We start from the raw sequence: 57671 nt of genomic DNA, 5'->3' as shown, positions 1-57671 counted from the left end.
AGGGGGCCGTGCGCGGGGCGCGCCGGAGGCGTCGGGGAAATGCGGTCGCGGCGTCCGCCCGGATACGGCACAGTGCGTCCATGGACGACGGCCGGGGACTGGACACGGACGGCGCGATCGCGCGCGAGGGCTCGCTCGCGCGGGTCGGGCCGGCCTTCGCGCCCGTGGTGGAGGCCGCCCGCGCCCGGATCGCCGGTTTGTTCGGCGACGCGCTGCACAGCGCCTACCTCTACGGAAGCGTCCCCCGGGGCACCGCGGTCCCCGGGACCTCCGACCTCGACCTGCAACTGGTGTTCCGCGACGCCGTGACCGGGGAGCAGCGGGAGGCGGCCGGGGAGATGGAGGCCGGCCTCGACGCCGCCTTCGGCGAGGTCGACGGGGTGGGCGTCCTGCTGGGGTCGGTCCGCGACGCGCTCAGCGAGCTCGAACGGCACGACTTCGGTTTCTTCCTCGCCTGCCTGTGCACGCCCCTGCTCGGCGAGGACCTCGCGGACCGGCTGCCGCGCTACCGCCCCACGTCCCTGCTGGCGCGCGAGACCAACGGGGACCTGCACCTGGTGCTGCCCCGCTGGCGGGAGCGTGCCGGGCGGGCGGAGACCGCGGCCGAGCGCGCGGGGCTCGGACGCGGCGTCGGCCGCCGCCTGGTCCGCACCGGCTTCACCCTGGTCATGCCCCTCTGGGGCGGCTGGACCAGCGACCTCGACGAGTCCGCCGAGATCTTCGGCCGCTACCGTCCCGACCGCCTCGGGCAGATGCGGGCGGCGGTCGCGGAGGGCCGTGCCCCCTCGGGCGACCCGGAGGTGCTGGAGGAGCTGATCGAGGACCTGGGACCCTGGCTCGCGGCCGAGTACCGGGCGGTCCACGGGGAGAAGGCCCCCCGCCCCTGAGCGGCGGGCGCCGACCGCGACCCGGAGCGTTTCCCGCGTCTCTCGGGCCCCCGCCCCCGGGTGACACGTGACACGGCCCCCGCGCACGTCATCGGGTAGTGTCCGGACCCGTGAGCCATGTGACCGCGGCGGACGGAACCCGCATCTGGTACGACACCCTCGGTGAGGGCGACCCCCTCCTGCTCCTCAACGGGCAGTCCCTCGACCACGGGATGTGGGAGGGCGTCCGCGCCGGGCTGGCGGCCGGGCACCGGGTCGTACGGGTGGACTTCCGGGGCACCGGAGGCAGCGACGCGCCCCTGGGCGAGCCCTACACCTTGGAGCTGTTCGCCGAGGACGCCCTGGCCGTCCTGGACGCCCTGGAGATCCCGAGGGCGCACGTCTACGGGTTCTCCATGGGCGGGAAGGTCGCCCAGGTGTTCGCGTCCGCGGCGCCGGACCGCGTCGGCGCGCTCGTCCTGGGCTCCACCGGTCCGGGCGGGGCCGACGAGGTGGAGCGCCCGGCTTCGGCCACCCTGGCGCTGCGCCGGGCCAACACCGCGGCCGGGCGGGACGCGATCGCCGAGCTGTTCTACTCGCCCGCGTGGGCGTCCGCCCATCCCGAGGCCGTCACCGGCATCCTTCCGCACGGCCCCCTGCGCGCCCAGCGCCTGCACTTCGGCGCGAGCACCGGCTACGACGGCCGGGACCTGCTGCCGGGCATCCAGGCGCCGACCCTCGTCGTGCACGGCGAGGACGACGAGCTGACCCCGGTCGGCAACGCCGCCCTCCTGGCCGGGAGGATCCCCGGCGCTCGCCTGCTGGTGCTGCCGGGGATGCGCCACGGCTACCTGCACGAGGACGGGCCGAAGGCCACCCGCGAGGTCCTCGACTTCCTGGCGGGCCACCCGCTCTAGCCGGAACGCCCGCCGCGCCGCGGCTGTGCCCCCTCGCCGCCGGACGCTCCCGTCCGCCGGTCGGCCGGACCCGTGCCGCGGTGTCCGCCGCGGGTCCAGCGGGCCCGGCCCGGGCCCCGCCCCGCCTTCTCCCGCACCACCCCCCACCACCCCCGCCCCCACCCCACCCCACCCCAGGAGGACCATCCATGCCGGACGACGCCGGGAAGCCCTCGGAGACGGAACAGCTGAGAAGGCGCGTGACCCGACTGGAGATCAGGGCGCGGGAGTCCTCCGCCGCGGAGTCCAGGGCGCGGACGGCCGCGGCGGGTTCCGCGGCCGGGGCCGTCGCCCTGTTCCTCTCGCTGTCCCTGCCCTGGGCCCGGGAGGAGGTCCCGTACGCGTACGACATCAGCGACGAGGGCGTTCCCAGCATGTACGGGGTGCGCGCGTCCGCCACGGGATGGGACGTGCTGGCGGCGTCCTTCGAGGACGAGCGCCTGCTCCTCGCCGCGGCCTTCACGGTCCTCCTCGTGCTCCTGGCGGTCGCGGTGTGCGCGGTCGTGACCTGGTCGAGGGTCCTCTTCGTGACGGTCCAGGTCCTCGCGGCGGCGTCCCCGCTGCTGTTCCTGTTCTCCTGGCCCCGGAACAGCGGCGATCTGGCTGCGGGTCCGGGGCTGGCGGCGGCGGTGTTCGCCTGCGCGGTACTCGTGCTGTCCGCGCGCCTGGCCGCGCACAAGGACTCGCGCTCCCCGGACCGCTGAGTGGTCGCCGGGCCGCCTCGGCGGCGGGGCCGGGGGAACCGGCCCCGCCGGTCGCCCCCGCCGCCGCGGTCCCGCCGGGGGCGCAGGCGTCGGCCTCGCGGCCCGACGCGAGGAGTGCCGACGGCATGGGGGAGGCCGTCCGTCAGACGGGCGGGGGGAAGTCCGTGCGGAGCCGGTCCAGGACGCGCCGGTCGCGCTTGGTCGGGCGTCCGGCCCCCCGGTCCCGGCGGATGACCGGAAGGTTCGCCTCGGGCGGGGCCTCGGGGGTGTTGTCGGCGTAGCAGCGGACGGCGACCGGGGCGCTGACGCGCTTCTCGATGACGTGGCCGACCTCCACGATCCGCGTGGTCCCGTGCAGGCGGACCCGCACCTCGTCGCCGGGCTTGACCGGGGAGGCAGGCTTGGCCGGGCGGTCGTTGACGCGCACGTGCCCGCCCCGGCAGGCCTGCGCCGCGTCGGCGCGGGTCTTGACCAGGCGTACGGCCCACAGCCAGCGGTCGACCCGGGTGCTGTCCGGTCCGGGCGGAAGGGGGGCCGGTGACTCGTTCACGCCGGGTCCTCTCGGGGTCGTCGGGGTGGTGGAGCGGATGCCTGCCACTCTAGGCGGGAGCCGGTACGAAGTACTCCGAAACCGCGCTAGAGTTGTACCAGCAACGAGGTCCTGTGGAGCAGTTAGGAGTGCTCGCCACCCTGTCAAGGTGGAGGCCGCGGGTTCAAATCCCGTCAGGACCGCATGAGAAGGCCCGGTGTCCCAGGACGCCGGGCCTTCGGCGTTCCCGGGCCCCGGGCGATCCGGTCCTCCGGGGGTCGCGCCCGGCCTCCGGGGAGCGGCCGGGGCGCGCCGCCCGCCGTGTTCCGCCGTGCTCGGAGAACATGGGAGGCGCACGCCGGGTCGCGCACGGCGCCGTGCCCGGTCCCCGGGGCCTGCCGTGCCGCCGGGGGCGGTGCGGTTCCGTCCGCCGCGCGCGGGTTGAGCGCGGCGGAGGCCGGGGAGACCGGTGCGGGGCCGCCCGCGGGCGACCGCGGCCGGGGCGCCGACGAAGCAGGACACGGAAGGGCAGGGGCACTGTGAGCTACCGGTACGCCGTCGAGCGGACCGACCACTCGGCTCTGGCGAGCGGGCAGGTGCTGCGGTCCGCACCCGGTTTCCCGGGCTTCCCGGTGCGGCTGGCGAGCGAGCTGTTCCAGCGGGCGATGGTGCACACCAAGGAGGAGCGCGTGCGCCTCTGGGACCCCTGCTGCGGCAGCGGCTACCTGGTCACGGTCCTGGGCTTCCTGCACCGCGAACGGCTCACGCGCGTCCGCGCGGGCGACGTGGACCCGGACGCCGTCGCCCTGGCGGCCCGCAACCTCCGCCTGCTCTCCGCCGAGGGGCTGGCCGAGCGCGAGGACGAGCTCCGGCGCTCCGCCCGCGACTTCGGCCGCCCGGAGTTCGTCGAGCGCGCCGAGGCCGCCCGCGACCTCGCCGCAGGGCTGTCCGCCACGGGCGGCGACCTGCCCCACGAGGCGGTCGTCGAGGACGTGTTCTCCCTGCGGGAGCCGGTGGGGGCGGACCTGGTGGTGACCGACGTGCCCTACGGCGAGATGACCTCCTGGGCGGGGGCCGTCCCGGAGGACGGGGGCCCCGGGACCCCAGGGCACGGGGGCGGTACCGGGCACGCGCCGGCCGACCGCCGCGAAGGCGGCGGATCGGCCGGGGGAGGGGCGCCGCTGCGGGCGATGCTGGCCTCCCTGGGGCGGGTACTGCCCGAGCACGCCGTCGTGGTGGTGACCGCGAGGACGAGGCGGGTCGCCCTGCCGGAGGGCGTCAGGGCCCTGGAGCGCGTGAAGGTGGGCAACCGCGCCGCCGCCCTCGTCCGCGCCCGGGACATCGCCCCCTGACGGCCGTGGCGGGCCCCGACCGCTCGCCGCCCCTCCGGGCCCCGGTCCGTGCGCCTGAGGCGAGCCCTCCGGGCACGGCCCCTCCGGGAGGCGTCGCGTCAGGGGCGGGGGACCGGACCGGTCCCGGGCCCGGGGCCGTCCGCGCGGGCCGCGCGCCGGGCTCCCCGGCCCGGGGTCAGGCGGACACGCCGCGGAAGGCCCGCGAGGTGTACAGGGCCACCGCCAGCGAGACCGCGGCCAGCAGCACGAAGCCCAGCGTGTAGGCGCCCGTCGCCTGGTAGACGACCCCCATCAGCAGCGGCGGGAAGTAGCCGCCCAGACCCCCGGCCGCACCCACGAGCCCGGTCACGGTACCGACCCTGGACGGGTCGACCAGCTTCGCGACCAGAGCGAACACGGCGCCCGTGCCCAGGCCCAGCGACAGCGCGATCAGCACGAAGGCCGCACCCGCCGGGAACTCCGCGGGCGGGTGCAGGGCCAGCACGACCGCGAACACGCACGTGCCGAGGAACGACGCCAGGCACACCCGCACCGGGCCGAGCCGGTCCGACAGGATGCCGCCGACCGGCCGGGCGACCACGGCGGCGACCGCGAAACCGGCGGTGCGCACCCCGGCATCGGTCTGCGCGTAGTCGTACGCCATCGTCAGCAGGGTCGGCAGATAGGTGGAGAAGGCCACGAACCCGCCGAAGGCGACCGCGTACAGCAGGGACGCCTGCCACGTCGCCTTGAGTCTGAGCGCCTCGCGCATCCCCGGCAGGGCCGGCTCCGTGCGGGGCCTCCACGCGGGGGAGTTCCGGCTGAACACCCACATCACCGCGCCCATGGCCGCCAGGGCCGCGCACATCAGCAGGTGGGTGGTGAGCACCCCCGTCTTCTCGACGAGGAGGGGGGTGAGGAACGACGACAGGGCGGTGCCGCCCATGCCCGCCCCGAACACGCCCGTGGCGAAACCGCGCCGCCCGGCCCTGTACCAGGCGTTCACGAACGGGATTCCGACGGCGAACGACGTGCCCGCGATCCCGAGGAAGAAGCCCCAGACCAGCAGCATCGCGTAGGACCCCGACGACACGCCCACGAGGAAGGTCGGCACGATGCTCACGAAGCAGATGACCGTGAACATCAGCCGCCCGCCGTAGCGGTCGGTCAGCGAGCCGACCGGGATGCGGCCCAGGGAGCCCACGAGCACCGGGAACGCCACGAGGAGCGAGGTCTGCGAGGGCGACAGGTCCAGCTCCTGCGTGTAGGTCCGCGACAGCGGTCCGACGAGGTTCCAGGCCCAGAAGGTCAGCGCGAACGCCGCCGTGGCCAGGGCGAGGTTGGCGCCCGCCGTTCCCGAGCGGGTGTCCCGCTCCCCGACTTCCGCTCCCATGGCGGTCCCCCACGTCCTGTCGATCCGGCCGGCGGTGTCCCTTTCGGAGGTGATTGTCACCCCTTCCGGTGTGGGATACGTGACTTCCGCGCCGAAGGAGGCATATTCATTAACGGAATGTCATGGGCACAGGACACCGGAACCGCGTGGAAATGCAATTCTCGGCAATGCGCTGTTAAACGAGGTGGCTCCCGTATGGCGGAAAACGGCAAAGGCGGAGGCGCGGGGGAGGCCCTTCTCCGGTTGGGTAACCACCTGAGCCGGGCGGAGCAGCTGGACGGCGTCCGGGCGCAGGTCAGGCACGGCGGACGAGAGGGCGACGTCTTCTACAGGGACCGCTGGAGCCACGACAGGGTCGTGCGTTCCACCCACGGCGTGAACTGCACCGGTTCGTGTTCCTGGGACGTGTACGTGAAGGACGGGATCATCACCTGGGAGACGCAGGCCACGGATTATCCCTCCGTCGGCCCGGACCGTCCCGAATACGAGCCGCGGGGCTGTCCCCGCGGCGCGGCCTTCTCCTGGTACACCTATTCTCCGACCCGGGTCCGCTACCCGTACGCGCGCGGCGTCCTCGTGGAGATGTACCGGGAGGCGCGCGGACGCCTGGGCGACCCCGTGGCGGCCTGGGAGGAGATCACCGCCGACCCGGTCAGGCGCCGCCGCTACCAGCGGGCGCGCGGCAAGGGCGGTCTGGTGCGCGTCACGTGGGACGAGGCGCTGGAGATCGCCGCCGCCTCCCACGTGTCCACCATCAGGAGGTACGGTCCGGACCGCGTGGCCGGGTTCTCCCCGATCCCCGCGATGTCGATGGTCTCGCACGGGGTGGGCGCCCGCTTCGTGAACCTCCTCGGCGGCTCCATGCTGTCGTTCTACGACTGGTACGCCGACCTGCCGGTGGCCTCGCCGCAGGTGTTCGGCGACCAGACCGACGTCCCCGAGTCCGGCGACTGGTGGGACGCCGCCTACCTGGTGCTGTGGGGCTCCAACGTCCCGGTCACCCGGACCCCCGACGCGCACTGGATGGCCGAGGCCCGTTACCGGGGCCAGAAGGTCGTCGTGGTCTCCCCCGACTACAGCGACGCCACCAAGTTCGCGGACGAGTGGCTGGCCCCCCACCCGGGCACCGACGGGGCGCTGGCCATGGCCATGGGCCACGTCGTCCTCAAGGAGAGGTTCGTCGACCGGACCACGCCCCGGTTCGAGGACTACGTCCGCCGGTACACCGACCTGCCGTTCGTGGTCTCGCTGGACAGCCGCGACGGCCGCCTGGTGCCCGGCAAGTTCCTCACCGCCGCCGACCTCGGTCCCGGCGGAGGGGAGAACGCCGACTGGAAGCCGGTGATCTGGGCGGAGGGGGAGGACGCGCCGGCCGCTCCCCACGGCACCGTCGGCGACCGGTGGGGCGAGGAGGGCCTGGGGAGGTGGAACCTCGACCTGGAGGGCCGCACGCCCGCCCTCAGCTTCTACGAGGTGGGCGGCGAGGCCGCCGAGATCGCCCTGCCCCGCTTCGACACCCCCACCGGCGCCGCCGGGGTCGCCACCCGGGGCGTCCCGGTCCGCAGGGTGGGAGACCGCCTCGTCACCACGGTCTTCGACCTGCTCCTCGCCCAGTACGGGGTGTACCGCGACGGCCTGCCCGGCGTCTGGCCGACCGGCTACGACGACCCGGGCGAGTGCTGCACCCCCGCCTGGCAGGAGGCGCTCACGGGGGTGCCGGCCGACCGGGCGGCCCGCATCGCCCGCGAGTTCGCGGACACCGCCGAGGCCTCCGGCGGCCGGGCCATGATCATCCTCGGCGCGGGCACGAACCAGTGGTTCCACGGGGAGAACGCCTACCGCGCCTTCCTGTCCCTGCTCCTGCTCACCGGCTGCCAGGGGGTCAACGGCGGCGGCTGGGCGCACTACGTGGGCCAGGAGAAGTGCCGCACCGCCACCGGCTGGGCGGCCTACGCCTCCGGTACGGACTGGTCGAGGCCGCCGCGCTTCATGGCCGGGACGGCGTACTGGTACACCCACACCGACCAGTGGCGCTACGACACCTACCGCGCCGACGCCCTGGCCTCGCCGCTGGGGCCGGGGCGCGTGCGCGGCATGCACACCGCCGACCTGGTGGCCTCCTCGGCACGGATGGGCTGGATGCCGTCCTACCCCACGTTCAACCGCAACCCGGTCGACCTGGGCCGTGAGGCCGACGAGCTCGGGCAGGACCCCGGCGAGTACGTCGCCGGCCAGCTGGCCGACGGCACCCTGCGCTTCGCCGCGGAGGACCCGGACGACCCGGCCAACTGGCCCAGGACGCTCACCGTCTGGCGGTCCAACCTGTTCGGCTCCTCCGCCAAGGGCAACGAGTACTTCCTCAAGCACCTGCTCGGCACCCACTCCAACCTCCGGGCGCAACCCGCCGGGCCGGACGACCGGCCGCGCGACGTCAGCTGGCGCGAGGAGGCCCCGGAGGGCAAGCTCGACCTGCTGCTGTCGATGGACTTCCGCATGACCAGCACGACGCTGCTGTCCGACATCGTCCTGCCCGCCGCCACCTGGTACGAGAAGCACGACCTGTCCACCACGGACATGCACCCGTTCGTGCACGCGTTCAACCCGGCGATCGACCCGCCGTGGGAGACCCGCACGGACTTCGACGCCTTCCACGCGCTGGCGCGGGCCTTCAGCGCCCTGGCCGCCGACCACCTGGGCGAGGTCACCGACCTGGTGGCGGTGCCCCACCAGCACGACACCCCCGGGGAGCTGGCCCAGCCGCACGGGGTCCCGGTGGACTGGAAGGCGGACGGCGAGCGGCCGGTCCCCGGCCGGACCATGCCCGCCGTCGTGGCCGTGCGCCGCGACTACTCGGCGGTCGCGCAGAAGATGGCGGCCCTGGGGCCCCTGGCCGAGTCCGCGGGGCTCCCGGTCAAGGGCGTCTCCTTCACCCCCGACAAGGAGGTGGAGTGGCTGCGCGAACGCAACGGCGCCGTCCGAGGGGGCGTCGCCGACGGGCGGCCCTCCCTCGACACCGACGTCAAGGCATGCGAGGCGATCCTCGCCCTGTCGGGCACCAGCAACGGCCGCCTGGCGGCCCAGGGGTTCGAGCGGCTGGCGGCCCGCACCGGCACCGACATGGGCGAGCTGGCCGCCCGCTCCGCCGAGCGCCGCGTGGTCTTCGACGACGCCCGCCGGGGCCCCACCCCGGTGGGCACCAGCCCCGAGTGGTCGGGCAAGGAGGCGGCCGACCGCCGCTACTCGCCGTTCACGATCAACGTCGAGCACGACAAGCCCTGGCACACCCTGACCGGGCGCCAGCACTTCTACCTGGACCACGACTGGATGCACGAGTTCGGCGAGGCGCTCCCGGTGTACCGCCCCCCGCTCGACATCAGCCGCCTGTTCGGCGAGCCCCGCATCGGCCCGAACGGGCGGCGCGAGGTCACCGTCCGCTACCTGACCCCGCACTCGAAGTGGTCCATCCACTCCGAGTACCAGGACAACCTGCTCATGCAGACCCTGTCGCGGGGCGGCCCGACCATCTGGATGAGCGTGGAGGACGCGGCGGTCATCGAGGCCGCCGACAACGACTGGGTGGAGGCGGTCAACCGCAACGGCGTGGTCGCCGCCCGCCTGGTGGTGTCGCACCGGATGCCCGTCGGCACCGTGTACATGCACCACGCCCAGGAGCGCACCATCGACGTCCCGAAGACGGAGACGACGGGGAGGCGCGGCGGCATCCACAACTCGCTCACCCGCCTGCTGGTCAAGCCGACGCACCTCATCGGCGGCTACGCCCAGCTGTCCTACGCGTTCAACTACCTCGGCCCCACCGGAAACCAGCGCGACGAGATCACCGTCGTGCGCAAGCGGACCACGGAGGTGCGGTACTGATGGCACGCCGGAAGGACACGAACCGCGGGCAGGGGACGGCGGCCGACGGCGCCCGGGGGGAACGGGCCGTCGGCCGGGTCATGGCCCAGGTCGCCATGGTCATGAACCTCGACAAGTGCATCGGCTGCCACACCTGCTCGGTCACGTGCAAGCAGGCGTGGACCAACCGCAGCGGCGTCGAGTACGCCTGGTTCAACAACGTCGAGACCCGCCCCGGCCAGGGCTACCCGCGCACCTACCAGGACCAGGACAGGTGGAGGGGCGGCTGGGTCCGCAAGGCCGGGGGCCGCCTGGTGCCGCGCGCCGGGGGGCGCATCAAGCGGCTCGCGACGATCTTCGCGAACCCCGTGATGCCGTCGATCCAGGACTACTACGAGCCGTGGACGTACGACTACGACACCCTCCTCAACGCGCCCCTGGGGGACGACTTCCCGGTGGCCTCGCCCCGCTCCGCGCTCACCGGCGAGCCGATGCAGGTCACCTGGAGCGCCAACTGGGACGACGACCTCGGGGGCGGGCCGGAGCTGGCCCGGCACGACCCGATCGTGCGCAAGCTCGGCGACAGGGTGAAGTTCTCCTTCGAGGAGACCTTCATGTTCTACCTGCCGCGCATCTGCGAGCACTGCCTCAACCCGACGTGCGTGGCGTCCTGCCCGAGCGGCGCCCTGTACAAGCGGGTCGAGGACGGCATCGTGCTCGTCGACCAGGACCGCTGCCGGGGCTGGCGCATGTGCGTCACCGGCTGCCCGTACAAGAAGATCTACTTCAACCACAAGACCGGCAAGGCCGAGAAGTGCACGTTCTGCTACCCGCGCGTGGAGGTGGGCATGCCCACCATCTGCTCGGAGACGTGCGTGGGCAGGCTCCGCTACCTCGGCGTCGTCCTCTACGACGCGGAGCGGGTGGGAGACGCGGCGGCCGTCGAGGACGAGAAGGAGCTGTACCGCGCCCAGCTGGACGTGTTCCTCGACCCAGCGGACCCGGCCGTGCGCGCCGCCGCGCGCAGGGACGGCATCCCCGACCGCTGGGTGGAGTCCGCCGCCCGCTCACCGGTGTACGCGCTGGCCAAGCGCTTCCGGGTGGCGCTGCCGCTGCACCCGGAGTACCGGACGATGCCGATGGTCTGGTACGTCCCGCCGCTGTCGCCCGTGGTGGACTCCCTCACCTCCACCGGGCACGACGGGGAGGACTCCGACAACCTGTTCGGCGCCATCGACACCCTGCGCATCCCGGTCGAGTACCTGGCCGAGCTGTTCACGGCGGGGGACACCGCGCCCGTCGACCTGGTCCTGCGCCGCCTCGCCGCCATGCGCTCCTACATGCGCCGGATCAACCTCGGGCAGGAGCGCGACGAGGACATCGCCGGGGCCGTCGGCATGACCGGCGCCGAGATCGAGGACATGTACCGGCTCCTCGCCCTCGCCAAGTACGACGACCGCTACGTCGTCCCCACCGCCTACGGGGTGGACGAGGCCGACCGGGGGGTCATCGAGGAGGTCGGGTGCGGCCTCGACTTCGAGGGAGGGCCCGGGATGGGCGGGATGGGGGGCGTCCCGTTCGGCGAGGCGTCCGGCCGTCCGGACGCCGCGTCCGTGGAGACCTTCCACGCCCTGCGGGACCGCCAGACCGGCGGGGCCGCGCAGGGGGAGGGGCGGGTCCCCGCGGAGGGGCGCGTCAACCTCCTCAACTGGGACGGCAACGGCCGTCCCGACGGACTCTTCCCGCCCCGGCAGGGCGGGGACGGCAACGGCACCGACGGCGGTGGCGGGGGCGGGGCCTCCGCGCCGCGTGAGGGGGGTCAGTCATGAGCACCACCACCGACGGGGCGGACGGGCACACGGGCGGCGCGACCGGGGAGGACCGGGCCGCGGCCGCCGAGGGGGCGGGAGCCCCCGCGGTCCCGGCGCAGCGGGGACCGGGCTGGCTCGGCGCGGGCCGGTCCGCCCGGCGCTCCCACCGGATCGCGGTCACCCACCAGGCCGCGTCCGTCCTCCTGGCCTATCCGGACCAGGCCTTCTTCGAGCGCCTGCCGCTGGTCGCGCGCGCGGTCGCGGAGCTGCCCAGGGGCGCCGTGCGCACCGAGCTCCAGGAGTTCTGCGAACACGCCGCCAGCACGCCCGAGCTGGAACTGTGCCGGCACTACGTCGACGTGTTCGACCTGCGCCGGCGCCGGGCCCTCCACATGACCTACTACACCGACGGCGACACCCGGCGGCGCGGGCACGCGCTCGCCGAGATCAAGCGGGTCTACGCCGAGTCGGGGTGGTCGGTGAACGCGGGGGAGCTGCCCGACCACCTGGCGGTCGTCCTGGAGTTCGCGGCCAGGGGGGACGCCGCCAGGGGCGGGGCGCTGCTGTTGCGCTTCCGTCCGGGCCTGGACCTGCTGTGGGAGGCGCTGCGCGCCCACGGGACCCCGTACGCGCGGGTCGTCGACGCCGTCCGCATGACCCTGCCGCCGCAGCGGCGGGACGACCGGGAGGCGGTGCGGCGGCTCGCCGCCGAGGGGCCTCCGGCGGAGGACGTGGGCCTGGAGCCGTACGGTGTCCGGGTCCCGCTGCCGGTGACCGACGTCTCCGTCCGGGGCGCCGGGGGGCCGGCGGGCGGCGTGCCGCCGGCGCCGGGCGTGCCCGCGCCGCGGGCGTCGGGGCCCGCCTGCGGCTGCGGCGACGGGGGACAGGCGTGAACGGTACCGGGCCGCTCGACCTGGTCCTGTGGGGCATCCTGCCCTACACGGTGCTCGTGACCGCGGTGGGCGGGCTGGTCTGGCGGTACCGGTACGACCGGTTCGGCTGGACCACCCGCTCGTCCGAGCTGTACGAGTCGCGGCTGCTGCGCATCGGCAGCCCGCTGTTCCACGCAGGCCTGCTCTTCGTCGTCCTCGGCCACGTGGTGGGGCTCCTGGTGCCCGAGGGGTGGACCCGGGCGCTCGGTGTGTCCGACGCCCTCTACCACGTCACCGCGCTGGGCCTGGGCCTGGTCGCGGGGGTGTGCACGCTCGGCGGGATCGCCCTGCTGATCTGGCGGCGGCGCACCACGGGCCCGGTCTTCAGCGCCACCACCCGCAACGACAAGCTCATGTACCTCGTGCTGGTCCTGGCGATCCTCACCGGGCTGGGCATGACCGCGTACTTCGCCGGGGTCGAGCTGGCGGGCGGGCACACCCAGGACTACCGGCGGACGGTCTCCCCGTGGTTCCGCTCGATCTGGATCCTGCAGCCGGACGTCGCGGCGATGGCCGCCGCCGAGGCCCCGTACAAGCTGCACGCGCTGACGGGCCTGGCACTGTTCGCGCTGCTGCCGTTCACGCGGCTGGTGCACGCGTTCAGCGCGCCGGTCGGCTACCTGTTCCGCCCCTACGTCGTCTACCGCACGCGGGACCGGCACACGGCCGGCGCCGGCCGGTCCGAGCGGTCCACACGCCGGGGCTGGTGAGCCCCGCACGGCCGGGGACCGGTCCCGGTCCGCAGGTCCGGCCGTGTACGCCACCCACCAAGGAGAGAAGGAGAGAGTCCGTGGAGCTGTTCCCAGCCATCCCGCTCGACTCGTGGTACGACACCAAGCAGACCCTGCACCGCTTCGAGCAGGTCGTCGGCAAGGTCCGACTGCAGCACAGCCCGCGCCGCAACCACTGGTGGAACGTCCCCTTCCACGTCACGGGGCGCGGCATCACCACCCGCCCCATGGGTCTCGTGGACGGCAACCCCGTCTTCACCGTCGACTTCGACTTCGTCGGGCACCGGCTGGTCGCGGCGAACCTGGACGGGCGGACCGCGTCCTTCCCGCTCCAGGGGCACAGCGTGGCGTCGTTCTACCTCGGGCTCCAGTCGGCGCTGGACAGCCTCGGCGTGGACGGCAGCATCCCGCACGCGACCCCGTTCGACCTGCCCGACACCGGGCGGCCGTTCACGGAGGACCGCGAGCACGCCGCCTACGTGCCCGAGCACGCCACCCGCTACTGGCAGGTGCTGAGCCAGGTCGCCCTGGTCCTGGAGGAGTTCGCCGCCGGCTTCTCGGGCAAGACCAGCCCGGTGCACCACTTCTGGCACACGTTCGACATCGCCGTCACGCGCTTCTCCCCGCACCCCGTCCCCCAGCCCCGGGAGGCAGGGCAGCTGGTGCGCGAGGCGTACTCGCGGGAGGTGGTGAGCTTCGGCTTCTGGTTCGGCGACGACAAGATCCCGGAGCCCTGCTTCTACTCCTACACGGCGCCCGAGCCGGACGGGCTCACGGACCGGAGGCTCGACCCCCCCTCCGCGGAGTGGGTGAGCAGCGGCCAGGGGCACCTGGCGCTGCTGCGCTACGCCGACGCGCGCAAGTCGCCGGACCCGCGCGCCACCGTCCTGGAGTTCCTGGAGAGCGCCTACCGGGCGGGCGCCGGGCTCGCCGGCTGGGACCTGGACGCGCTGGCCTGCCCGCGGGGGATCACCGACCCGTACCTCGCCGGCCGCTGAGTCCCGCCCCGCGTCCCGCGCCCCCGCAGGGGGTGCGGGAGGCCGGGTCCACGTTCTCCCAGAACCCCCGGCGCCCGGCGCCCCGCGTCCCGCGCCCGGGGGTCGGGGACGGGGCCCGGGGTGTGCGTGGTGGGTAGGTGTGGGAACGTGGCCCCAGGGCCCACCCATCACGCGCACACGGCGTGCGCGGACGCAGGAGGCGGGGGAGTGTCATGGACCTGACGGTCGTCGACGTGCCGGAGCGCTCGCGCTACGAGGTCAGCGCGGACGGGGAGGTGGTGGGCTTCTCCGCCTACCACCTGATCGACGAGGGCGTGTACGCCCTGCCCCACGTGGAGGTCGACCCGGCCTTCGAGGGCAGGGGCGTGGCCAGCGCGCTCATGAGGGAGTCCCTGGACGACATCCGCGAGCGCGGTCTGAAGGTCGTGCCGATCTGCCCCTTCGCGCGGGCCTACATCGGGAAGAACCGGGGCTACGCGGACCTCGTCCACAAGGGCTGACACGGAGCACGTGCAGTAACGGAATCATCACCATCGCGCCGGTGTGCGCCCCCGGCGGTGATTCGGTGCACTTCACGGGTAGGTGGGAGCGGTTGTCCCTTTCGGAGCGAAGGAGCCCCGTCCCCCGTGATATCCGCAGACGCAGCACAACCCCTCGACGCGCGCCTCACCGACGCCGTCGCCGCCTTCAACGACGAGTTCTTCTGGTCCTGGATCCTGATCCCGCTGCTGGTGGCGGTCAGCCTGTACATCACGGTCAGGACCGGGGTCGTCCAGATCCGCATGCTCCCGGAGATGTTCCGGGTCCTGCGGAGCAGGCCCGAGATCGCCCCCGACGGCAAGAGGGCCGTCTCCTCGCTCCAGGCGTTCATGATCTCGGCCGCGGCCCGCATCGGCACGGGCAACATCATCGGGGTGTCCATCGCGATCTCCCTGGGCGGCCCCGGCGCCGTCTTCTGGATGTGGGCGATGGCGGTCGTGGTGTGCGCCGCGAGTTTCGTGGAGTCCACGGTCGCCCAGCTCTACAAGGTCCGCGACCCGGCGGGGTACCGGGGCGGGCCCGCCTACTACATCGAGCGGGGGCTGGGTCAGAAGTGGGCGGGCGTCCTCTTCGCCCTCACGCTCATCGTGACGTTCCCGCTGGTCTTCAACGCGGTGCAGAGCAACACGATCACCAACACCATCGCGAACTCCGCCGAGGACCTGGGCAGCGGCACCGGCCTGTGGATGTCCGCGCTCATCGGCGTGCTGCTCGTCGTCCTCACCGCGCTGGTGATCTTCGGCGGGGTCCGGAGGATCGCCAACACCGCCCAGGCGCTCATCCCGTTCTTCGCCGCGCTGTACGTGCTGCTCGGCCTCGTCGTCATGGCGCTCAACTGGGAGGCCGTCCCGGGCATGGTCGCCCTCATCTTCCAGCACGCCTTCGGGGTGCGGGAGTTCGCCGCGGCGGGCCTGGGCGTCGTGATCATCCAGGGCGTGCGCCGGGGCATGTTCTCCAACGAGGCGGGCCTGGGATCGGCCCCCGTCGCGGCGGCCAGCGCCGCGGTCTCCCACCCGGTCAAGCAGGGGCTGGTCCAGACGCTCGGGGTCTACCTGGACACCCTCGTCGTCTGCTCGGTCACGGCGTTCATCATCCTGCTCGGCAACCCGGGCACCGGTGACGGGCAGTTGGAGGGCGACCTGACCCAGTTCGCCCTCCAGGCGGCGCTCGGTCCGTGGGCGCTGCACCTGATGACGCTGATCATCTTCCTGGTCGCGTTCACCTCGGTGCTCGGCAACTACTACTACGGCGAGTCCAACCTGGAGTACCTGACCACGAACGAGAGGGTCCTGTTCGGCTACAAGCTGGTCTTCCTGACGGCGACCTTCCTGGGGGCGCTCGGCTCGATCGACCTCATCTGGACGCTGGCGGACACGACCATGGGCCTGATGGCGCTGGTCAACCTCCTGGCGCTCGTGCCGCTCACGGCGGTCGCCGCACGCCTGCTCAAGGACTACGTCGGACAGCGGCGCGAGGGGATCGACCCGGTCTTCACCCGCGACCGGATGCCGGACCTGCGGGGGGTGGAGTGCTGGGGGCCCGAGGACGCGCTGCGGCCGGACGAGTCCGAGCGCTCGCCGGCGTGAGCCGGCGGCCGGGGGCGGGACGGGGGCGGGCCCGTCCTCCGGCCACGCACACGGGGGCGTTTCTCCACGAATAACCAGAAAGTGTTCGATGGGGGGCATCTGTGTTCTTTCGGTCACGGCGAATAATCGCTAGTGTGCTGGATCACAGTTGTGGCGGCCAGTGTGTCTCGTCGAGGGAGTCCGATGTCCATCGTCTCAATCGAGCCCGCCACCGCCGAGCGGTGGGATGACCTGGAGAACCTTTTCGGACCGACCGGGGCGTACGGGCACTGTTGGTGCACGTTCTTCCGCCGGCGGGCCAAGGACCACACGGCGAGCACATCCTGTGAGCGCTCCATGCGCGGCGTGGACAACAAGGAGGAACTGCGCCGCCTGACCCTGGACGGCAAGGTGCCCGGCCTCCTCGCCTACGACGAGGAGGGGCCGTGCGGCTGGGTGTCCGTGGCTCCGCGCGACGACTTCATCCGGCTGGCCCGGTCGCGCTCCCTGCGCCCCGCCGACCCCACGGAGCCGGGGGTCTGGGCGCTGGTCTGCTTCTGGCTGCCGCCCCGCCGGCGTCGGCGGGGCCTGGGCAGCCGCCTGCTGGACGGGGCGGTCGAGTACGCCCGCGCCGGCGGCGCGCGCGTCCTGGAGGCCTACCCGGTGGACACGGTGGGCGGCCGGGCCCCCAGCGCCGAGGTCTACACGGGGACCGTGGAGATGTTCCAGCGGGCCGGCTTCACGCTGAGCGGCCACCACCTCAGCGAGCGCGTGGTCGCCCGGTTGGAGCTGAAGACCGAGTAGCCCCCGCCCGTTCCCGGCCCGTCCGGCCGGGAACGGGGGGAGGGTATCCGGGCATGTGTCCCGGAGTACGCGTTTCCTCCGTCCCACAGGATGGAGGGCCCGGGGCCCCTGCGCGACGCGCGGGGGCCCCGGGCCGTGTCCGGAGGGGAAGCCCCCCGTGAGATTACCCCCCGGGGGTACAGTGGGGCGAGGGGGATCCCGGTGCGGGGGCGCCCCCGTGGCGGGCGGTGCGGGCCCCGCGTCGCCCGGGCGGGGGTGGTGTGACGGCAGGGGTTTGACAATTGCATACCCCCTGGGGGTATATTGGGCCCTGTTGGAGCGGTCCGCCACGGAGACCGAGACACCACACACGCCACAGGAGGCGAAATGGCTGCCACCACCACCGCTGTTTACACGGTCGAGGGCATGACCTGCGGGCACTGCGTCAACTCCGTCACCGAGGAGGTCGGCGGGGTCAGCGGGGTCACCGGCGTCAAGGTCGACCTCGACGACAAGAAGGTGACCGTCACCAGCGACGGCCCGGTCGACGACGCGTCGGTCCGCGCCGCCATCGACGAGGCGGGTTACGAGGTGCGTGACTGACATGAACGTGACCGCGAAGCTCGGGCTCTACGCCCTGGGTCTCGTGGCCGTGTTCGCCGCGGCGTTCGGGGTCGGCGGCCTGGCCGGCCCCGTTCTGCCGCAGGAGGCCCCGGGGCACGCGCGCAGCGCGCAGACCGGGGAGGAGTCCTCCACGGGCGGACGGGACCACACGGAGGACGCGTCGTACGGGCACGACGAGGAGCGTACGGAGTCGGGGAGGGACCATGGGTAGCGGGGGAACCACGGCGAAGCCGGCCGGGGCCGCGGCGGTCGAACTGGCCATCGGCGGCATGACCTGCGCCGCGTGCGCGAACCGGGTCGAGAAGCGGCTCAACAGGCTGGAGGGCGTCACCGCCACCGTCAACTTCGCCACCGAGAAGGCCCGGGTGTCCTTCGAGGGGGCGCCCACGCCCGTGGAGGACCTGGTCGCACAGGTGGAGAAGGCGGGTTACACCGCCACCGTCCCCCGGCCCGACCCCGGACCCTCCGCGGCGGAGCCCGCCGACCCCACCGCGGTCCTGTGGAACCGGGCCATGGTCTCCCTCGTGCTCTCGGTGCCCGTCATCGCCATGGCGATGGTCCCCGCGCTCCAGTTCACGTACTGGCAGTGGGCCTCCCTCGCCCTGGCGGCGCCCGTCGTCGTCTGGGGCGCGCTGCCCTTCCACGTGGCCGCGTGGAAGAACCTCAGGCTCGCCACCGCCACCATGGACACGCTGGTCTCCCTCGGCGTCTCCGCCGCGTTCCTGTGGTCGCTGTACGCCCTCTTCCTCGGCACCGCCGGGACACCGGGCATGACCCACCCGTTCGAGCTCACCATCGCGCGGACCGACGGCTCCGCCAACATCTACCTGGAGGTCGCCGCCGGGGTCACGACCTTCATCCTCCTCGGCAAGTACTTCGAGGCGCGCTCCAAGCGGCGCGCCGGGGCCGCCCTGCGCTCCCTCCTCGAACTCGGGGCCAAGGAGGTCACCGTCCTGCGGGGCGGGGGGCCCTCCGCCCGCGAGGAGCTGGTGCCCGTGGCGGAGCTCTCGGCCGGCGACCGGTTCCTGGTCCGCCCGGGGGAGAAGATCGCCACCGACGGCACGGTCGAGGAGGGCACATCCGCCGTCGACATGAGCATGCTCACCGGCGAGTCCGTACCCGTGGAGGTCTCCCCGGGCAGCACCGTCGTCGGCGCGACCGTCAACGCCGGGGGCCGCCTCGTCGTGCGGGCCTCCCGGGTCGGCTCCGACACCCAGCTCGCCCAGATGGCGCGGCTGGTGGAGGACGCCCAGAACGGCAAGGCGGCCGTCCAGCGCCTCGCCGACCGGGTCTCGGGGGTGTTCGTCCCCGTCGCCATCATGATCGCGGTCGCCGCGCTCGGCTTCTGGCTCGGCACGGGCGAACCCGCGAGCGCCGCCTTCACCGCGGCCGTCGCGGTCCTGATCATCGCCTGCCCCTGCGCCCTGGGCCTGGCCACGCCCATGGCCCTGATGGTGGGCACCGGCCGCGGCGCCCAGCTCGGGATCCTCATCAAGGGCCCGGAGGTCCTGGAGAACACCCGCCGCGTGGACACCGTCGTCCTGGACAAGACCGGCACCGTCACCACCGGGCGGATGGCGCTGACCGGCGTGGCCGTCGCGGACGGCGAGGACGAGGAGGAGGTCCTGCGCCTGGCCGGGGCCCTGGAGAACGCCTCGGAGCACCCCGTCGCGAGGGCCGTCGCCGCCGGCGCGGCCTCCCGGGTGGGCCCGCTGTCCGCCCCCGAGGACTTCGCCAACATCGAGGGACTGGGCGTGCAGGGGGTCGTGGACGGCCGCGCCGTCCTCGTCGGACGCCCCGCGCTCCTGGAGGAGTGGTCCCAGGAGCTGCCCGCGGAGCTGTCCCCGGCGCTGGAGAAGGCAGGGGGGGAGGGGCGCACGGCCGTCGCCGTCGGCTGGGACGGCCGCGCCCGCGGCGTGCTCGTGGTGGCCGACACCGTCAAGCCCACCAGCGCCGAGGCGGTCCGCCAGTTCCGCGAGCTCGGGCTCACGCCGATCCTGCTGACCGGGGACCACGAGGCGGTGGCCCGCTCCGTGGCCGCGGAGGTCGGCATCGAGGAGGTCTTCTCCGAGGTGATGCCGAAGGACAAGGTCGACGTGGTCAAGCGCCTCCAGGCCGAGGGACGCACCGTGGCCATGGTCGGCGACGGGGTCAACGACGCCGCCGCGCTCGCCCAGGCCGACCTGGGGCTGTCCATGGGCACCGGCACGGACGTGGCCATCGAGGCCAGCGACCTGACCCTGGTGCGCGGCGACCTGCGGGCGGCGGCGGACGCGGTCCGGCTCTCGCGCCGCACGCTCGCCACCATCAAGGGCAACCTGTTCTGGGCCTTCGCCTACAACGCGGCGGCGCTGCCGCTGGCCGCGGCCGGGCTGCTCAACCCGATGCTCGCGGGAGCGGCGATGGCCGTGTCCAGCGTGTTCGTGGTGACCAACAGCCAGCGGCTGCGCAGGTTCCGGCCCCTGTCGGACCACATGGGGACCGCCGCCGACCGGACCTGAGGAGGGACGGCCGGGACGCCCCGTCCGGAGCACCGGCTCCGGGCGGGGCGCCGCCGTGTGCGCCGGGGCGGCCCGACCCTTCCCCCTGGCCCCGCGTGCACGCGAAGACAGGGGGAAGGGGCGGAGGGAAGGACATCCCTATAACGGCAGATGACCGCCGATGTCCGCTGTCGCACGGGGAATCCGGCTCTCGCGCCTCCCGGGACGGGCCGCTAGGGTGTGCGCCCAGTGGCACCGGCCGCGGGTCCCCACGCGCGGCCGCGGCGGTCCCGCCGTGCCCGACGGCCCCGAGGAGGCGCAGGACGAACCCCGGCCCGTAGCCGACCGACACCCCCCGAGGTACCCGTGTCTTCTGGTTGCCCCCACGCCGCGCTGTACCGGAGCGAACCGCACCCCGACCCCTACGCCGTCTACGCCGACATGCGGGCCGAGCACGGCCCCGTGGTCCCGGTCGAACTCGAACCGGGTGTGCGCGGGTGGCTCGTGACGGACTACTCGACCCTCATCTCCTGGTCGCGGGACACCACCGCCTTCACCCACGACCCCCGGCTGTGGCGGGACTTCACCGAGGGCAGGGTCCACCCGGCCTCCCCGCTCCTGCCCATGATGGCCCCGCGGTCCAACGCCCTGTTCGTGGACGGGACGGAGCACCAGCGCTACCGCGGGGCGATCACCGACAGCCTCGGTGCCGTCGGCGCGGAGCACCTCGGCCGGATCACCGGCAGGTACGCCGACCGGCTCATCGACGGGTTCTGCGGGCGGGGTCGCGCGGACGTGCTCAACGAGTACGCCCGCGTGCTGCCCCTCCTCGTCATGAACGACCTCGTCGGGTTCGACGGGGACCAGGGCCTGCGCTTCGCCACCGCCATGCGCGACCTGTGGACGGGCGTGGACACCGAGGAGTCCAACGCCGAGGCCGAACGCGTACTGTCCGAGGCGGTGTCCGACAAGCACCGCGCTCCCGGCGACGACCTCACCTCCAGGCTGATCCGGCACCGGGCCGGGCTCAGCGACGAGGAGGTGGTCATGCAGCTCCTCCTCGTCGTCGCCGCGGCCAACGAGCCGACCGCCAACCTCATCGGCGCGGCGGTCCGCGCGGTCCTGGCCGACCCCGCGGTCCGCGGGGACGACGCCGTCTCCCTCTCGGACGCCGCCCTCGGCGACCTCGTCGACCGCGTCCTGTGGGCGGACCCCCCGATCACCAACTACCCGGCCGTCTACCCCCGCGTCGACATCCCCGTCGGCGGGGGGCGGGTCATCGAGGCGGGGACGCCGATCCTCCTGGGCTTCGCCGCGGCGAACCACTTCTTCCTGCGGGAGAACGCCGAGCGGATGGAGGAGACCCCCAACAGGGCCCACCTCGCCTGGGGAGCAGGCCCGCACCGCTGCCCCGCCCGCGACGAGGCCACGAGCATCGCGATCATCGCCACGCGCACGCTCCTCACCCGGCTCCCCGGGCTCCGCGCGGCTGTCCCGGCCGAGGACCTGCGCTGGCGCCTGACCGGGCTGGCGTGGACCCCCGTCGAACTCCCCGTCCTCTTCACCCCGCAGCAGCCCCCGGCCCCCGCGCCCGTGGAAGGAACCCCCTGGAGCCCGTCGCACTCGCCCCCGGAAACCTCCGCGCACAAGCGGCCCACCTCCGGGAGATCGGCCCTGTCGTCCCTGTCGGGCTTCCTGGAGAGGTTGCTGCGTGGGTCGTGACCACGCACGCCGGGGTCGCCGAGGCCCTGGCCGACACGCGGATCCGGAAGGACAAGAGGCACCGGAGGGCGTTCGACGCCGGTGAGGGCGCCGACGGGCCGGCCCCGCCGCCCTCGACCATCGTCTCCGGGGTCGCGCCCCTCCCGGTGCGCCTCCGCTGAACGGTTTCCGGGTGTGACACTCCCGGTGATTCGGTCCCGCCGGATGGACGCCCTCAGGTGTTTCCGGCGGGATCGTCGCATTTCAGGGAGGTCCCACGGGCGCTTGGCCGACAGGGGCCACCGACATGCCGCCCCGGGGAAGAGCGGCAGGAGTCGCCCCGGGCTCCTAGAATCGTGGCGACCCCCGACCTTCCCCTCCGCGTCCCGGAACCCTCACACACCGCCTTCCCCCACAGAGGAATCGCGCCTTGACGAACAGCTCGGAAGCCGACCCCGGCCGTGTCCTGGCCAACCGGTACCGCCTGGACGAGGTCATCGGAGCCGGCGGCATGGGGCGCGTCTGGCGGGGCACCGACACCCTCCTCGACCGCCCCGTCGCGGTCAAGGAACTGACCACGCCCCCCAACCTCCCCGCGCACGAGGTCGACGTGCTGCGCACCCGGATGCTTCGAGAGGCGCGCAGCGCGGCGCAGCTCAGCCACCCCTCGATCATCACCGTGTTCGACGTGGCGGAGGAGGACGGCCGCCCGTGGATCGTGATGGAACTCGTCCTGGGCCCCTCCCTGGGCGACCTCATCCGCTCCGACGGGGCCCTGTCGGCGAAGAGGGTCGCCGACATCGGCGAGCAGATGGCGGCCGGGCTGGCCGAGGCGCACGCGCGGGGCATCGTGCACCGCGACATCAAGCCGGGCAACGTGCTCATCGCCGGGAACGACCGCGCGGTCCTGACCGACTTCGGCATCGCCCACCTGGACGGCTCCACCCACCTCACCAGCACCGGCCTGCTGATCGGGTCGCCGAGCTACCTGGCGCCGGAGATCGCGCACGGGCACTCCGCCACCCCGGCCTCGGACATGTGGGCCCTGGGCATCACCCTCTACCAGGCCTCCGAGGGCACGCTCCCGTTCGACCGGCCGACCCCCATGGCGACGCTGACCGCCATCGTCACCCAGGACCTGCCCGAGCCGGTCAACGCGGGCCCGCTGCGCCCGGTCCTGGAGTCGCTGTGCGAGAAGCGGCCGGAGGACCGGCCGTCCGTGAGCGAGGTCCGCACGTGGCTCCGCGAGATCCGCGACGCCTCCGACACCCCCGCCACGGCGGTGGCGCCGGCCCCGGCCGCGACGGGGCCCGCGGAGGGGCCGGCCGCGGCCGAGGCGCGCGCCGAGTCCGCCGCGCCCGTCCCCGTGCCGCCCGCCCCCCGCCCCTCCGGCGGCGGCCCCGGTCGGCGGCGGGGGCCCCTCCTGCTCCTCGCCCTCGTGCTCGTCCTGCTGGTCGGGGGCCCGACCACCGGCGTCCTGGTGGCCGTCAACCGGTCCGGCGACACCGGCGCCGGACTCGTCGGCGACTCCGAGCAGGCCGCCGTCGAACCGTCCGCGGAGGGCGGGGACGGAGCGTCGGAGGAGGCCGAGCCCTCGGCGGAACCCGGTTCCGAGCCGGAGGCCTCCTCCGGGGCCGAGGACGCGGACCCGGAGGAGGAGCAGGACGAGGAGGACGACAGGTGGGACCACCTCGTCCGCCACGAGGACGAGAACGGTTTCGCCGTGGACGTCCCCGAGGACTGGGAGATCGACCGGTCGGGGGTCCAGGTCTACTTCCGCAACCCCGACGGCGGTTACCTGCTCGTGGAGTACACGGACAGCCCCAACCCCGACGCCGGTGACGACTGGCGCGCCGCCGAGCCCGGCGTGCGCGGCAACTTCCCCGGCTACGAACTCGTCGGCATCGAGGACGTCGACGCCGACTGGGCCGACGACTACGTCAGCGCGGCCGACTGGGAGTTCACCTACGACGGCAGGGGCGGCCGGATGCACGGCATCAACCGGGGCTTCCACACCGAGGACAGGGGCTACGCCCTGTTCCTCGTGGCCAGCAACGAGCACCCCGACCTCAACCGGGAGATGCTGGACCACATGGCGCAGACCTTCGACCCGGACGCCTGACCCGGCCGGGGCGCTCCCAGGGATGTCGAGCGGCTTCGGTCAAGCCGTCTCGGCACAGGGCCGTGGGAGTGTTCTTGGAGGTCGGCACCTGGTAGGCCTCAGGCGTGCAGGGCGGGCCGGTAGACGAGTTCCTGGACGCGGCCGTCCAGCGTCCGGTGGTCGACCAGGTCGAGGTCGAAGTCGGCCGCGCCCCGGAAGAGCGGTGCCGTTCCGGTGCGGCCGGTGATCACGGGGAAGATCGTCACCTGGACGAGGTCGACCAGGCCGGCGGCCATCAGGGAGCGGTTCATCGACAGGCTGCCGTGTGAGCGCAGCGGGACCGCGGACTCCTCCTTGAGCCGGGCGACGGCGTCGACGGCGCCGCCGCGGGCGACGGTCGCGTCGCCCGGCCAGTCGAGGGGTTCCTCCAGGGTGGTCGAGACCACCGTCAGGGGCAGGTCCCTCATCCGGGCGACCCAGGGGTCGCCCGCGTCGGGGTCCGGCCCCAGCATCCGGGCGAATTCCCGGTAGGTGGTCGCTCCGAGGACCATCCGCTGCTCCGCGTCGTACAGGGCGAGGCGGTGGCCGAGGAGCTCCGGGCCCTGCTTGCCCCAGTAGCCTCCCCAGTCGCCGTCCCCGCCGTAGGAGCCGAAGCCGTCGAGGCTGGAGAAGACGTCGAAGGTGTAGGTGGCGGTCATGGCGTCCTCCTCGGACGAGGGTGGTCGGGTGTACACGGACTGGGACCCGGCGGCGCGGCGGAACTCATCGCCTCCGGGCTCCCCGGACCGGGCGGCCCCGTGCGTCCCGGCCCCGGCCCACGCGTCCCGGCTCCGCGCGCCGCTCAGAACACCGAGCAGCCGGTGACGTCGGTGAAGGCCTCCAGCGCGAGGGCAGCCGTCACCGAGTTGCCCTTGGCGTCCAGCCCGGGGCCCCAGGCCGCCACCGTGCACCGCCCCGGGACGACCGCGAGGATGCCGCCCCCCACCCCGCTCTTGCAGGGGATCCCGACGCGGTACGCGAACTCCCCCGCGGCGTCGTACGTGCCGCAGGTCAGCATCACCGCCAGGATCCGGCGGGTGTCCGAGACGCTGAGCAGCTCCGAGCCGTCCGCCCGCCTGCCGCGCCGGGCCAGGAACAGGCCGGCCCTGGCCAGCTCCTCGCAGCTGACGGTGATGGAGCACTGCCGGAAGTAGTGGTCCAGCACCTCCGGCACCGGGTTCCGGATGTTGCCGAAGCTCGCCATGAGGTAGGCCAGCGCGCGGTTGCGGTCGCCGCTCCTGGACTCGGACTCCGCGACCAGGTTGTCCGTGTGCAGGTCGGGGTCGCCGGTCTCCTCGCACAGCAGCTTCCGCAGCTCCCCGACCGCGTCCCCGGTGTCGGACAGGAGCTGGTCGGTGACGATGAGCGCCCCCGGGTTGATCATGGGGTTGCGCGGAACGCCGTTCTCGAACTCCAGCTGGTGGAGGGAGTTGAAGGCGTTGCCCGACGGCTCCCGGTGCACCCGCTTCCACACGTCGGACCCCGCGTGGCCCCGCATCACCAGGGCCAGGGTGAACACCTTGGTGATGCTCTGCATGGAGAAGCGGGTGCGCGCCTGGTCGCCGGTGCTGTACATGCCGCCGTCCACGGTGGCGATCGAGAACCCGAACTCGTCCGGGTCCACGTCGGCCAGCTCGGGGATGTAGTCGGCGACCCGCCCCTCGCCGATGTGGCTCCGGACCTGTTCCATGACGGCGTCGAGCACGCCGGGGTAGTAGTCGCTGTCGTCCATCCGATCCTCCCTTCCCGCGGAGCAGTCCTTCCGAGGAGCCCTCGTTACGGCCCTGCCCGACGGGGGGACGGCGTAACCCGCGCCCCGGGGAGGCGGGGCGCGGACCGCCGCGGCGGGGTCTCAGCCGCCGCCGTCGAGGAGCTGCGCGTCGTGGACCAGGAGCGCGACCTGCACCCGGTTGTTCAGCCCCAGCTTGGTCAGGATGCTCGACACGTGCGTCTTGACCGTCGGCACGCTGAGGAAGAGGCGCGAGGCGATGTCGGCGTTGGACCGGCCCTCGCCGACCGCCACCGCCACCTCCAGCTCACGGCCGTTCAGCGCCGCCAGCCGTTCGCGCGCCCGGCCCGCCCGTGCCCCGTGGTCGCCCGCGCCCACCCGGTCGACCAGGCGGCGCGTCACGGCGGGGGAGAGCACCGACATGCCCCGCGAGACCTGCCGCACCGACTCCACGATCTCCGCCGGAGGGGTGTCCTTGAGCAGGAACCCGGCCGCGCCCGCCCGCAGCGCGCGCAGCACGTGCTCGTCGGCGTCGAACGTGGTCAGCACCAGCACCTCGGGCGGGTCCTCCAGGGAGCGCAGCCGCTCCGTCGCCGTCAGGCCGTCCACCGTCGGCATGCGGATGTCCATCAGGACCACGTCGGGGGAGTAACGCTCGACCAGGCCGAGGACCGACCCGCCGTCCTCGGCCTCGGCCAGCACCCGGATGTCGGGCGCGCCGCCCATCATCATCACCAGGCCGACCCGGACCAGCGCGTCGTCGTCGACGATCACCACCCCGATCTCCCTGGCTCCCCGCTCTGTTCGACTCATACGGGCCACGGTAGCCAGGCGGACAGGCGCCAGCCACCACCGGCGGCCGGCCCGTGCTCCAGGCGCCCCGACGCGAGGGAGACCCGCTCCGCCAGGCCGACCAGGCCCTGGCCCGAACCCCCGCCGGCGGTCGGGGGAGGCGGTTCGGGGGAGGGGCCGTTGAGCACCTCCACCACGAGGCCCTCGCCGGGGGCGCCCCTCACCCGTACCCGGGTGTCGGCGCCGGGGGAGTGCTTGCGCACGTTCGTCAGGCCCTCCTGCACGATCCTGTAGGCGGTGCGGCCGGTCCGCTCCGGGACCGTCCCGGTGTACTCCTCCGCGAACTCCACGCGGGCGCCGACCTCGTCGGCCTCCTCCACGAGCTGCTGGAGGTCGGCCATGGTCGGCTGGGGGAGCTCCCCGACGGGCGCGCGCAGGACGCCGATCACCTCCCGCAGGTCCTGGAGGGCCTGGTGGGCGCTCTCCCGGATCACCTTCGCCGAGCGCGCGACCTCCTCGGACGGGGCGTCGGGCCGGTACTCCAGGGCTCCTGCGTGCACGCTGAGCAGCGACAGCCGGTGCCCGAGCACGTCGTGGATCTCCCGGGCCATCGCCTCCCTGACCTGGTGCTGGGCGTGCTCGGCCCGCAGCTGGGCCTCGGTCTCCGCGTGCACGGCCCGGTCGCGCAGCGACTCCACGAGCTCGCGCCGGTGGTGGACGGTCAGCCCCCAGCCGATGACGGCGCCCTGGATGGCCACGCTCAGCAGCACGGTGACCAGCATCGGCAGGTGCGGGTCCGGCCACAGGACCGCGTGCAGGTAGGCGGTGGCCGCGCCCACCCCGAACACGGCCAGGCTCGTGCGCGGCGACCGGTGCACGGCCAGGGAGAACAGGGCGATGAGCATCGCGCCCATGGCCAGGGGGAAGACCACGGAGACCAGCACCAGTGCGACGGCGAGCTGGACCGGCCAGCGGCGGCGCCACCAGAGGGACAGGCAGGCCAGGAAGGCGGCCAGGCGCCCCGCGCCCTCGAACCAGGTGGACGGCGGCCCCGGGGGCACCAGCTCCGGGCCGAACTCGACGCCGGGGGGAGAGGCCCCGGGCAGTTCGAGGGAGGTCGTCACCGCGTAGGCGAGGGCGAGCAGGAACATGGACAGGTCCACGATCCAGTCACGCGCACTGCACCGCTGCGCACCGGTCACCGTGGAAGCGTTCATCGCTGTGAAGTCTACGTTCGGAGCCCGGCCCCGGGCAGGCGCCCGGCGGCACGCCCTACCGATGGCGGCCAGGTCCATACTTTGGTCGTCGGGGCAGGTGGCGGGGCCGCGGCCGGCCGGTCGGGGCGGACCCGGCGCGCGGGCGCCCACGGACCGGAGCCGCACCCCGGGCGGGGGCGGCCGGGCCCGCCCGCAGGCCCCGGCCGGCCCGTGTCCGCGCCCGAGATCGCGGTCCTGTTGGCGGTTCGTGTCCGGTCGGCCGCGCGCCGTCGGTACGGTGGTTCCAATGAGCACACTGGTCACCGGAGCCACCGGAATGGTGGGCCGTCGCGTCCTCACCGAGCTGACGCGGCGCGGGCTGCCCGCGACGGGGGCGTCCCGTTCCTCTCAGACGCGCCTGGACTGGACCGACACCTCCAACTGGGACGACGTCCTCAAGGGCGTGAGCAGCATCTTCGTGGTGACGCCGGTCGGCAGCGCCCTGGGGAACCGGGTCGCCGGGTTCCTGGAGAAGGCGGCCGACGCCGGGGTCGGGAGGGCGGTGGTCATGTCCGCCATGGGCACCGAGCACGCGCCCTCCGACTCGGACCAGCGCGCCGCCGAGCTGCGGGCCAAGGACCTGTTCCACACGTGGACGGTCCTGCGGCCCAACTGGCTGTTCCAGGACTTCACGGAGGGCACGTTCGCGAGCCTGGCGCGGTCACGCAACGGCCGCCTCGAACTCCCCGTCAAGCGCCGGACCGAGGTCAGCTTCGTGGACGCCCGCGACGTCGCGGACACCGCCGTCGCCGCCCTGCTGGGCGGCCACGGGGGCCGGGAGTACACGCTGACGGGCCCGCAGGCCCTCACCTTCCGCGAGGTGGTCAAGCGGACGAAGGGCACCGAGAGCCCCGTGTGGCGGTTCAAGACCGTGGACGAGGCGGGCTTCTACTTCCGCGCCACCAACCGGGGCTGGGGCGAGAGGTACATCGACACGCTCAACGAGCGCTTCGCCGCCGCCGTCTCGGGCCGGGCCGCCGAGGTCACCGAGGGGGTGCGCGCGGCCCTGAACCGCGACCCCATCCCGCTGGCCCGCTTCATGCGGGAGTCCGTCCTCTGACCCCCGCCGGGCCGCCGTAGGGCCCTCCGCGGGCGTCCGGGCCCGGGCGGGGCCCGGGCGGGGCGCGGGTGGAACGGCGAGCCCCCGGCGACGCGTGGCCGACGACCGGTTCCGGTGCGGGCGATCGCACAGGACACAGACGGAGCAGACCCCCGGGAACGTGGTTACCGGGGGTCTGCCGCTGTCACCTCACGGCCGGGCCGTGACGGCGGAAACCGACGTCGGCGGCCTACTTCTTGAGGAGCTGGCGGGCCATCACCATGCGCTGGATCTGGTTGGTGCCCTCGTAGATCTGGGTGATCTTGGCGTCGCGCATCATGCGCTCCAGCGGGAAGTCCTTGACGTAGCCCGCGCCGCCGAGCAGCTGCACCGCGTCGGTGGTGATCTCCATGGCGGCGTCGGAGGCGTAGCACTTGGCGGCGGCGCCGTAGAAGGCCAGGTCGTCGTCGCCGCGCTCGGACTTGGCGGCGGCCACGTAGACCATCTGCCGGGCGGTCTCCAGCTTCATCGCCATGTCGGCGAGCATGAACTGGATGCCCTGGAAGTCCGCGATCGCCTTGCCGAACTGCTTGCGCTCCTTGACGTAGGCCACGGCGTGGTCCAGGGCGCCCTGGGCGATGCCGACGGCCTGCGCGCCGATGGTGACGCGGGTGTGGTCCAGGGTGCGCAGGGCGATCTTGAGGCCCTCGCCCGGGGCGCCGACGATGCGGTCGCCGGGGATGCGCACGCTGTCGAAGAACAGCTCGCGGGTGGGGGAGCCCTTGATGCCGAGCTTGCGCTCGGGCTCGCCCAGGGTGAAGCCCTCGTCGTCGGCGTGGAGGACGAACGCCGAGATGTTGCGGCCGCGGGCGCCCTCGGGGTCGGTCACGGCGAGGACCGTGTAGTACTCGCTGACGCCCGCGTTGGTGATCCAGGACTTCTGGCCGTTGAGGATCCAGTCGTCGCCGTCGGCCACGGCCTGGCTGCGCATGCTCGCGGTGTCGGAGCCGGCCTCGCGCTCGGACAGCCCGTAGGAGAACATCGCCTCGCCACTGGCCACCTTGGGCAGGTACCGCTGCTTGACGTCCTCGGAGGCGCCCAGGATCAGCGGCATGGTGCCGAGCTTGTTGACGGCGGGGATGAGGGAGGAGGAGGCGCACACGCGGGCGACCTCCTCGATGACGATGCAGGTGGCCAGGGCGTCGGCGCCGACGCCGTCGTACTGCTCGGCGATGTGCGGTGCGTGGAAGTCGGTGGCCACCAGGGCCTCCAGGGCGTCCTGCGGGAAGGCGCTCTTCTCGTCGACCTCGGCCGCGTGGGGCGCGATCTTGTCCTCGGAGACGGAGCGCACGGCCGCGCGCAGCTCCTCGTGCTCCTCGGTGGTCTTGAACAGGTCGAAGTCACTCATCCGATTCCCTTTCCCGGCACCGCGTGCCTTTCTGTGGCATCCAGTGCCAGAATAGGGGGTGGAAAGGGCGAAGTACACAGTCGGATAGCTTCTTGGCAGCTTCCGTACGTCGAAGGGGTGCGCCATGGCGCGGGAACGGTCGGGTGGGCGCGTGGCCACCCGCGAGGTGGTGCTGGCCTCCGTGCGGTTGTTCACCGAGAACGGGTTCGACGCCACCACGATGGACGGGATCGCCGCCGCCACCGGGGTGAGCCGCCGCAGCCTGTTCCGGCGCTTCGGGTCGAAGGAGGACATCCTCTTCGCCGAGCACGACGAGCTGTTCTCGACCGTGGTCCGCTACCTGGAGGCCTCCCCCGACGACCCGCTGAGCTCGGTGTTCGCCGCAGCGCGCCTGGTGCTCCAGGGGTATCTGGGGGACCCGGAGATCACCGTGCCGCGCTACCGGCTGGTCCGCGCGCACCCGCGCCTGCGGGACCGCGAGGTCGCGATGACCGCCCGCTACCAGGCGGCGTTCAGCCGCTTCCTGGCCGACCGGGAGGGCGGGGACGGCGGCGGGGAGCGGTCCCTGGCCGCCGGGGTGGCCGCCGCCTCGCTCATCTCGGCGCACAACCACGTCCTCCGCTCGTGGCTGCGCAGCCCGGAGCAGGACCGGCGCGAGGTGTGGGCGAGCTTCGACGCCGCCATGGAGTTCGTCCGCCGGGCCGCCGAACCGATGCTGCGCGCCGAGGAGGGGGCCGCGCGGGAGCGCGTGCTGGTCGCCGTCTACCCCGGCGGCATCGGCCGGGACGAGCTGATCCGCCGTGTCACCGCCGCCGTGGAGGGGGCCGGGGGCGCCTGAGGCCCCGCGTCCCGGGCCGCCGGCCTCCCTGCGGGACGGCCGCCCCGGAGGGCGGGCGCCCGCGCCGCGTCGGTGCCCGGGACCATCGGCAGGCGCGCCCCGCGCCGGAGGGCAGGGGCCCCGCCCTTCCGCGTGCCGGGGGCCCGGCCGCCCCTGGACCGCGGCGCGCGCCCGGGGCACACTGACGGGGTGGCGCGGTACTTCAGGATCCACGCGGACTACATCGGCCGCCTCGGGACGGGGGTCGGCCTCTTCGTCGCGGTCGACCACCTGCGCCGGGCCGGGCGGCTGTCGGAGGCCGAGGAGGACCTCTATTTCGACGTCGACGACTGGTTCCGGGAAGCTCTGCCGACCCCTCCGTTCTACGCCGACGGGAACACGGTCGGCGCGGTGACCTGGTTCAAGACGGAGGGGTGCGCGCACTTCACCGGCCGTCTCGACGCCCTCCGGGGCCTGCTCCGCGCCCACGGCGTGGAGCACCGCAGGAGCGAGTCCGACGACCCCGGCCGGATCGTCTACGAGGACGCCCACCAGGTCGGGGCCGTCCCCCGCACGCGGCGGGCGCCCACGCCCCTCCCCCTCGGGACGGTCCTCGGACCCACCACCGCCGGATCGAAGCGCCACCTCGGCAGGCGCGCCGCACGCGGGCCCGGGGACTGAGCCCGGTCGGGCACGGCGGAGGGGCCGGCCACCGGTGCCGCGCGGGCCCGGGGACCGAACCGCGCCGGTGGCGGGGGCGCGGCGGCCGGGTTCCTGTCGCCCGCACGCCCCGGCGAGCGTAGGCTGGACAGGGCCCACGGGCCGGTCGGACGACAGCACACGAGGCGGGGCGGACAGCGGGAATGAGTGTGGACACGGCGGGCGTGACCAAGCAGGAGTCAGAGGTCGCCCACGAGGCGGGGCGCCGGAGGACCTTCGCGGTCATCTCCCACCCCGACGCCGGAAAGTCGACCCTCACCGAGGCCCTGGCCCTGCACGCGGCGGCCATCTCCTCCGCCGGCGCCGTCCACGGCAAGGGCGACCGCAAGGGCGTCACCTCCGACTGGATGGACATGGAGCAGGACCGGGGGATCTCCATCACCTCGGCGGCGCTGCGCATCGACTACGACGGCCGCGTCCTGAACCTGCTCGACACCCCGGGCCACGCCGACTTCTCCGAGGACACCTACCGCGTCCTGTCCGCCGTGGACTGCGCGATCATGCTGCTGGACTCGGCCAAGGGCCTGGAGCCGCAGACCCTCAAGCTCTTCGACGTGTGCCGGGCGCGCAAGATGCCCGTGATCACGTTCGTCAACAAGTGGGACCGCCCCGGCCGCGAGCCGCTGGAGCTGCTGGACGAGATCGAGCAGCGCATCGGGCTGCGCCCCACCCCGATGAACTGGCCGGTGGGCATCGCGGGGGACTTCCGCGGCCTCGTCGACCGGACCAGCGGCGTCTACACGAAGATGACCCGCACGCCCGGCGGCGCCACCAAGGCCGTCGAGGAGGTCCTGGAGCCCGAGCGGGCGGCCGAGGTCGAGCTGGACGCCTGGGTGCAGGCGCAGGAGGAGATCGAGCTCCTGGAGGCGCTCGGCGCCGACTTCGACCCCGAGTCGTTCATGGCGGGGGAGTCCTCCCCGGTGCTGTTCGGCGCGGCCCTGTCCAACTTCGGCGTCGGCCAGCTGCTGGACACGGTGGTCGAGCTGGCCCCGGCCCCCTCGGCCAAGCTCGACGCCAAGGACCGGCCGCGCAGGGTGGAGCAGCCCTTCTCCGGCCAGGTCTTCAAGATGCAGGCCAACATGGACAAGAACCACCGGGACCGCATGGCGTTCCTGCGGGTGAGCTCGGGCCGGTTCGACCGCGGCATGGTCCTCACCCACGCCTCCACCGGCCGCCCCTTCGCGACCAAGTACACGCAGGCGGTGTTCGGCTCGGACCGCTCCACCATCGACACCGCCTATCCCGGTGACGTGATCGCCCTGGTCAACGCCCAGGCGCTGGCGGTCGGCGACACCCTCTACGACGGGCCCAAGGTCGACTTCCCGCCGATCCCGAGCTTCGCCCCCGAGCACTTCGTGGTGGCGCGCGCGGTCGACGCGGGCAAGTACAAGCAGTTCCAGCGGGGTATCGCCCAGCTCGACGCCGAGGGCGTGGTGCAGGTCCTGACCTCCGACGTGCGCGGCGAGCAGGCGCCCGTGCTGGCGGCGGTCGGCCCGCTCCAGTTCGACGTGGTCAAGCACCGCATGGACCAGGAGTTCCGCAGCCCCGTGGAGGCGTCGCCGCTGGACTACTCGGTGGCGCGCCGCACCGACGAGGAGTCGGCCCCCGTTCTGCACGCCCTGTCGGGGGCGGAGGTGCTCAGGCGCCGCTCCGACGGAGAACTCCTGGTGCTGGTGCACAACAAGTGGCGGCTGAGGGTCATCGAGCGGGACCACCCCTCGCTGCTCATGGAGCCCCTGCTGGCGGGCGGCGTCGACGAGGGCGAGTGACGTCCTCCGCCGGCGTCCGGGACCGGCGCCGGCGCCCGGGAGCGGGACCGGCCTCGTCCCGCGTGCCGCGCGTCCCTCCCCCCGTGTGTGCCGGGAGGGGCGCACGGGACCGCTCCGGGTGAGGGCGCGAGCTCCGGGCGGCGCCGTGCGGGGAGAGCGCTCCGCCACTTCCGGGGCCCGTGTGAACTCTCGTGCCGCACGCACACCACACGCCCATCGGGACTACGCTCCGCCGCGTCCGGAGGTGCCCGTGGGACCGCTGTTGTGCAGGCAGAGGTCAAGATCACCAAGCAGGGGGTACCCCGTGTCAACCCCCTTGATCAGGGCGAAGGTACCCTGAGAGAAGGCCGCTAGGGCGCGTTCGAACACCTGGCCGCACTGAGCTTCGTTCGGGTATGTCCACTTCTGTGAAGAGGGCGCCGAGGGGCCGGTCCGGGCGGGTGGCGGAGTGCTCAGGGGACCACCACAGGAGACGGTGACGACGCCGGGAGAACCCCCGGTGCCGTCTGCGACGTCTCAGGGCGATCACGGAGTAATCGACAATCGGCAAAGTTTGTAAATCTTCACCGTGCGGTAATTCTTCTCACGTCTGGGTATGTGTTGCATGTCACCTGTTCGTGAATCGGTGAAACTTATATGATTTTGCTTAACAGTCGTTTAACAAAACAGAACAATAACGAGTGAATCAAGAACGTGGCGGCAGACCGCCCCGCGTCTGACGCACCTCACGTATCCCCCGCTGGGAAAGGTTGACCTCGGGCATGAGCGAAGACGACAAAGACCGCACGGTGGAGCTCCACTACGAGGGCGGCGTGCTGAAGCTGCCGGTGTTCACCGGTACCGAGGGTGAACGCACCATCGAGCTGAAGACCCTGCTGGGGTCGACCGGAATGACGACCCTGGACCCCGGGTTCGGCAACACCGCTTCGTGTAGCTCGAAGATCACCTATATCGACGGGGCCGCCGGCATCCTGCGCTACCGCGGATACCCGATCGAGGACCTCGCCGTGGGCGCGACCTTCCTGGAGGTCGCCTACCTGGTGATCTACGGCGAGCTCCCCGAGCCCGGCCAGCTGAAGGAGTTCTCCGACGGCCTGCGCGACAACGCCGACATCCCGGCCGAGATGGGCGCGTTCATCGACGCGATGCCCCGCAACGGCCACCCGATGGCGCTCATGGCCAGTGCCGTCAACACCCTCGCCGCGTACTACGACGACAGCGTGGACCCGGGCGACGACGCCCAGGTGGAGCTCGCCACGATCCGGCTGCTGGCCAAGCTGCCGACGATCGCGGCCCGCATCTACCGCAACTCCATCGGCGAGACGCCGATCTCCCCGGACGACTCGCTCGACTACGTCGACAACTTCATCCGGATGACCTTCGGGGACAAGGCCCCCACCGGCGAGCTCGGCGACCTGTTCAACAAGGCCGTCGGCATGCTGCTCGTCCTGCACGCGGACCACGAGCTGAACTGCTCCACCGCCACCGTGCGCGTGGTCGGCTCCTCGCAGGCCGACATCTACGCCAGCGTCGCCTCCGGCATCAACGCCCTGTCCGGCCCGTCCCACGGCGGCGCCAACCAGGCCGTGCTGGAGATGCTGGAGGAGATCCGCGACTCGGGCATCTCCATCGAGGACTTCCTGGAGAAGGTCAAGGCGCGCGAGATGCGCCTCATGGGCTTCGGGCACCGGGTCTACAAGAACTTCGACCCGCGCAGCAAGGAGATCAAGGTTCTGGCGAGCCAGATCCTCGACCGGGACGAGAACCCGGACGAGCTGTTCTCCCTGGCCCTCAAGCTGGAGGCCGCGGCGCTCGCCGACTCCTACTTCACGGAGCGCAAGCTCTACCCGAACGTCGACTTCTACACCGGCGTCATCTACCGCACCATGGGCTTCCCCACCAACATGTTCACCGTGTTGTTCGCGATCGGCCGTCTGCCCGGCTGGGTCGCCCACTACCGCGAGCAGCTGCACGACCCGGCCTTCCGGATCGCGCGCCCGCGCCAGCACTACGTCGGCTCCGCCGAGCGACGCCTCCCGGGCCAGGGCTAGCCCCCGCCCGAGGCGCACGACGGTGCCCGCCCACGCCGCAGGCGAGGGCGGGCACCGTCGTCTCCGTTCACCCGCGTACCGGTCGCGCCGGGGCGGCGGCACTGTCCCTACCGGTACATAGTCCGCCCTTTCCCCGCATTTTGCGTACAGTCTGTCATCCATGTGCGACCTTGAGGGAAGTTGCAGGGTGTGGCCCGCACGGGCCGTGCTGGTGAAGGGGAGGCGACGATGGTCCGGTACGCGTTGACCGGTGACCTGCTCGGTGAGCTGAGCCGGAACTGGTGGGTTGTGGTCCTCCGCGGCGCGGCCGCGGTGCTCTTCGGACTGATCGCCCTCGTGTGGCCCGGGGTCACCCTGGTCGCCCTGGCGATCGTGTTCGGTGTCTACGCGCTGGTCGACGGCGCGGCCCTGGGCTACGCGGCGTACCGCGCCGCGCCGGGCAGCCGGGGCTCCCTCGCCGCCCAGGCGGTCGTCAGCGTCCTGCTGGGCCTGATCGCCCTGATCTGGCCGGTCGCCTTCGGCATGGCGGTCGTGCTCGTGATCGGTGCGTGGGCCGTCATCACCGGTGTGGCCGAGATCGTCACCGCCATCCGCCTGCGCGCGCACATCAGCTCGGAGTGGCTGCTGATCTTCGTCGGCGCGCTCTCCGTCGTGTTCGGCCTCCTCCTGTGGTTCTGGCCGCTGGAGGGCGCGCAGGCCATCGTGTTCGTGGTCGGCGTCTACGCCATCATCTTCGGCGTCGTGATGGCGGTCGCCGGGTTCCGGCTCCGCGGGGCGCACGCCGCCGTCCGGGACGGCGACGGCGACGGCGCCCCCCTCGCCCGGGACGAGCCCCGCCCCGCCGAGGAGGGGTCCGGGCTGACCGCGTTCGACGACGGCTACGCGGGCGGCTACGCCGACGGCTACCGTGGGGACGAGAGGACCGGGCCGGATGACGCCGGCCCGGAGGGGGCGGACGGCGAGGGCGCCTCCAGGCGCTCCGGCGGAGGACGCCACCGCGCGCCCCGGGAGCGGCCGGAGGACCCGGAGTGAGGCGCCTCAGCCCTCGCTGACCGCGAGCGACCCGAGGTGGTCGACCTGGCTTCCGGGGACGACCACCTCGGCCTTCGTCCTCTGCCAGGCCAGGAAGTGCGCGGTCCCGCGATGCGCGAGCAGGGCCTCCCGGTCGGCGAACACCTCGTACACCCGGAAGACGTCCGGGTCGGCGCCGTCCTGCACCACGTCGAAGCGCAGGCAGCCGGGCTCCTCGCGCACCGCCGCAGACGCGTTGCGGGAGATCCCGGCGAGGAAGTCCTCCCGGCGGCCGGGGAGCACCCGGAGGGAGATGACGAGTGCGACCGGCGCGGGGCCGGGGACCGAGGCGGGCACGGGACCTCCAAGGGGTGCGGGAGCGGGGCCGGGGACCCGATCCTACGGCCGGAGGACCCCGGGAAAACGGCTTGTCGCCGGGAGAGCGCCACGGATAGCATCACGCCATGCACATGCTTCAGATGTACGGCTAGAGGCCCGCGTCGAGCGACGCCGCCGCGCACCGCCCCGGTCCCGGGGCCCCACAGCCCTACCCGACATCTGCATACGGAGACACTGCGATGACCCGTCGCGCCCACATCGCCATGGTCGGCGTTCCCGCCGTCAGCCACGTCCTGCCCAGCCTGGAGATCATCCGGGAGCTGGTGGCCCGCGGCCACCGCGTCACCTACGCCAACGACCCCCTGATGGCCGACCTGATCACCGGCGCCGGCGCCGAACTCGTCCCCTGCGCCACGACCCTGCCCGTCGCCGACGCCGACTGGCCGGAGGACCCGATCCGGGCGATGGACGTCTTCCTGGAGGACGGGATGGCCCAGCTCCCCGTCGTCCGGGCCGCTTACGAGGACGACCGCCCCGACCTCTTCCTGTACGACATCGCCGGGTACCCCGCCCGCGTGCTCGGTGAGAACTGGGGCATCCCCAGCGTGCAGCTCTCACCCACCTACGTGGCGTGGGCCGACCACGGGGCCACCGTCATGGAGATGCTGCGCGCCCTGCCCGGGGCGGCCGAGCACTTCGCCAGGTTCGACTCCTGGCTGGCGGAGAACGGCGTCACCGGGCTGGACCACGCCTCGTTCGCCGGGCGCCCGGACCGCGCGCTGGCGCTGATCCCGCGCGAGATGCAGCCGTACGCGGACACCGTCGCCGACACGGTCACCTTCGTCGGCCCCTGCCTGGGCGCGCGGACGGACCAGGGCGGGTGGACGCGCCCGGCGGGCGCGGAGAAGGTGCTGCTGGTGTCCCTGGGGTCGGCGTTCACCAACCTGCCCGGGTTCTACCGCGAGTGCCTGAAGGCCTTCGGCGACCTGCCGGGCTGGCACGTCGTCCTCCAGATCGGCAAGTTCGTCGACCCCGCGGAGCTGGGGGAGATCCCGGCCAACGTGGAGACGCACCCCTGGGTGCCGCAGCTGGACATCCTGCGCCGGGCCGACGCGTTCGTCACCCACGCGGGTATGGGGGGCTCCAACGAGGGCCTGTACTGCGGGGTGCCGATGATCGCGGTCCCGCAGGCCACCGACCAGTTCGACAACGCCGACCGGCTGGTGGAACTCGGCGTCGCCCGGAGGATCGACACGGCGGACGCCGACGCGGCCACGCTCCGCTCGGCCCTGCTGGAACTGGCCTCCGACCCGGAGGTCGCCCGGAGGCTGGCCGGCATCAGCGCCCGGCTCCAGGAGAGCGGCACCGCGTACGCGGCCGACCTGGTCGAGGCGGAGCTCCCGGCCCGCTAGGCCGTGTTCCGCGGGTCGTCCCGGGCCAGCGTCCGCCGGGCGCCCCCGCTGCGCCGAGGGCGCCCGGACGGCCGAACCCGGGCCGGCCCCCGCCGCTCGCCCGGCGGGAGAGGGCCCGGCGACCGCCCGCGGCGGTCGGCGCACGCGCCGGGCCGGCCGAAAGCACCCACGGACCGCGTCCCGGCGCCGGCCGGGAGGACCCGGGCCCCGCCCCACGGCCTCCTCCGGGTTCCCCGCCGTCCCGGACCGCGACCGGCGGCCCCGCGTCCCCACGGGCACGGCGCCGCCGGGGACCCGTCCCGCACGCCGTCCCCGTCCTGCCCCGCACACCGTTCGCGCCGCGGTCCGCCGCACGCGCACGGTGGTCCGGCCCCCGGGCCTCCCGGAGGGCCGGAGACCGCTCCTCCGGAGGCGCCGGAGACGGAGGGGCACGAGCCGCATCCGGCCCTTCCGGGGCCGCCCGACAACCCAGGGAGAACCATGGACCACCTCGTCGTCGTCACCGGAGGCCCCGGCTCCGGGAAGACCGCGCTGATCGAGCACCTGGCCGCGCTCGGCCACGCGCGCACGGTAGAGGCCGGACGGGCGATCATCCGCGACCAGCGGGAGATCGACGGTCCCGGCCTGGCCTGGCGCGACGACGATCTGTTCGCCGAGCTGATGCTGTCCTGGGAGATGCGCTCGCACCGCGAGGCCTCCGCGTGGGAGGGCCCGGTCTTCTGCGACCGGGGCGTCCCCGACCTGGTCGGCTACTTCCTGCTGCGCGGGCTCCCGGTGCCCGCGCACGTCGACCGGGCGGCCCGGCGGTTCCGCTACCACCGCCGGGTGTTCGTCGCCCCGCCGTGGCCGGAGATCTTCACCGGCGACGCCGAGCGCCACCAGTCCCCGGAGGAGGCCGAGCGCACCCATCGGGCGATGGCCGAGGCCTACCCCGCGCACGGCTACGAGCTGGTGGAGCTGCCGCGTGTCCCGGTCGCGGAGCGGGCGCGGTTCGTGCTGGACGTCCTGGGCACGGCGCCCCGCCTCCCGGGGGCGCGGGCCGAGCGCCGCTGAGGCCCCGGGCCCGGCCCCGAGAAGGCCGGACCGGCCGTGTCCCCGCGCCCGCTTCCGCCCGCGCCGCCCGGCGGCGGTCCCCACCGCACGCCCCGTCCGCCGGGCCGTGGCCGCCGGGGCACGCGGGCGCCGGGGCGGCCCGCCCCGGCGGCTGTGGCGCCGCGGGCGGCGACAGCGGTGGCACCGGCATGGGAGGGTGTCTGTCACGTCACGGTGGTCTGGTTCACAAAGGGTGAGGAAGTGGCCGTTCATGGCCGTAAAGCGGGCACTCTCTTGTGGTTCGCGGACCTCCCCGCCAGACTCGTGTCAGGTAAAGGAACATCGACCGTTCCCGCTCGGGCACACGCGGGCCGGGGCGCACTGACGGGAGTGGTACGGAAGGTGGCGAGTGCGTCGGGGGCCGGTATACCGCCCATGAGCTGGGAGGGCATCGACCACGAGCTCAACCGCGTGCGCGGGGAGGCCGACCGGATCACCCTCAACCTCGCGGACCTGGACGCCCACGTCGGACACCAGCTCCTCAAGGGCGCGGCCCTCGAGGGCCGGACCCGGGAGCGCTGGGAGCACGCCGACGCGCATGTCCACACCCTGTGGACGGTCTACGACGCCTTCCGCCTCGTGGTGGACGAGGCCGCCCGGTTGCGCGCGGACGGCGGGGGACCCGGGGCGCAGGCCGCGCTGACCGCCCTGCTCAACGGGCCCTCGGTGGTGCTCCCCGCACGGCACACGCCCCTCGGGGAGCGGGGACTGCTCCACGCCGACGAGGAGACGGTGACCCTCGCCGACGCCGTCGCCCGCATGTCCGCCGCCTACGAGGAGGCCACCGGGGTCATCTCGGAGGTCGGGACCGCCTGGGACGTGCTCCACCCGAGGCTCGGCGAACTCGACGCGATGTGGCAGGAGATCGGCACCCTCTCCGACATGGTCGAACTCGACGAGGACGAGTACGAGGCCCTCCGGGCCGACCTCGCCGCCGTGGGCGCCACGGTCCGCACCGACCCCCTCTCACTGGTCGGGGACGGGCGCGTCGACACCTCCGCCCTCGACCACCTGCGCCAGGCCCTGGAGCGCGTGCGCGGCGAACTCCGCGACGCCCTGCGCATGCGCGACTCCTACACCGAGAGCGTCGAGCGGCTCGGCTCCGCCATCGACGGCGTCGAGGAGGCCGTCGCACGCGCCCGCGGGCTCCGCGCCCGGGTCGTCGCCAAGGTCTCCTCGCCCGCCGCGGTCGAGGTCCCGGACCCGGTGCCGGGACTGCGGGCGGGCATCGGCGAGATGGACTCCCTGCGCGCCCGGGGGCGCTGGCGCGAACTCGGCACGCGGCTGGGAGAACTCCAGCGCGCCGTCCACGAGGCCGCCGACGACGCGCGCGACCGCGAGGAGGACCTCGCCGGGCTCATGGAGCGCCGTGCCGAGCTGCGCGGGCGCCTGGACGCCTTCCGCGCCCGCGCGGCGCGGCTGGGGCTCGCCGAGGACGAGCGCCTGGCCGAACTCCACGCCCGGGCCCACGCGGAACTGTGGACGGCCCCCTGCGACCTGCGCGCCGCCACGGTCTTCCTGTCGTCCTACCTCCGGGCGCTCCACGAACTCGGCGGAACCGAAACGCCCGGGGACAGAACCACACCGGGCACGGGCGCGTCAGACGGCGAGAGCGATGGTGGTGTGAGCAGATGACCAAGTGCACGGCCCCCGGCTGCCACGGCCGGATCGAGGACGGCTTCTGTGGTGTGTGCGGCCTGGCCCCGGTGGAGGAGCGACCCACCGGGACGACCGCGCCTCCGGCATCCGGCGCACCCTCCCCGGGAGGCGCTCCGCGGCCGTCGGACGCCCCCGGGGCGTTCGGCGCGCCCCGCGCCGGGACCGGGCCCGGTCCCGCGTTCGGCGGTCCGCCCCCGCCGGGCTCCGGTCCGCAGCGGTCCTTCGCGCCCCCCGGCGGGACCGGGCCGAGGGCCGCGTCCGGCGCCGGGGACCAGGGGCCGGGGAAGGGCCGGCGGCAGGGCTCCGGCCCCCGGCCGTCGCCCGTGGGGACCCCGCCTGGCGAGGCCCCCGACCCGTGGTCCTCCTCGACCCCCTCCTCCGGCGGCGGCCCCGCCAACTCCCGCACGCTCTCCGGCAACGTCAAGCTCTCCGGGCGGTCCGGTCCCGGCAGCATCTCCGGCACGGTCGGCCCGGGGTCCGACGGCCCGGGCACCGGGCGCTCCGGCCGCCGGGGCTCCTCCCGGGGCATGCTCGGCATGGGCATGGTCATGGTGCCCCCGGTGCCCTACCGGGACCCCTCCGAGGCCGTCATGCGGAACCCGGTCGTCTCGGAGAAGAACCGCTTCTGCGGCAACTGCGGCGAGAAGGTCGGCCGCAGCAGGGGCGAGCAGCCGGGCCGCACCGAGGGCTTCTGCCGCAAGTGCGGCACCCAGTTCTCGTTCACCCCCAAGCTCTCCCCCGGGGACAGGGTCGGCGGCCAGTACGAGGTGCTCGGCTGCCTCGCCCACGGCGGCCTCGGCTGGATCTACCTGGCCCGCGACCGCAACGTCAACGACCGGTGGGTCGTCCTCAAGGGCCTGCTCAACTCCGGTGACGCCGAGGCGCACAAGGCGGCCGCCGCGGAACGGGCGTTCCTGTCCGAGGTCGAGCACCCCAACATCGTCAAGATCATCAACTTCTCGCAGCACCCCGACCCGCGTACCGGGATCCCCGGCGGGCACATCGTCATGGAGTACGTCGGGGGCAAGTCCCTGCGCGAACTGCTCATAGAGCGCCGCGAGGACGACCCCGACGCCGTGCTCCCCGTCGACCAGGTCATCGCCTACGGCCTGGAGGCCCTGCGGGCCCTCGGCTACCTGCACTCCAGGGGCCTGCTGTACTGCGACTTCAAGCCCGACAACGTCATCCAGAGCGAGGAGCAGATCAAGCTCATCGACCTCGGCGGCGTTCGGCGCATGGACGACACCGTCAGCCCCGTGTACACGACCCCCGGCTACCGCGTGACCGAGGACGAGCTGCGCGGCCCCGGCCCCACCGTCAGCGCCGACCTGTACTCGGTGGGCCGCGCGCTGGCCGTGCTCAGCTTCCGCTTCAGCTTCATGCGCGAGTACCCGCACAGCATCCCCCCGCGCGAGACCGTGCCGCTGCTCCAGCGCTTCGAGTCGTACGACCGGCTCCTGCGCCGCTCCGTCCACAGCGAGCTCGAACTCCGCTTCCACGACGCGGGCGACATGGCCGACCAGCTCACCGGCGTCCTGCGCGAGGTCCTGTCCGAGCTGGAGGGGACCCCGCACCCGGCGCCCTCCACCCTGTTCGGCGGCGAGAACTTCAGCACCCGCAGCGGCGTCGGCGCGCACGACGCCGACCGCATGCTCGCGCCGCCCGCCCCCACCGACGCGGCCGCCCTGCTGCCCACGCCCCTCGTCGACCGGGGCGACCCGGCGTCCCAGCACCTGCGGGGGTTCCGGGCCCTTCCCCCGGAGGAGCTTGTCCCCGCACTGCGCGCGATGCCCGCGCCCACCCCCGAGACCCTGCTGATGCTGGCCCGCGCGCTCATCACGCTCGGCCGGCAGGGCGAGGCGGTGGACGCCCTCCAGAAGTTCAGCGAGGCCGTCCCCGGGGACTGGCGCACCATGTGGTACCTGGCGGTCGCCGAACTGAGCACCGCCCGGTTCCGCGATGCCCGCGACCACTTCGACGAGCTGTACGACCACCTCCCGGGGGAGGCCGCGCCCAAGCTCGGGCTGGCGCTCGCCTGCGAGCGGACCGGTGAGCTCGACACCGCGGCCCACCAGTACCGGACGGTCTGGAACACCGACCACTCCTTCGTCAGCGCCGCGTTCGGCCTGGCCCGCGTCCGCCTCGCCCAGGGCGACCGGGACGCCGCCGTCGCCGTCCTGGACAGGGTCCCGGAGATGTCCAGCCTCCACGTCCACGCCCAGACCGCGCTGATCGCCGTGCTCTCCGCCCGGCACCCCGGGACGGGCGCCGCCGACTTCGTCGAGGCCGGACGGCGCCTGGAGCGCATCGGCCTGGACAGCGAATCAGCCGACCGGCTGGCCGCGCGCGTCCTGGAGTCCGCCCTGGTGTGGCTCGACGGAGGGGGCGCCGCACCCGGCGGCGGAAGGCTGCTCGACGGCCCGTTCACCGAGAAGGGGGTGCGGACCAACCTGGAGCGGCGCTACCGTGCGCTCGCCCAGCGGTCCACCGCCGCCTCGGGGCGGTACGAGCTGATCGACAAGGCCAACTCCCTGCGTCCCGTGACGCTGCTGTGAGGATCGAGGGAACGGCTATGACAACGGTGCGGACCTGCCCTGCCTGCTCGGACAGGGCGGCGGCGGGAGACGTCTTCTGCGAGGGGTGCGGCCGCCCCCTCCCGGAGCGGGAGGGGGGCGCCCCCGCGGAGCGCCCCGACAACGTGCCCACGGCCCCCCAGCAGAGCATGTCCGGCGCCACACGGGGGCCGGTCGGCGGCGGTGGCGCGGGGGGCGGCCCCCGCCCCGGACTCGTCCCGGCCGACGGTGGGCCGACGGCTCCGCAGGTGAGCCTCAACGGCGCCACCCGCGCCACCCGCGCCCCCGCGCCCGGGGCCGGGACCGCGCCCCCGGCCGCGCCCGCCGCCGACGCGCCCCCCGCCGGGGGAGGCCGTCCGAGGGGCGGCGGACCCGAGGCGGACCCGGGACGGCACGGGGCCGACTCGTTCACCACCCAGCCGATACGCCGGGACTCCCTGAGACCCCTGACCGCCGCGCCGCCCGCCCCTGCCGGGGCGCCGGCCCCGGCCGCGCCGCCCGCCCCGGCGCCCGACTGGCCGCCGCCCGCCGTGGGCAGCAGCCCCGTCCAGTCCACCAACCCCGAGATGTGCGCGTGGTGCCCGGGCCGGGTCGGCGACGGCTACTGCGAGAAGTGCGGGTTCCTCCAGCCCACCGGGCGCGACCACGTCGAGGTGCGCACGGACGCGGCCGCGGGCGTCAGCGACCGCGGGCTCCGCCACCGGCGCAACGAGGACGCCATGGCCATCCGCGTCGTCGCCGCGGACGACCCCCGCGCGCCGGGCACGGTCTGCGCCGTGGTCTGCGACGGCGTGTCCAGCTCGCCCCGGTCCGACGAGGCCTCCCGGGTCACCGCGGAGACGGGGGCGACGGTCCTCGCGGAGCAGATCCGCCGGGGCGCCGACCCCCGCGAGGCCACCGCCGCGGCGATGACCAGGGCGGCCGAGGCCGTCGCGGGGATCGCCGAGTCGCTCGACTCCGCGCCCGCGTGCACGTTCGTGTCCGCGGTCGTGGACCCCGCCGCCGGGACGGTCACCGTCGGCTGGGTCGGGGACAGCCGCGCCTACTGGCTCTCCGGAGGGCCCAGGTCCAGCGCGTCGGCGCTGCTCACCCGGGACGACTCCTGGAGCGAGGCCATGGTGCAGATGGGGGCGCTCTCCCGCGAGGAGGCCATGAGGTCGGCCAACGCGCACGCCCTCATCGCGTGGATGGGCGCCGACTCCGGCGAGATCGACGCGCACATCACCACCGTCACCCCGACCGGGCCCGGCACCGTCCTCCTGTGCAGCGACGGCCTGTGGAACTACTACCCCGAGGCGCAGTCGCTGACCGACGCGGTGCCGGGAGCGGGGGCCAGGCCCCATGAGGCCGCCCGTACCTACATCAGCCTCGCTCTGAGGGCCGGCGGCAAGGACAACATCACCGCGGTCCTCATCCCCGTACCCACCGAGCAAGGGGGTCCCCGTGCCGAACAGGACTGACCGGTCCGCCGAACCGGAGTTCCGGATCGACGTCGACCAGAACAGGTTCCTGCCCATCGGCGGGCGCGAGGTGCACGCCGTCGTCAGCGTCACCTCCCGCAGCCCCGTCCTGGTGGGGTCCTCGGTGCGCGCCTCCGAGGTGATCATCGTCGACACCTCCGGTTCGATGTACGGGGAGAAGCTCCACGAGGCCAAGCGCGCCGCCCGCGCGGCCGTGGAGACGCTGCGCGAGGGGGTCAGGTTCGCCCTGATCAGCGGCGGCAGCAAGGCACGCATGGCCTTCCCCGAGGGTGAGCGGCGGTTCGTCGAGGTGGACGCCGTCACCAGGGCCGAGGCCCTGGACGCCATCGGCGGGCTGCGCGCCGACGGCGGCACCCGGATGGGCGCCTGGCTGTCCCTCGCCGCGGAGCTGTTCGCCACCGTGGACGACGGCATCAAGCACGCCATCCTGCTCACCGACGGTCGGAACAACGAGGTCGCCGAGGAGTTCGAGCGGGTCCTGCGGCAGGTCACCGGCCGGTTCGTGTGCGACTGCCGGGGCGTGGGCACCGACTGGAGGGTCGACGACCTGCGCCGTATCGACTCCGCGCTGCTCGGCGGCGGCCCCGGCCTCGTCGCCGACCCCGCCGACCTGGCCGCCGACTTCCGCGCCATGGCCCAGGCGTCCATGGGCAAGGCCGTCGCGGACGTCGTCCTGCGGCTGTGGACCCCGCAGAACTCCGTGGTGCGCTACGTCAAGCAGGTGTCGCCCACGGTGCAGGAGCTCACCCACCGGGCGGTGGCGCGCGCGCCCCAGGCGGGCGACTACCCCACGGGGTCGTGGGGCACGGAGAACCGCGACTACCACGTGTGCGTGGAGGTGCCCGCGGGCGACCCCGGACGGCAGCTGCGCGCCGGGTGGGTGCGTGTGGTCCTCCCCGGGACCGGGGGCGCGGAGGACCAGGTCCTCGCCTCCGGCAACATCCTCGCGGAGTGGACGGCGGACGAGGCCACGGCCACCCGGATCAACCCGCGGGTGGCGCACTACACCGGCCAGGTCGAACTGGCCCAGGCCATTCAGGACGGGCTCGCGGCCCGTCGCGACGGGGACGAGAACACCGCCACCACGCGGTTGGGCCGTGCCGTCGCCCTCGCGGAGGAGACGGGTGACACGGAGACCGCGAGACTCCTCGGAAAGGTGGTCGAGGTCCTCGACCCGGTCACCGGCGCCGTCCGTCTCAAGCCCGGCGTCGACAAGGTCGACGAGATGACCCTGGACACCAACTCGACCCGGACCGTGCGGACCCGGCCCGGGGACGGGACCGGAACCCACGGCGCCCCCGGCCCCGGGTAGGAGGGACCCATGCCGAGTTGCCCCTCCGGGCACCACTCGACGGCGACTGACTTCTGCGACACCTGCGGGCTGCGCCTCCAGGCGCACTCCCCCTCGCCGCCGCCCCAGCCGTACCGGCCCCCGCCGCCGGAGGCCCCCGCGGGCCGTCCGGCGCCGCCGCGCGCCCCCGCGCCGCGGCGGCCGCCCGTCGCGCCCAGGGGCGGCCCCTGCCCCGAGTGCTCGACCTCCCGCACCGGGCGCTTCTGCGAGGAGTGCGGTTACGACTTCGCCTCGCAGTCCGGCAGCCACACACGCGGGGGCTCCGAACAGGACGGCGCCCCGGCCGCGCCGCGCTGGCGGGTCATCGTCGTGGCCGATCCCGCCTACTACCAGTACATGGTCGACCGGGGCATGCTCGACCCCGCCCAGATCGCCTTCCCCTCGGTGAACAAGCAGCGCCGGGTGAGCCTGAAGGGCGACCGGGTCCACATCGGCCGCCGCAGCGCGTCCAGGGGCTTCACGCCCGAGATCGACCTGGGCGGGCCGAAGGGCGACCCGGCGATCTCCCACATCCACGCGATCCTGGTCGCCCAGCCCGACGGGACCTGGTCGATCGTCGACCCCGGGTCCACGAACGGGACCATGATCAACGGGACCGCCAACATGATCCCCCGCAAGGTGGAGGTGCCCCTGTATGACAGTGACCGGATCTACGTCGGAGCATGGACCGTCATCATCGTCCAGAAGGGGTGAACCCCGTTGATGCCCCCCGACTCCGACCAGGAGCTGGGCCGTGACCGCCCCGGCTCTCCGCCGGCCCCCTCCGGGGCGTCCCCCGCGCGCGGCGCCCGGGACGCCGGAGCGGTGGTCGGCCCGCCCGCCCTCCCCGGGGGCGCCGACACGCGGACCGGCGGTTACGCGCGTGACCGCGTGGCCGGCGCACGCCGCTGGCTCCGCACCACCCCGGCCCGGGTGTGGCTGCTGACGGTGGTGTGCCTGGTGTCCGTCGCGGGGCTGTTCGGCTCGGCGACCCTCACCCTCAACCAGGCGCGCGAGGGCCTGGACGTGGTCGGCCACGGGGCCGGACCGCAGGCCATGACGACCACCGACCTGTACCTCGCCCTCGCCGACATGGACGCCCAGCTGGCCGACATCCTGCTCATGGGCACCGACCACGGCCTGGGCTCGGGCCGCGACGAGGCGGTGGAGCGCTACGAGGAGAGCCGGAGCAGGGCCAACGAGGCGCTGCTCCAGGCCGCCTCCCTCATCGAGGACAACGCCGAGGAGGGCGGTGCCGGGGAGGCCGCCACCGGTGAAGACGGCGCCGGGGAAGGCAGGGCCGAGGAGCGCAGCGTCCAGGAACTGGACCTCCAGGCCGTCCTCGACGGCATGGGCGAGTACGAGCAGCTGGCCACCGACGCCCGGCTCCGCAACGACGAGGCCCAGGCCCCTCCGGGCGAGGTGGACGCGACGGCGCTGGTGTCGTACCGACAGGCCACCCGTCTGATGCACACGGAGCTCCTGCCCAAGGCGTTCAACGTGAGCCTGGACTCGTCGGCGATCATCCGCGCCCACCACGAGGAGGGCCAGTCGGCCGTCGCGCTCGGCCTGGTGTGGGTGGGCTCCGCCGGCGTGGTGACGCTCGTCTCGCTGGTCGGCCTCCAGCTCTACCTGCGGGTGCGCTTCCGCCGCCGGGTCAACGTCCCCGTGCTCGCCGCGACCGCCGGGACGCTCCTGCTCACCGCCGGCGTGGTCCTCGCGCTCGTCACCAGCGGCGAACACCAGCGCGACGCGAAGGAGGAGGGCCTGGACGCGGCGATGGCGCTGTCCCGTGCAGGGGCGATCTCCACCGACATGCAGGCCGACCAGAGCCGTTACCTGGTCGATCCGACCCACGCCGACAACTACCAGCAGGTGTACCTGGAGCGGGCGCAGCAGGTGCTGTTCCGCCCGGCCGACAACCTGGAGGACTACTACGCGGCGATCGACGAGGTGGCCGCCGCGTCGTCGGAGCAGTCCGAGGGCGGCAGGGCCGACGGGGACGCCCCCGTCGCGCTCGGCTACCTGGGGGAGAACGCCGGCGACTCGCTGCTGCCGGGGCAGGAGGGCGCGCTCGCCGACGTGCTGGTGTCCTACAACGCCCTCCAGGACAGGGACCGTGAACTGCGCGCGGCGGTCGAGGCGGGCGACCTCGACTCCGCCGTCGCCGTCCGGATGGAGATCGCCCACGCGGAGGACGGCGCCTTCCGCGCCTACGAGCAGGCTCTCGACGAGCTGACCGGACAGCACAAGGAGGCGTTCACGGCGGGCATCGCCCGCGGCGACTCCGCCCTGGCCCCGTGGTCGTGGCTGCTGCCCGTCGGAGCGCTCGCCCTGCTCGCACTCGTCGTGCTCGGGGTGCGCCCCCGGCTGGCCGAGTACCGCTGACCCCCTAGAGACGAGGAACAGGCCGATGATGTTTCGACACCGCCGCACCGTCGCCGCGGCCGCCCTGGCCGCCGCGGCGGTGTCGGGGATGTCCGCCTGCTCGGCGGTGCTGGGCGAGGAGGAGTCGCTGGTGGACGCCACCTCCCTGACCGTGGGGGTCAAGGCGGACCAGCCCGGCCTCGGGCTGGAGGACGGGGAGGGCGGCTTCGAGGGCTTCGACGTCGACGTGGCGCTGTACATCGCCGGGGAGCTGGGGATCCCCGAGGGGAGCGTGGAGTTCGTGGGCGTCACGTCCGACCAGCGGGAGGACGTGCTGGACGTCGAGGACCCGCTGCTGGTGTCGGGCCGCCGCGTGGACATGGTGGTGGCGACCTACTCCATCACCCCGGTCCGCAAGACCGAGGTCACGTTCGCCGGCCCCTACTACGTGGCCAAGCAGGACGTGCTCGTGCGCTCCGACGCCGCGGAGATCGGCGGCGTCCGCGACCTGGAGGGGCTCGACGTCTGCCAGGGCGAGGGGTCCAACTCCACCACCCGCATCACCGAGGGCCTCGGCATCGACGTGGTCCCGACGGAGGAGCCGACCTACACGGACTGCATCGACCTGCTGCGGGAGGGCGATGTGGACGCGGTGTCCACGGACAACCTGATCCTCGCCGGGTTCCAGACCCAGAGCCCCGGTGAGTTCCGGCTCGTCGGCAATCCCTTCACCGACGAGAAGTACGGTGTGGGCCTGCGATACGGGGACGTGGCGGCGTGCGAGGCCGTGAACAGGGCCATCAGCAAGATGTACCAGGACGGGGTGGCCGACGACATGCTGAGCAGGTGGTTCGACGGAACGGGTCTGGAGACGCTGGACAGCGTCCCCCAGTTCGAGGGCTGTGCCTGACGGCCTGACAGGGCTCGCGGTCCCGTGCACGGGGAGCCCCGCCCCCGGACACGCCCCGTCGGACGGCCGTGCCGGAGGGACCCGGGAGGGGCGTCTCCGGAGCCGGGCCGCGGCCCCCGGCCCGGCTCCGGAGGCGTGCTCGTGAGCATCCGGACGAAGTGGCCCGGACCGGATTTATGGCAGATACTGACCCCTGTGCCGGGCAAGGGGGACAGAAGGGGAGTTGTCCGTTGACCATCGTCGAGTTCCTGAACGCGCGTCTGGACGAGGACGAACGCGCGTCGAAGGCCGTGCCCGTGGGAGCGCGCGGCCGGGACCGGGCCCTGGCGGAGGTCGCGGCCAAGCGCAACATCGTCCGCGGGTACGCCGACGCGCACCACGCGAGCATGCGCAGCCTCACCCCCGGCCCCCAGGCGGACACCGGCGGCGGCGACCCCTGGTCCGAGCTGCTGGCCTGGCGGCTGGCGGTCAAGTACCTCGCCGCGGTCTACCGGACCCACCCCGAGTACGACCGGTCCTGGGAGGGCTGACCCCCTGATCGTCCGGCCGCCGGGCCGTGGACCGCAGGACCGTGGAGCGCCGGGCCGTTCCGGCTCCGCGGCTCCCGTCCCCGGTGCCCCCGTGCCCGTGGCGGGTCCGTGCGCCGGAACCGTCCCCGGGGACGGGGCACGGCGGTGGGGCGGAGCGGGTCAGGCCACGGGAGCCGCGGGCAGGGCGAGGAGCCGGTCGACCGTCTCGGCCAGGTCGCGGCCGGAGGCGTCCGGCGGGGCGAACAGCGAGGGGAAACGACCCTCCAGGTGTCCGGACCAGCCCGTCACCAGCCCCGTCCGGCGGGCGCCGGCCACGTCCCAGCCGTGGCCGCTGACCAGGCCCACCCGCTCCGGGGGGAGGCCCAGGGCCCGCGCGGCGGCCAGGTAGGCGCCGGGTGCGGGCTTCCAGTCGCTCGTCGGACGCGCGGCGACGACGTGGTCCACCAGGTCCAGCAGGTCCGCCCGCTCCAGCAGGGCGCGGTGCAGCCCGGCGTCGCCGTTGCCCAGGGTGGCCACCCCGAGACCGGCGCCGCGTGCGGCGGCGAGGGCCGCGGAGGCCTCGGGGCGGGGGTCCAGCCAGGCCAGCCCCTCGATGATCGCGTCCTCCGCCGCCGGCGCGATCTGGTGGCCGGTGATGTCCCGGAGGGCGCCCCGGACGACGTCCTCGAAGGAGCGGCCGTCCCCGGACCCCGGCCCGCCGTCCGTCAGGGCCAGGGCGAACGAGTCGCGCAGCAGGTGGTCCGACCAGCGGGTCATGAGCACCCGGGGGATCCCGGCCTCCCGGAAGCGCCATTCCAGGGGGCCGAGGGGGAAGAGGGTGTCGAGGACGTCGACGACGAGGGCGGCGGGACGGAGCAACCGCCCGTCAGGGCTTGCGGCCATGGGTCTCAGCTCCAGGGGAAGAGGGGGCACCCATCCCGGTCCTACCCAGGGAGCGCCGCCTTCAGCACCTCCGGCCGGGGACCGGGTTCTCACGGGACCCGGGTGCGCCGTCCGACCGCTCCGGCGTTCCGGCCACCCCGGCGCCCGGCCGGGGCGGCCGGGCGCTCAGAGGGCGTCGAGCCGGGGGATCTGCTCCACGGCCCACGGGCTCAGCAGCCACGGCGTGCGCCCGGCGACCGCCACCAGGTCCGCCCACTCCACCCACGCGTACTCGGCGACCTCCTCCGGGTTGGGGGAGGGCTCCCCCTCGGCCCGGGCCCAGAACACCGGGCAGAACTCGTTCTCGACGATCCCCTCGGCGGACACGGCCCGGTAGCGGAAGTCCGGCAGCGCGGACCGCACCCCGCCCACGGCCAGCCCCAGCTCCTGCCCCGCGCGGCGGCGCACGGCCTCCTCGAACCCCTCCTCCGGCGCGGGATGGCCGCAGCAGCTGTTGGTCCACACACCGGGCCAGGTGGTCTTGCCGAGGGCCCGCCGCGTGAGCAGCACCCTGTCGTCCGCGTCCAGGACGTAGCACGAGAACGCCAGGTGCAGCGGGGTGTCCCCGGTGTGCACGGTGGCCTTGTCGGCCACCCCTACCCGCTGGTACTCCTCGTCGAGCAGCACCACGAGCTCGCGATCGGTGCGAGCCGCGTCCGAGGCGGCTCTCGGCTGGATCACGGATCTCCCCTTACCCATGGGCCTCATATGTCCCATGCGTCGTCTGTGTCCACTCCATGGTCACCTGTCCCCTCGACTGGATTGTGCCCCGCGTGGTGTGCGAGTGCGCATAAGGTTCCTGATGGCCCCGAGTCGGGCGCCACCGGGTCCGCGAGCGCGGGCCCCAGGACGGCAGCGGAGCGGTGACGGAGACGATGACGGAGACGAGGACGGGACCGGCGAACGGCGTCGGACGGGCGGACGGGCCCGGAAACGGCTCCGCCGACGGGGCGGCGCGGGTGCCCGGGGGCGCGGACGCCTCGGGGACGGAGCCGGGGATCTCCCCCGAGCGGATGGCCGTGTGCCTGGACGTCCTCGCCCGCGCCGGCGAGCTGCCCAGCGACCACCCGGACTCGGCCCTCCTGCAACGGGCCACCGCCAAGCTGTTCAAGGCCGTCAAGGAGCGCCGCCGCAAGGAGCGGCAGACCGCCCAGAAGGCCCACGACGAGGCCGTGTTCGCGGCCACCGCCACCGCCGCGCCGGACCGGATCGACGACGAGACCAACGGCCGCGCCCTCACCAGCGGCGCCGGGGGCGCCCTCGCGGGGGTGCTGCGCAAGGCCCGGCCCTGCTACATCTGCAAGCAGAAGTACCGTGAGGTCGACGCCTTCTACCACCAGCTGTGCCCGACGTGCGCCGCGTTCAACAAGGAGCGGCGTGCGGCCCGCACCGACCTGTCCGGACGGCGCGCGCTGCTCACCGGCGGGCGCGCGAAGATCGGCATGTACATCGCCCTCCGGCTGCTGAGGGACGGCGCGCACACCACCATCACGACGCGGTTCCCCAACGACGCGGTGCGCCGCTTCGCGGCCATGCCGGACAGCGGCGAGTGGCTGCACCGGCTCCGGGTGGTGGGCATCGACCTGCGCGACCCCGCCCAGGTGGTGCGCCTGGCCGACTCGGTCGCGGAGCAGGGGCCGCTGGACGTCCTCATCAACAACGCCGCCCAGACGGTGCGGCGCTCGCCGGGCTCGTACGGGCCGCTGATCGAGGCGGAGGCGCAGCCGCTCACGGGCGCGGGCCTGCCTGAGCCGCTGGTGCTGGGCGGCGTCCGGCCGCGTGCGCTGGAGGCGGCGGAGGGAGCGGACGACGGGGGAGCCGCGGTGGCGCCGCACGCGCTCACGCCGCAGATGCTCACGTCGCTCGCGCTGACCACGGGGTCGGCCTCGCTGGAGCGGGTGCGCGCCGGTACGGCGATCGACGCGGGCGGCCTGGTCCCGGACCTCGCGGCGGAGAACAGCTGGACGCGGCGGGTCGGCGCGATCGACCCCGTGGAGATGCTCGAAGTGCAGCTGTGCAACGTGAGCGCGCCGTTCATGCTGGTGGACCGGTTGCGGCCGGCCCTGGCGGCGACCTCCGCCCGGCGCTCCTACATCGTCAACGTGTCCGCGATGGAGGGGGTGTTCGGCCGCGGCTACAAGGGCCCGGGCCACCCCCACACGAACATGGCCAAGGCCGCGCTCAACATGCTCACCCGGACCAGCGCCGAGGAGATGCTGGCGTCCGACGGCATCCTCATGACCAGCGTGGACACCGGCTGGATCACCGACGAGCGGCCGCACCCGGACAAGGAGCGGATGGCCGAGGCGGGGTTCCACGCGCCGCTCGACCTGGAGGACGGGGCCGCGCGCGTGTACGACCCCATCGTCCGGGGCGAGCTGGGCGAGGACCTGCACGGGTGCTTCCTCAAGGACTACGCGCCCGGGAACTGGTAGGCCGGGAACTGGCAGGCCGGGCGGCCGCACGGCGGACGCGGGTGCCCTGCCGGTCGGCGTCCGGGGATCGGCCGTCCACAGGTGCGCGGTCGCCCCTACCGGTGGGCGTCCTCCTGCGGTTCGCTTGATACAGGGGGCCCAGAGGGTCCGCCCGCACCGTGCTGCCCCGGTACAGGTGCCGGTGCCGGACTGGAGCGGTGCACCGCCACAGGACCGGGAGCGGAGCGGCGCACCGGCACGGGCCGCGGGCTGCCCGCCGCCCCGCCGTACCCGGGGCTGCCCGCCCCGGCGCCCGGCGGGACCGCCGGGCGCCGGACCTGACCTGCGAGCCCGCCGGTCGCCGGGCGCCGGACCGGCCGCGCGGGCCCGACCTCGGTACGCCTAGGGCTCCAGGACGAGGCGGACCGGGGAGCCGATCCGCTTCTCCAGGCGCTCCACCGCCTCCGGCGCCTCCTCCAGGCCGAAGGTTCCGCTGATCGATCCGGCGAAGTCCAGGCGGCCCGCCCCCACCAGCTCCACCAGCTCGACGACGTGTTCCGGCTCGGAGCCGTAGTGGCCGAGGACCTGCTGCCTGAGGTAGCTGAACCGGGTGCCGTCCCTGATCTCCAGCGGCTTGTCGGTCAGGCCGACCAAAACCAGGCGGCCGTGCTCGCCGAGCAGCCGGAGCGCCTGTTCGCGCACGACCGGGACGCCCGCGAAGTCGAAGGCGGCGTCGAGGCCCCGCCCGCCGGTCAGTTCGCGGACCTTCGCCGTGAAGTCGGGTGCGGCCGAGTCCAGGGCGGCGTCGGCCCCGAATGCCAGGGCGCGTTCCCGGGCCCGGGGGTCGGGGTCGGCGGCGATGACCGGGGCGGCGCCCACCAGCCGCAGCAGTTTCACGGCGTGCGCGCCCAGCCCGCCCGCGCCCCACACGCCGACCGCCTCCGCCGGGCCGACGCCGGCCGTGGCGGTGACCGCCGCCCACGGCGTGGACACCGCGTCGGGGATGATCGCCGCCTGGTCGAACGGGAGGGAGTCGGGGATCGGCACGAGGGTCTCCTCGTCGGCGAGCGCGTACTCGGCCCAGCCGCCGTCGTAGTCGACCCCCCGCGTGAGGGTCTTCCCGGCGCGGTCGCGCTGGCCTGCCTGGAGCGCCACCCGGTCGCCGACCCCGGCGGTCAGGACGTCGGGGCCCAGTTCCTCGACCTCGCCGGACACCTCGTGCCCCAGGGTGACCTCGTCGCCCTCCAGGTACTGCGGCCGGAGGATGCCCTCGACCAGGTGGACGTCGGACAGGCACACGCCCGCCGCCCTCACCCGGACCAGGACCTGCCCTCGGCCGGGGACGGGCCGCGGAACGTCCTTGACCTCCAGGGTCCGGGTCCTCACGTTGAGCCGGGCGGCTCGCATCGTGGCCATGGGCAAACCTCGCAGTCGGTGCGGTCGGGTGCTTCCCCGATCATCATCGGGGCCCGCCGCACCGGGGCGAAGGCGACACCGGGGCCCGGGTCAGAATTGGGTCAAAGCACCGATGGGGTCACGGATGGGGCGTGACCGTGCGTCGCCGCCGGGACGCGGAGGGCGCGTGGCCGCCCGCCACGCGCCGCCCGCCACGCGCTGCCCGGGGCCGGTGGGCCCCGCCCGGCGGAGGGCGGGCGGTGGTCCGGTTGCCGCCGCGCCGCCCGCGGTCCGGGCCCGCCGTGTACCGCGACGCCCGGCCCCGGCGGTCCCGCCCCGCTGAGCCGGGTCCCGGGACGGCGCAAGCGGTCCCGGCACGCCCGTCAGGTGACGTGCCCGCTGCGGTACGCCCAGGCGGCGACCTCCACCCGGTTCCGCGCCCCGAGCTTGCCCTGGACGCTCGCCAGGTGCGTCTTCACGGTGCTCACCGTGACGAACAGCTCCGCGGCGACCTCGGTGTTGGTCAGCCCCCGCGCCACCGAGCGCACGATGTCCAGCTCCCGCGGGGTCAGCCCGCCGTCGTCGGGGGAGGAGCGGGGGGCCGTCGCGGAGAAGTGGCGCAGCAGGCGCACCGTGATCTGCGGGGAGACCAGGGCGTCGCCCCGGGCGGCGGCGCGCACCGCCTCGATCAGCAGGGCCGGGCCCGCGTCCTTCAGCAGGAACCCGACCGCCCCTCCGCCCAGCGCCGCGTGCACGTACTCGTCCAGGTCGAACGTGGTCACCACGACCACCCGGAGAGGGTCCTCCACCCCCGGACCCGCCAGTCGCCGGGTCGCCTCCAGACCGTCCACGCCCGGCATCCGGATGTCCATGAGCGTCACGTCCGGGCGCAGCTCCCGCGCCGTCCGGACCGCCTCCAGGCCGTCCCCGGCCTCGCCCACCACCGTGATGTCGTCCTCGGCGTCCAGCATGTACCGGAACCCCGTCCGCACCATGCTCTGGTCGTCCGCGAGCAGCACACGGATCGTCATGAGTCCCCCTCCAGAGGCAGCCACGCCCGTACTTCCCATCCGTGCCCTCCGCCGCGCGGCCCCGCGGACAGCTCCCCGCCGAGGATCCGGGCGCGTTCGGCCATCCCCACCAGGCCGAACCCGCCGCCGACGCCGCTCCCCGCCTCGCGGCCGTCGTCGAGCACCTCCACCGCCACCCCGTCCGGCCCGGCGCGGACCACCGTGTCCACCAGGGCCGCCCCGCGGGCGTACCGCAGCGCGTTGGTGACGGACTCCTGGACGATCCGCAGGACCGCCGTGCCGACGGTCGGAGGAAGGCCGTCCACGTCCCCCTCGCACCGTACCGACACGCGGGGGAGGCCGTCGGAGGCGGCGGCCTCCAGGCGGGCGAGCCCGCCGGAGAGGTCGGGGGAGAGGGGGACGTCGTCCGGTTCGCGCAGGCGGGTCACCATACCCCGCATGGACTCCAGGGCGCGCGCCCCCGCGGCCTCGATCTCGGGCAGCCCGTCCCGCACCGCCCCGGGGTCGCGTTCGGCGATGTACCGCAGCGCCTGCGCCTGCACGACGATGCCGGTCACCTCGTGCGCGACCACGTCGTGCAGGTCGCGGGCGATGGCCAGGCGCTCCTGTGCGCGTGCCCGTTCCGCGTGGGTCTCCCGCTGGAAGCTCCGCCACCGCAGGTACAGGCCGGGGGCCAGCCCCGGCACCACCATCATCAGCGCCGGCGAGACGACGTCGTAGCCGCTGGGCTCGCGCAGGTAATCGGTGAGGCCCGCCGCGAACGCGCACAGCGCGACCACGCCGATCTGCCAGGGGCGGCAGCGCAGCGCCGCCAGCGACAGCAGGACCAGGAGGGCCAGCACCTCCGAGGGCGCGAAGGCGTACCCGAACAGGCCCTTGGGCAGCGGGTACAGCAGGGCCGAGGCGAGGGCCATCACCGCTGCGGCGACCACCCCGCAGAGGGTGGTCAGCGCCCGGCCCGCGCGGGGGCGCAGGGCGACCAGCGCCGCCGCGCACATGAGCGCACCCGCGACCACCGGGAGGTAGTCCATGGACGACTGCGGCGGCCCCGCCCAGTTCTCGATGGTCTGCCGCCGGGCCGGCCCGATCAGGTCGTATCCCCAGACCAGGGCCAGCACCCCCGCCACGGCCCACGGCACGAGCCGGACGGCCGCGTCCTCCAGTCCCGGCAGGCGGCCGTGGAGCGGGGAGGGGAACCTGTTCGACGCCATGAGCCCAGGCTAGACGCCGCCGCCCCGGAAGCCCTCGGCTGAAAGGACGGTGTTCGCCCGCAGCGCGGCGGCCGTGGCGGGGTCGGCCGGGAGGAACGCCTCGATGGTCAGTTCGGACAGTGTCACGTCCACGGCGGTGCCGAAGGTCGCGACCGTGCTGAGGAAGGCCAGCTCGCCGCCGCCGTGCCACAGGCGCAGCGGCACCGCGAGGTCGTACGGGCCCGGCACGCGCCCGCCCGGCGGCGTGCCTCCCCCGGGGTAGCCGCGCAGTTCCTCGTGGAGCTCGGCCAGATCGGGGCGGTCGTTCCACGCGGACTGGCGTTCCAGCCGGTCCAGCAGGTGGGCCCGCCACTCGCCCAGGTTGGCGATACGCGGCGCCATGCCCCCGGGGTGGAGGCTCACCCGGAGCACGTTCACGGGGGGCTCCAGCAGGTCGGCCGACACCCCCTCCAGGAGGAGGCCGACGGCGGCGTTG

49 protein-coding genes and 1 tRNA gene (1 of these 50 running past the window's edge) are annotated in these 57671 nt (G+C 74.0%); 36 read left to right on the top strand and 14 right to left on the bottom strand.

Going from position 1 to position 57671, the window contains the following annotated elements:
• The first annotated feature begins 80 nt into the window (after nt 1–80).
• The 3 genes from OUQ99_RS29360 (at nt 81) to OUQ99_RS29350 (ending at nt 2526) form a co-directional block, all read left to right on the top strand.
• On the top strand, nt 81–887 hold the full coding sequence (locus tag OUQ99_RS29360) for a nucleotidyltransferase domain-containing protein (protein WP_267947000.1): 807 nt from the start codon (nt 81–83) through the stop codon (nt 885–887).
• Between the two features lie 98 nt (nt 888–985).
• Nucleotides 986–1783 (top strand): alpha/beta fold hydrolase, encoded by a 798-nt coding sequence (locus OUQ99_RS29355; protein ID WP_378554956.1) that lies wholly within the window; start codon nt 986–988, stop codon nt 1781–1783.
• A 188-nt stretch (nt 1784–1971) separates the two neighbouring features.
• Nucleotides 1972–2526, top strand: a complete 555-nt coding sequence (locus tag OUQ99_RS29350) for a hypothetical protein (RefSeq protein WP_267946998.1) — start codon at nt 1972–1974, stop codon at nt 2524–2526.
• A 142-nt stretch (nt 2527–2668) separates the two neighbouring features.
• On the opposite strand, the gene OUQ99_RS29345 is transcribed toward OUQ99_RS29350, so the two are convergent.
• The gene (locus tag OUQ99_RS29345) at nt 2669–3076 is read right to left on the bottom strand and encodes an RNA-binding S4 domain-containing protein (protein ID WP_267946997.1); all 408 of its coding nucleotides are present in this window, start codon (nt 3074–3076) and stop codon (nt 2669–2671) included.
• A gap of 107 nt (nt 3077–3183) precedes the next feature.
• On the opposite strand from OUQ99_RS29345, the gene OUQ99_RS29340 reads away from it, so the two are divergent.
• A tRNA-Asp gene (locus OUQ99_RS29340) sits at nt 3184–3258 on the top strand.
• Nucleotides 3259–3594: 336 nt separating this feature from the next.
• A complete protein-coding gene (locus OUQ99_RS29335; protein WP_267946996.1) occupies nt 3595–4407 on the top strand; it encodes an rRNA methyltransferase in 813 nt (270 codons plus the stop codon).
• Nucleotides 4408–4582: 175 nt separating this feature from the next.
• On the opposite strand, the gene OUQ99_RS29330 is transcribed toward OUQ99_RS29335, so the two are convergent.
• Nucleotides 4583–5779, bottom strand: a complete 1197-nt coding sequence (locus tag OUQ99_RS29330; protein WP_267946995.1) for an MFS transporter — start codon at nt 5777–5779, stop codon at nt 4583–4585.
• Nucleotides 5780–5974: 195 nt separating this feature from the next.
• Here OUQ99_RS29330 and OUQ99_RS29325 point away from each other — a divergent pair, with 195 nt between their 5' ends.
• From OUQ99_RS29325 to OUQ99_RS29260, 14 genes are all read left to right on the top strand, one after another.
• Nucleotides 5975–9655, top strand: a complete 3681-nt coding sequence (locus OUQ99_RS29325; RefSeq protein WP_267946994.1) for a nitrate reductase subunit alpha — start codon at nt 5975–5977, stop codon at nt 9653–9655.
• Nucleotides 9655–11463, top strand: coding sequence for a nitrate reductase subunit beta (narH, locus tag OUQ99_RS29320; RefSeq protein WP_431061470.1), 1809 nt, complete (start codon nt 9655–9657; stop codon nt 11461–11463). Before OUQ99_RS29325 ends, narH begins: the two co-directional genes overlap by 1 nt.
• A complete protein-coding gene (gene narJ, locus OUQ99_RS29315) occupies nt 11460–12338 on the top strand; it encodes a nitrate reductase molybdenum cofactor assembly chaperone (RefSeq protein WP_267946993.1) in 879 nt (292 codons plus the stop codon). The genes narH and narJ overlap by 4 nt, the downstream gene beginning before the upstream one ends.
• Nucleotides 12335–13087, top strand: coding sequence for a respiratory nitrate reductase subunit gamma (gene narI, locus OUQ99_RS29310; protein ID WP_267946992.1), 753 nt, complete (start codon nt 12335–12337; stop codon nt 13085–13087). The genes narJ and narI overlap by 4 nt, the downstream gene beginning before the upstream one ends.
• Nucleotides 13088–13167: 80 nt before the next feature.
• Nucleotides 13168–14106: a DUF5996 family protein gene (locus tag OUQ99_RS29305; RefSeq protein ID WP_267946991.1), complete on the top strand. Its 939-nt coding sequence runs from the start codon at nt 13168–13170 to the stop codon at nt 14104–14106.
• Nucleotides 14107–14318: 212 nt separating this feature from the next.
• Nucleotides 14319–14606 carry a GNAT family N-acetyltransferase gene (locus OUQ99_RS29300; protein ID WP_267946990.1) on the top strand — a complete coding sequence of 96 codons (288 nt, stop codon included), beginning with the start codon at nt 14319–14321 and terminating at the stop codon, nt 14604–14606.
• A 126-nt stretch (nt 14607–14732) separates the two neighbouring features.
• Nucleotides 14733–16232 (top strand): alanine/glycine:cation symporter family protein, encoded by a 1500-nt coding sequence (locus tag OUQ99_RS29295; protein WP_267946989.1) that lies wholly within the window; start codon nt 14733–14735, stop codon nt 16230–16232.
• Between the two features lie 183 nt (nt 16233–16415).
• Nucleotides 16416–17015 (top strand): GNAT family N-acetyltransferase, encoded by a 600-nt coding sequence (locus OUQ99_RS29290; RefSeq protein WP_267946988.1) that lies wholly within the window; start codon nt 16416–16418, stop codon nt 17013–17015.
• A 366-nt stretch (nt 17016–17381) separates the two neighbouring features.
• Nucleotides 17382–17597 (top strand): heavy-metal-associated domain-containing protein, encoded by a 216-nt coding sequence (locus OUQ99_RS29285; RefSeq protein ID WP_267946987.1) that lies wholly within the window; start codon nt 17382–17384, stop codon nt 17595–17597.
• A gap of 1 nt (nt 17598) precedes the next feature.
• Entirely contained in the window at nt 17599–17829 is a 231-nt protein-coding gene (locus OUQ99_RS29280) for a hypothetical protein (RefSeq protein WP_267946986.1), read from the top strand.
• On the top strand, nt 17822–20119 hold the full coding sequence (locus tag OUQ99_RS29275; protein ID WP_267946985.1) for a heavy metal translocating P-type ATPase: 2298 nt from the start codon (nt 17822–17824) through the stop codon (nt 20117–20119). Before OUQ99_RS29280 ends, OUQ99_RS29275 begins: the two co-directional genes overlap by 8 nt.
• A gap of 420 nt (nt 20120–20539) precedes the next feature.
• On the top strand, nt 20540–21820 hold the full coding sequence (locus OUQ99_RS29270; protein WP_267950551.1) for a cytochrome P450: 1281 nt from the start codon (nt 20540–20542) through the stop codon (nt 21818–21820).
• Nucleotides 21817–21981 carry a hypothetical protein gene (locus OUQ99_RS29265; protein WP_267946984.1) on the top strand — a complete coding sequence of 55 codons (165 nt, stop codon included), beginning with the start codon at nt 21817–21819 and terminating at the stop codon, nt 21979–21981. Before OUQ99_RS29270 ends, OUQ99_RS29265 begins: the two co-directional genes overlap by 4 nt.
• A 248-nt stretch (nt 21982–22229) precedes the next feature.
• Nucleotides 22230–23921 (top strand): serine/threonine-protein kinase, encoded by a 1692-nt coding sequence (locus OUQ99_RS29260; RefSeq protein ID WP_267946983.1) that lies wholly within the window; start codon nt 22230–22232, stop codon nt 23919–23921.
• 98 nt (nt 23922–24019) lie between these two features.
• On the opposite strand, the gene OUQ99_RS29255 is transcribed toward OUQ99_RS29260, so the two are convergent.
• From OUQ99_RS29255 to OUQ99_RS29240, 4 genes are all read right to left on the bottom strand, one after another.
• A complete protein-coding gene (locus tag OUQ99_RS29255; protein ID WP_267946982.1) occupies nt 24020–24598 on the bottom strand; it encodes a dihydrofolate reductase family protein in 579 nt (192 codons plus the stop codon).
• Between the two features lie 143 nt (nt 24599–24741).
• Nucleotides 24742–25671 carry a glutaminase gene (locus OUQ99_RS29250; RefSeq protein ID WP_267946981.1) on the bottom strand — a complete coding sequence of 310 codons (930 nt, stop codon included), beginning with the start codon at nt 25669–25671 and terminating at the stop codon, nt 24742–24744.
• 120 nt (nt 25672–25791) lie between these two features.
• The gene (locus tag OUQ99_RS29245; protein WP_267946980.1) at nt 25792–26481 is read right to left on the bottom strand and encodes a response regulator transcription factor; all 690 of its coding nucleotides are present in this window, start codon (nt 26479–26481) and stop codon (nt 25792–25794) included.
• Complete coding sequence (locus tag OUQ99_RS29240) at nt 26478–27677, bottom strand: sensor histidine kinase (protein WP_267946979.1); 1200 nt, start codon at nt 27675–27677, stop codon at nt 26478–26480. The genes OUQ99_RS29245 and OUQ99_RS29240 overlap by 4 nt, the downstream gene beginning before the upstream one ends.
• A gap of 286 nt (nt 27678–27963) precedes the next feature.
• Here OUQ99_RS29240 and OUQ99_RS29235 point away from each other — a divergent pair, with 286 nt between their 5' ends.
• Nucleotides 27964–28776 (top strand): NAD(P)H-binding protein, encoded by an 813-nt coding sequence (locus OUQ99_RS29235; RefSeq protein ID WP_267946978.1) that lies wholly within the window; start codon nt 27964–27966, stop codon nt 28774–28776.
• Between the two features lie 229 nt (nt 28777–29005).
• On the opposite strand, the gene OUQ99_RS29230 is transcribed toward OUQ99_RS29235, so the two are convergent.
• Nucleotides 29006–30163, bottom strand: coding sequence for an acyl-CoA dehydrogenase family protein (locus OUQ99_RS29230; protein WP_267946977.1), 1158 nt, complete (start codon nt 30161–30163; stop codon nt 29006–29008).
• 124 nt (nt 30164–30287) lie between these two features.
• Between OUQ99_RS29230 and OUQ99_RS29225 the strand changes: the two genes are divergently transcribed.
• The 5 genes from OUQ99_RS29225 (at nt 30288) to OUQ99_RS29205 (ending at nt 36552) form a co-directional block, all read left to right on the top strand.
• Nucleotides 30288–31001 (top strand): TetR/AcrR family transcriptional regulator, encoded by a 714-nt coding sequence (locus OUQ99_RS29225; RefSeq protein ID WP_267946976.1) that lies wholly within the window; start codon nt 30288–30290, stop codon nt 30999–31001.
• A gap of 189 nt (nt 31002–31190) precedes the next feature.
• Nucleotides 31191–31661 (top strand): hypothetical protein, encoded by a 471-nt coding sequence (locus OUQ99_RS29220; protein WP_267946975.1) that lies wholly within the window; start codon nt 31191–31193, stop codon nt 31659–31661.
• A 182-nt stretch (nt 31662–31843) separates the two neighbouring features.
• On the top strand, nt 31844–33469 hold the full coding sequence (locus OUQ99_RS29215; protein WP_267946974.1) for a peptide chain release factor 3: 1626 nt from the start codon (nt 31844–31846) through the stop codon (nt 33467–33469).
• 761 nt (nt 33470–34230) lie between these two features.
• The gene (locus OUQ99_RS29210) at nt 34231–35520 is read left to right on the top strand and encodes a citrate synthase (RefSeq protein WP_267946973.1); all 1290 of its coding nucleotides are present in this window, start codon (nt 34231–34233) and stop codon (nt 35518–35520) included.
• Between the two features lie 228 nt (nt 35521–35748).
• Nucleotides 35749–36552: an HdeD family acid-resistance protein gene (locus OUQ99_RS29205; protein ID WP_267946972.1), complete on the top strand. Its 804-nt coding sequence runs from the start codon at nt 35749–35751 to the stop codon at nt 36550–36552.
• A 6-nt stretch (nt 36553–36558) separates the two neighbouring features.
• On the opposite strand, the gene OUQ99_RS29200 is transcribed toward OUQ99_RS29205, so the two are convergent.
• Entirely contained in the window at nt 36559–36888 is a 330-nt protein-coding gene (locus OUQ99_RS29200; protein WP_267946971.1) for a putative quinol monooxygenase, read from the bottom strand.
• Between the two features lie 221 nt (nt 36889–37109).
• Here OUQ99_RS29200 and OUQ99_RS29195 point away from each other — a divergent pair, with 221 nt between their 5' ends.
• From OUQ99_RS29195 to OUQ99_RS29150, 10 genes are all read left to right on the top strand, one after another.
• Entirely contained in the window at nt 37110–38282 is a 1173-nt protein-coding gene (locus tag OUQ99_RS29195; RefSeq protein ID WP_267946970.1) for a macrolide family glycosyltransferase, read from the top strand.
• A 480-nt stretch (nt 38283–38762) separates the two neighbouring features.
• The gene (locus OUQ99_RS29190) at nt 38763–39335 is read left to right on the top strand and encodes an AAA family ATPase (protein WP_267946969.1); all 573 of its coding nucleotides are present in this window, start codon (nt 38763–38765) and stop codon (nt 39333–39335) included.
• A gap of 414 nt (nt 39336–39749) precedes the next feature.
• A complete protein-coding gene (locus tag OUQ99_RS29185; protein ID WP_267946968.1) occupies nt 39750–41009 on the top strand; it encodes a hypothetical protein in 1260 nt (419 codons plus the stop codon).
• The gene (locus OUQ99_RS29180) at nt 41006–43588 is read left to right on the top strand and encodes a tetratricopeptide repeat protein (RefSeq protein WP_431061469.1); all 2583 of its coding nucleotides are present in this window, start codon (nt 41006–41008) and stop codon (nt 43586–43588) included. Before OUQ99_RS29185 ends, OUQ99_RS29180 begins: the two co-directional genes overlap by 4 nt.
• Before the next feature lie 17 nt (nt 43589–43605).
• Complete coding sequence (locus OUQ99_RS29175) at nt 43606–45066, top strand: PP2C family protein-serine/threonine phosphatase (protein ID WP_267946966.1); 1461 nt, start codon at nt 43606–43608, stop codon at nt 45064–45066.
• Nucleotides 45050–46399, top strand: coding sequence for a vWA domain-containing protein (locus tag OUQ99_RS29170; protein WP_267946965.1), 1350 nt, complete (start codon nt 45050–45052; stop codon nt 46397–46399). Before OUQ99_RS29175 ends, OUQ99_RS29170 begins: the two co-directional genes overlap by 17 nt.
• 9 nt (nt 46400–46408) lie before the next feature.
• A complete protein-coding gene (locus OUQ99_RS29165) occupies nt 46409–47131 on the top strand; it encodes an FHA domain-containing protein (RefSeq protein ID WP_267946964.1) in 723 nt (240 codons plus the stop codon).
• A gap of 9 nt (nt 47132–47140) precedes the next feature.
• Nucleotides 47141–48805, top strand: a complete 1665-nt coding sequence (locus tag OUQ99_RS29160; protein WP_267946963.1) for a hypothetical protein — start codon at nt 47141–47143, stop codon at nt 48803–48805.
• Nucleotides 48806–48830: 25 nt separating this feature from the next.
• Nucleotides 48831–49694, top strand: coding sequence for a transporter substrate-binding domain-containing protein (locus OUQ99_RS29155; protein WP_267946962.1), 864 nt, complete (start codon nt 48831–48833; stop codon nt 49692–49694).
• 230 nt (nt 49695–49924) lie between these two features.
• Complete coding sequence (locus tag OUQ99_RS29150) at nt 49925–50224, top strand: DUF6221 family protein (protein ID WP_267946961.1); 300 nt, start codon at nt 49925–49927, stop codon at nt 50222–50224.
• A gap of 159 nt (nt 50225–50383) precedes the next feature.
• Here the strand turns inward: OUQ99_RS29150 and OUQ99_RS29145 are convergent, their stop codons facing one another.
• Together OUQ99_RS29145 and idi are read right to left on the bottom strand one after the other, a co-directional pair.
• On the bottom strand, nt 50384–51106 hold the full coding sequence (locus OUQ99_RS29145) for an HAD family hydrolase (RefSeq protein ID WP_267946960.1): 723 nt from the start codon (nt 51104–51106) through the stop codon (nt 50384–50386).
• A 165-nt stretch (nt 51107–51271) separates the two neighbouring features.
• Complete coding sequence (idi, locus tag OUQ99_RS29140; protein WP_267946959.1) at nt 51272–51826, bottom strand: isopentenyl-diphosphate Delta-isomerase; 555 nt, start codon at nt 51824–51826, stop codon at nt 51272–51274.
• A gap of 332 nt (nt 51827–52158) precedes the next feature.
• Between idi and OUQ99_RS29135 the strand changes: the two genes are divergently transcribed.
• Nucleotides 52159–53580 (top strand): SDR family oxidoreductase, encoded by a 1422-nt coding sequence (locus tag OUQ99_RS29135; RefSeq protein WP_267950550.1) that lies wholly within the window; start codon nt 52159–52161, stop codon nt 53578–53580.
• Between the two features lie 381 nt (nt 53581–53961).
• On the opposite strand, the gene OUQ99_RS29130 is transcribed toward OUQ99_RS29135, so the two are convergent.
• From OUQ99_RS29130 to OUQ99_RS29115, 4 genes are all read right to left on the bottom strand, one after another.
• Nucleotides 53962–54975, bottom strand: a complete 1014-nt coding sequence (locus OUQ99_RS29130; protein ID WP_267946958.1) for a zinc-binding dehydrogenase — start codon at nt 54973–54975, stop codon at nt 53962–53964.
• A 362-nt stretch (nt 54976–55337) separates the two neighbouring features.
• A complete protein-coding gene (locus tag OUQ99_RS29125) occupies nt 55338–55985 on the bottom strand; it encodes a response regulator (protein ID WP_267946957.1) in 648 nt (215 codons plus the stop codon).
• A complete protein-coding gene (locus OUQ99_RS29120; RefSeq protein ID WP_267946956.1) occupies nt 55982–57196 on the bottom strand; it encodes a sensor histidine kinase in 1215 nt (404 codons plus the stop codon). The genes OUQ99_RS29125 and OUQ99_RS29120 overlap by 4 nt, the downstream gene beginning before the upstream one ends.
• Before the next feature lie 9 nt (nt 57197–57205).
• Nucleotides 57206–57671 carry the 3' portion of a helix-turn-helix domain-containing protein gene (locus OUQ99_RS29115; RefSeq protein ID WP_267946955.1) on the bottom strand. The gene runs 374 nt beyond the window's last position, so 466 of the gene's 840 nt are visible here — the last part of the coding sequence; the start codon falls outside the window, past its right edge; it ends in the stop codon at nt 57206–57208.

Source organism: Streptomonospora nanhaiensis (assembly GCF_026642255.1).
GTDB classification, from domain to species: Bacteria; Actinomycetota; Actinomycetes; order Streptosporangiales; family Streptosporangiaceae; genus Nocardiopsis; species Nocardiopsis tropica.
Note: the sequence above shows the minus strand (reverse complement) of the source record. Positions and strands in the feature narration are given on the sequence as shown.

Bases quoted from the DNA above. Each gene is read 5' to 3' on its own strand.
- OUQ99_RS29120 (WP_267946956.1), bottom strand. From the start codon at position 57,196: ATGGCGTCGAACAGGTTCCCCTCCCCGCTCCACGGCCGCCTGCCGGGA.
- OUQ99_RS29230 (WP_267946977.1), bottom strand. From the start codon at position 30,163: ATGAGTGACTTCGACCTGTTCAAGACCACCGAGGAGCACGAGGAGCTG.
- OUQ99_RS29280 (WP_267946986.1), top strand. From the start codon at position 17,599: ATGAACGTGACCGCGAAGCTCGGGCTCTACGCCCTGGGTCTCGTGGCC.
- OUQ99_RS29195 (WP_267946970.1), top strand. From the start codon at position 37,110: ATGACCCGTCGCGCCCACATCGCCATGGTCGGCGTTCCCGCCGTCAGC.
- OUQ99_RS29210 (WP_267946973.1), top strand. From the start codon at position 34,231: ATGAGCGAAGACGACAAAGACCGCACGGTGGAGCTCCACTACGAGGGC.
- OUQ99_RS29350 (WP_267946998.1), top strand. From the start codon at position 1,972: ATGCCGGACGACGCCGGGAAGCCCTCGGAGACGGAACAGCTGAGAAGG.
- OUQ99_RS29360 (WP_267947000.1), top strand. From the start codon at position 81: ATGGACGACGGCCGGGGACTGGACACGGACGGCGCGATCGCGCGCGAG.
- OUQ99_RS29190 (WP_267946969.1), top strand. From the start codon at position 38,763: ATGGACCACCTCGTCGTCGTCACCGGAGGCCCCGGCTCCGGGAAGACC.
- OUQ99_RS29225 (WP_267946976.1), top strand. From the start codon at position 30,288: ATGGCGCGGGAACGGTCGGGTGGGCGCGTGGCCACCCGCGAGGTGGTG.
- OUQ99_RS29245 (WP_267946980.1), bottom strand. From the start codon at position 26,481: ATGAGTCGAACAGAGCGGGGAGCCAGGGAGATCGGGGTGGTGATCGTC.
- OUQ99_RS29235 (WP_267946978.1), top strand. From the start codon at position 27,964: ATGAGCACACTGGTCACCGGAGCCACCGGAATGGTGGGCCGTCGCGTC.
- OUQ99_RS29240 (WP_267946979.1), bottom strand. From the start codon at position 27,677: ATGAACGCTTCCACGGTGACCGGTGCGCAGCGGTGCAGTGCGCGTGAC.
- OUQ99_RS29285 (WP_267946987.1), top strand. From the start codon at position 17,382: ATGGCTGCCACCACCACCGCTGTTTACACGGTCGAGGGCATGACCTGC.
- OUQ99_RS29180 (WP_431061469.1), top strand. From the start codon at position 41,006: ATGACCAAGTGCACGGCCCCCGGCTGCCACGGCCGGATCGAGGACGGC.
- OUQ99_RS29330 (WP_267946995.1), bottom strand. From the start codon at position 5,779: ATGGGAGCGGAAGTCGGGGAGCGGGACACCCGCTCGGGAACGGCGGGC.
- OUQ99_RS29250 (WP_267946981.1), bottom strand. From the start codon at position 25,671: ATGGACGACAGCGACTACTACCCCGGCGTGCTCGACGCCGTCATGGAA.
- OUQ99_RS29205 (WP_267946972.1), top strand. From the start codon at position 35,749: ATGGTCCGGTACGCGTTGACCGGTGACCTGCTCGGTGAGCTGAGCCGG.
- OUQ99_RS29275 (WP_267946985.1), top strand. From the start codon at position 17,822: ATGGGTAGCGGGGGAACCACGGCGAAGCCGGCCGGGGCCGCGGCGGTC.
- OUQ99_RS29290 (WP_267946988.1), top strand. From the start codon at position 16,416: ATGTCCATCGTCTCAATCGAGCCCGCCACCGCCGAGCGGTGGGATGAC.
- OUQ99_RS29185 (WP_267946968.1), top strand. From the start codon at position 39,750: ATGAGCTGGGAGGGCATCGACCACGAGCTCAACCGCGTGCGCGGGGAG.
- OUQ99_RS29325 (WP_267946994.1), top strand. From the start codon at position 5,975: ATGGCGGAAAACGGCAAAGGCGGAGGCGCGGGGGAGGCCCTTCTCCGG.
- OUQ99_RS29135 (WP_267950550.1), top strand. From the start codon at position 52,159: ATGGCCGTGTGCCTGGACGTCCTCGCCCGCGCCGGCGAGCTGCCCAGC.
- OUQ99_RS29145 (WP_267946960.1), bottom strand. From the start codon at position 51,106: ATGGCCGCAAGCCCTGACGGGCGGTTGCTCCGTCCCGCCGCCCTCGTC.
- OUQ99_RS29160 (WP_267946963.1), top strand. From the start codon at position 47,141: ATGCCCCCCGACTCCGACCAGGAGCTGGGCCGTGACCGCCCCGGCTCT.
- OUQ99_RS29215 (WP_267946974.1), top strand. From the start codon at position 31,844: ATGAGTGTGGACACGGCGGGCGTGACCAAGCAGGAGTCAGAGGTCGCC.
- OUQ99_RS29165 (WP_267946964.1), top strand. From the start codon at position 46,409: ATGCCGAGTTGCCCCTCCGGGCACCACTCGACGGCGACTGACTTCTGC.
- OUQ99_RS29175 (WP_267946966.1), top strand. From the start codon at position 43,606: ATGACAACGGTGCGGACCTGCCCTGCCTGCTCGGACAGGGCGGCGGCG.
- OUQ99_RS29125 (WP_267946957.1), bottom strand. From the start codon at position 55,985: ATGACGATCCGTGTGCTGCTCGCGGACGACCAGAGCATGGTGCGGACG.
- narJ (WP_267946993.1), top strand. From the start codon at position 11,460: ATGAGCACCACCACCGACGGGGCGGACGGGCACACGGGCGGCGCGACC.
- narH (WP_431061470.1), top strand. From the start codon at position 9,655: ATGGCACGCCGGAAGGACACGAACCGCGGGCAGGGGACGGCGGCCGAC.
- OUQ99_RS29130 (WP_267946958.1), bottom strand. From the start codon at position 54,975: ATGGCCACGATGCGAGCCGCCCGGCTCAACGTGAGGACCCGGACCCTG.
- OUQ99_RS29255 (WP_267946982.1), bottom strand. From the start codon at position 24,598: ATGACCGCCACCTACACCTTCGACGTCTTCTCCAGCCTCGACGGCTTC.
- OUQ99_RS29155 (WP_267946962.1), top strand. From the start codon at position 48,831: ATGATGTTTCGACACCGCCGCACCGTCGCCGCGGCCGCCCTGGCCGCC.
- OUQ99_RS29270 (WP_267950551.1), top strand. From the start codon at position 20,540: ATGCGGGCCGAGCACGGCCCCGTGGTCCCGGTCGAACTCGAACCGGGT.
- OUQ99_RS29300 (WP_267946990.1), top strand. From the start codon at position 14,319: ATGGACCTGACGGTCGTCGACGTGCCGGAGCGCTCGCGCTACGAGGTC.